Here is a 56487-nt window from a genome sequence, read left to right on the forward strand (position 1 = left end):
GGACTGGGTCGCCAAGTACGACTCCGTCTTCCACCTCGGCGACAGCCGCGCCAAGGTCGAGGCCAAGTACCAGCAGCTGCGCGCCCAGGCCAAGGCCAACCCGCTCGGCGGCGTCGTCGGCCCGAACGAGCTCATCGGCTTCTTCCAGGGCGCCCCGTACTACGACTCCTCGTGGGTCCCGGTCGCGCAGGCGTTCAGCGCCTGGGCCGCCGGTGACGAGAAGCCGCTGATCGAGGCCATCGCCCCGGACATGTCGGACACCAAGGGCAATGCCGCGTCCGAGAACAGCAACGCCGTCTACACCGCGGTGGAGTGCGCCGACGCCAAGTGGCCGACCAGCTGGGCCAAGTGGGACCGGGACAACACCAAGCTGAACGAGAAGTACCCGTTCCTGACCTGGTCCAACGCGTGGATGAACCTGCCCTGCGCGACCTGGAAGGCCAAGCAGAGCAACCCGATCGAGGTCGGTGCCAAGCGCGGCCTGCCGCCGGTCCTGATCGTCCAGTCCGAGCGTGACGCCGCCACGCCGTACGAGGGTGGCGTCGAGATGCACCGCCGCCTCGCCGGCTCGCGTCTGATCACCGAGCAGAACGCCGGCTCGCACGGTGTCACCAGCCTGGTGAACCCCTGCATCAACACCCGGGTGGACGCCTACCTGCTGACCGGCAAGGTCGACGCCAAGGACGTGAAGTGCGGCCCGCACGCCACTCCGGTCCCCCCGGCCCCGGCGGCCGCGAAGTCGCTGGCCAAGGCGCCGGCGTCCGCGCTCCCGGCGCAGGAGGAGCTGCCCGCCGTCCGCTAAGCCGGACGATCGGATGAAACGGCACGGGAGGAGGCTCAGCGCGTCTTGCGCCGGGCCTTCTTCCGTGCCTCTTCCTCTTCCGCCTTGACCTCGGCGGCGTACCGGTCGACGTACTCCTGGCCGGAAAGGTTGAGGACCGCGTACATGATCTCGTCGGTGACGGCCCGCAGAACGGCCCGCTCGCCTTCCATCCCGGCGTACCGGGAGAATTCCAGCGGCTCGCCGAAGCGGATGGTCACCCGCCGGATCTTGGGGATCTTCTGCCCGGGCGGCTGGATCTCGAAGGTGCCGACCATCGCGCACGGGACGACGGGCACCCCGGCCCCGAGCGCCATCGCGGCCACGCCCACCTTGCCCTTGTAGAGCCGTCCGTCGTGGGAGCGGGTGCCCTCCGGGTAGATGCCCAGCAGCTCGCCCTTGGCCAGTACCCCGAGTCCCTCGCGCAGCGCGGCCTGCCCGGCGTCCTTGCCGGAGCGGTCCACCGGGATCTGCCCGGCGCTGCGGAAGAAGAACGCGGTCAGCCGCCCCTTCACGCCGGGACCGGTGAAGTACTCGGCCTTCGCGAGGAAGGTGATCCGGCGCTTGAGGATGGCCGGCATCAGGAAGTGGTCGGAGAACGACAGGTGGTTGCCCGCGATGATCGCGGCTCCCTCCGCCGGGATGTTCTCCAGTCCCTCGATGCGCGGCCGGAACAGCAGCCGGAGCAGCGGACCGAGCAGCACGTGCTTGAGCAAGTGGTAGAACACCGGGGCATTTTCCCTTCACCTGGGGTCAGGTCAGTGTGCCGGACACGGTGCCGGATGGGCATGGCGAAGCAGAATCCCGCCGGCCGGGCCGGCCCAGGATGACCGCGACCGGCAAACCCGGCCCCGCCGCCGGCGGGCTTGGGCGGGGAGGCTGGGGCGGAAGGTGAGGGTGAGGTGTGCGGGCGCCGGTTCAGGGCTTGCGCGACGCAGCCATGCCGGCGGTGAGCAGGCCGAGGACCACCCAGCCGAACCACAGCCAGCCGTTGCTGCCGAGGGCCACGGAATACGTGGCGACGGCCACCAGAGCGGCGAAGGTCATGACGGCCATCGCCTTAACGGATCCGGTCATGCCCCATGGTCGCGCGCGGAGGTCCTGCCGCGCTACTGGCCACGCGCTTGGAGCGAGGCGAGATAGGAGTTGTACGCCTCCAGCTCCTGGTCGCCGTCGCGGTCCGCGGCCCGGTCGGAGCGCTTCGCCGCCCGCTGCTCGGAGTGGTACCACTGGTAGACCAGCGCGATCAGCACCAGTACCGACGGGATCTCGCTGAAGGCCCAGGCGATGCCGCCGCCCCACTGCTGGTCGAGCAGCGGGTCGATGCCGAGGGAGGCCGGCGGGTTCGCGTACGTCTTGATCATCGGCTCGCTCGCCATCATCAGCGCGATGCCGAAGAAGGCGTGGAAGGGCATGCCGGCGAAGAGCTCCAGCATCCGCATCACGTAGCCGGGGCGGTGCGGACCCGGGTCCACGCCCATGATCGGCCAGAAGAAGACCAGGCCGACGGCCAGGAAGTGCACCATCATGCCGATGTGCCCGGCCTTGCTCCCCATCAGGAAGTCGAAGAGGGGGGTGAAGTACAGGGCGTAGAGGCTGGCGATGAACAGCGGGATCGTGAACACCGGGTGGGTGATCACCTTCATGTAGCGGCTGTGCAGCAGCATCAGCAGCAGCTCGCGCGGTCCCTTGGTGCCGCGCGCGGCCGGCGGCAGCGCGCGCAGCGCCAGCGTCACCGGCGCGCCGAGCAGCAGCAGGATCGGGGAGAGCATGCTGATGACCATGTGCTGGACCATGTGCACGCTGAACATGACCATGCCGTAGTCGTTCAGCTTGGTGCACATCACCAGGGCCACGGTCAGCACGCCCGTGGTGAAGGCGACGGTCCGGCCCAGCGGCCAGGCGTCCCCGCGGCGGCGCAGCCGCACCACGCCCCACAGGTACATGCCGAGGCCCACCAGCGAGCCGATCAGGAAGAACGCGTCGAAGGAGAACTCCAGCCCGCGCCCGAGAGTGAACGGCGGCAGGTCCATGTCCATGTTCATGTCCATGCCGTGACCGCTGTGATCCATCTGTTCACTCCCTTGACCTGTGATGCCCCACCACAGTAGTGCCGCCCCCGGACGCGATCGCGTCCGGGGGCGGCCATTACGGGGTTATGGCGCAGAAGGGGGGAAACATCACAGAACGTTCTGGGCTTCGGCGTACCGCTCGGCCGGGACCGTCTTCAGGGTCTGCACGGCGTCGGCGAGCGGGACCATCTCGATCTCGGTGCCGCGCAGCGCGGTCAGCATCCCGAATTCGCCGCGGTGCGCCGCCTCCACCGCGTGCCAGCCGAAGCGGGTGGCCAGGACCCGGTCGTACGCGGTCGGCGTACCGCCGCGCTGGACGTGGCCCAGGATGACCGGACGGGCCTCCTTGCCCAGCCGGCGCTCCAGTTCGACCGCGAGCAGGTTGCCGATGCCGGCGAAGCGCTCGTGCCCGTACTGGTCGGTGCCGCCGTCCTGGAAGTCCATGGAGCCGGCGCGCGGCTTGGCGCCCTCGGCGACCACGACGATCGCGAACCGCTTGCCCGCGGAGAAGCGCTCGCCGACGATCGCCGTCAGCTCGTCGATGTCGAAGGGGCGCTCCGGGACGACGATGGCGTGCGCGCCGGCCGCCATGCCCGAGTGCAGGGCGATCCAGCCGGTGTGGCGGCCCATGACCTCGACGACCATCACGCGCTGGTGGGACTCGGCGGTGGTCTTCAGCCGGTCCAGGGCCTCGGTGGCGACCCCGACGGCGGTGTCGAAGCCGAAGGTGACGTCCGTCGAGGCGATGTCGTTGTCGATGGTCTTCGGCACGCCCACGATCGGCAGGCCGGCCTGCGAGAGCAGGTTCGCGGCCTTCAGGGTGCCCTCGCCGCCGATCGGGATGATGGCGTCCAGGCCCAGGTCGGCCACGTGCCCGCGGGCCCGCTCCACGCCGTCGCGCAGGTGCGCGGGCTGGACGCGGGAGGAGCCGAGGATGGTGCCGCCGCGGGCCAGGATGCCGCTCACGGCGTCGAGGTCCAGCTTGCGGTAGTCGCACTCCAGCAGGCCGCGCCAGCCGTCGTGGAAGCCGATGACCTCGTCGCCGTGGTCGACGACGGAGCGGTGCACGACGGAGCGGATGACGGCATTGAGGCCGGGGCAGTCGCCGCCGGAAGTGAGCACACCAATGCGCATGGCAGGGGGAACCTTTGCAACGTGGGCCGACGACCGGACCACGTCGTCCGGTTGGAACTACGGCCACCCTACAAGCGGTGGAGCGGTCCACTGAACCATCCTCCACATGCTGGTCACACTCGTCGTACGAAACGACGTCGGCCCGGTTCCCCCAAGGGAAAACCGGGCCGAACACATGATTGCGGGGCCGCCCCGATGAGCGGTCCGCGCGGCGTTACGCGGGCTGTGTGGCCGACGCGATGCGCTCGGCGCGCAGCGCCTCGTACCACCGGTCGTCGATGGGCGGCAGCGCGTTCACGTCGAGGGCCAGCTTCAGCAGCAGGTCCGCGATCTGCGGGTTGCGGGCCATCACGGGGCCGTGCATGTAGGTGCCGAAGACCGTGTCGTTGTACGCGCCCTCGGTGCCGTCGCCCGTGCCGTTGCCGCGGCCCATCGAGACCCGGGCGAACGGGCGGGCGGTCGGCCCGAGGTGGGTGACGCCCTGGTGGTTCTCGAAGCCGGTCAGCTGCGGGAGGTTCAGGCGCGGGTCGATGTCCGCGAGGACGTCTCCGACGCAGCGCTCGCCCTCGCCGCGCACCGTGACCACGTCCAGCAGGCCGAGGCCCTCCTGGCGCTCGCCCATGTCGTTGACGAACTCGTTGCCGAGGATCTGGTAGCCGGCGCAGACGGAGAAGACGATCGCCCCGTTCGAGACGGCCCGCTCCAGACCGCCGTCGCGCAGCAGTCGCTCCGCGGCGAGCCGCTGCGGGCGGTCCTCACCGCCGCCGATCAGGTAGATGTCGCCCGAGGTGGGGATGGGCTGGTCGCTGCGCACGTCCACGCGCTGCACGTCCAGGCCGCGCTGGCGCGCCCGGCGCTCCACCACGAGGGCGTTGCCCTGGTCTCCGTACGTGCTCAGCAGGTCCGGGTAGACCCACACCAGACGCAGGCTGTTGTCGCTCATGCTCTTGTCCTTGAGGGTTCTAGTTGCCGACGCGGCGGCGCACGTCCTGGAAGGCGGTGTAGTTGGCGATCAGCTCGATCTGTCCGGGCGGCGCCAGCTGCACGGCCTCGTCGAGGGTCTCGCACACGCGGAAGTCCAGGCCCGCGACCTCCAGGCGGACCGCCAGGTCCAGCTTGCGGTCGCCGATCACGAAGATCGGGTGGCCGGCCAGGCGCGGGTAGTCCACGTCCCACAGCCAGGACGTGTCCGTGCCGTCGGCGCCGCGCGCGTTCACCGAGAGGATCACCGGGGTCGGCGGCGGGTCGATCAGCGAAAACGTTTCGAGCCAGCCCGCCGGGTTCTTCGCGAGCAGCAGCCGAAGCTCACGGCCCTGGAAGTTCACCACGTCATAGCGGCCGGCGACGGCCTGCACCTGGTACATCCGCTCCAGCGCGACCTGCGGCGGGACGCCGAAGACGGCGGCCACGGCGGCCGAGGTGGCGGCGTTCGCCTTGTTGGCGCGACCGGGCAGCTGCAGGTGGATCGGCCAGGCCGAGCCGTGCGGGTCCAGTACGTGGTCCCCGGACAGCACCCAGCTCGGGGCGGGCCGCCGGAATCCGCACTCGCCGCAGAACCAGTCGTCGCCGGGGCGCTGCATGACGCCACCGCAGGAGGGGCACGACCAGGCGTCGTCCTTCCACTCCTGGCCGGCCGCGACCCACACCACGTTCTGCGAGGACGAGGCCGACCACACGATGAGCGGGTCGTCGCAGTTGGCGACGATGACGGCCTTGGAGCCCTGGAGGCCCTCGCGCCACTTCTCCGCGAGCATGCGGGTCTCGGCGGCGCGGTCCAGCTGGTCGCGGGAGAGGTTCAGCAGGGCGATCACCTTGGGGGTGACGTCCCGGGCGACTCCGGCGAGGTACTTCTCGTCCACCTCGATGACGCCGTACTTGGCGTCGGATCCGCCCGCGAGGGCGGAGGTGATGCCGGCCGGCATGTTCGCGCCGAGGGCGTTGGAGACGACCGGTCCGCTGGCCCGCAGGGCCTCGGCGATCAGCCGGGTGGTCGTGGTCTTGCCGTTCGTCGCGGAGACGAGGACGACGTCGAGATGCTGCGCGAGCGCTCCGAGGAGATCGGGGTCGAGTTTGAGTGCGACCTTGCCACCGATCACCGATCCGCTTCCGCGTCCCGCGGCCCGCGACACCGCAGCCGCGGCCTTGCCCGCCGTCACGGCCAGCTTGGCCCGCGGCGAAAGCGGCTCTGTGTTGCCTGCCATCGTCCCTTGTCCTCCTTGCGTCGGTCGGCCCCAGCCTATCCAGTACCGGCCGGGGCCTTGACCGCGGCGCCCTGAGGCGCCGCAGATCTCCTCATATATTCGCCCGTCGTACCCTTACGGCCATGCGACAGCGCCCCATCCCCGGTACCACCGGCCTCGTCCGCACCATGAGCCTGCTGGGCGACCCGGTGCTCCACTCGCCGTGCGAGGAGGTCACCGCGTTCGGCCCGGCCCTCGACCGGCTCATCGAGGACATGTTCGCGACGATGTACGCCGCCGAGGGCGTCGGCCTCGCCGCGAACCAGATCGGCGTCGGGCAGCGGGTGTTCGTGTACGACTGCCCCGACGACGAGGACGTCCGCCACGTCGGGCACATCGTCAACCCGCGCCTGGTGGCGGCCGACGGGGACGAGTTCCGCGGCCCCGAGGGCTGCCTGTCGCTGCCCGGCCTGGAGGCGGGCACGGTCCGCTTCGACCGCGCGGTCGTCGAGGGGGTCAGCTCCGCGGGCGCGCCCGTACGGATCGAGGGCACCGGATTCTTCGCGCGCTGCCTCCAGCACGAGTGCGACCACCTCGACGGCACGGTCTACGCGGACCGGGTCACCGGGCTGCGCGCCAGGCGGCTGCGGCGGGCGATCCGCAAGACGCCGTGGGGCGCGCGGGCCGCCGGGGCCGCGCAGAACTGAGCGCGGCCCCGGCGGTGGGTCTCAGAACCCCGGGCCGTCCACACGGTTGCCGGCCGTGGCCAGCCGGCCCCACAACAGGTCGGTGAGTCCGGTGACCAACTCGGCGCGGTCGCAGGGACGTTCCCCCAGCCACCAGTCGCCGGCGGCGTGCATCATGCCGACGATGCCGTGGCCCCAGATCCGGGCCAGGCGTTCGCCGCCGGGGCCGAGGTCCACGCGCTCGCCGATCACGTCGGCGAGCTCCTCGCCGAGCCGGCGCAGCAGCGGCGCCGAGTGCAGGCCCACGTCGAAGCCCCGCTCGGCGGCGTGCGAGTCCTCGGCCGGGTGCATGAGGAACCGGTACACCTGCGGTCGGGCCTCGATGGCCGCGAGGTAGGTGTCGAGGGTGGACTCCACGCGGCTGCGGCGCTCCGCCGGGGCGTCGAGCGCGGCCCGCAGCGAGTCGAGCAGGGCGTCGGTGTGCCGGACGGCGAGGGCCTGGTAGAGCCCGGCCTTGTCGCCGAAGTGCCGGTAGAGGATCGGCTTGGTGATGCCGGCCTCCGCCGCGATGGCGTTCATGGACGCCCTGGGGCCGTCCCGGAGGACGACCCGGTCGGCCGCTTCGAGCAGCTCCCGCCTGCGGCGCTCGGCCGCTCCCGGTTCGCCGGCCTGCTGAGTGGTCTCCATGACGTGTTTCTCTCCCCGCCCTTGCGATGGTGCGTGACGCCCACGCAACGTAACACCCCGCACACCCTCGCGATCGAATCGGCTGTGCTGCGGGCTGCGCTGCTTGACAGTGCCTACTCGCCGGTAACAGACTGTGGTCACCGTATGGGTTACCGCTAGTAACGCACTGGTGGACGCACAGCTGGAGGGGAACATGGCGGAGTTCACCATGGAGCTCAATGACGACCAGAAGCAGGTACGCGACTGGATCCACGGCTTCGCGGCCGAAGTGATCCGGCCCGCCGCCGCGGAATGGGACGAGCGCGAAGAGACTCCGTGGCCCGTCATCCAGGAGGCCGCGAAGGTGGGCATCTACTCGCTCGACTTCTACGCCCAGCAGTTCTTCGACCCTACCGGCCTGGGCATCCCGATGGCCATGGAGGAGCTGTTCTGGGGTGACGCGGGCATCGCCCTGTCGATCGTGGGCACCGGGCTCGCCGCCATCGGCGTCGTCGCCAACGGCACCGAGGAGCAGATCGGGACCTGGATCCCGCAGATGTACGGCACCCCCGACGACGTGAAGGTCGCCGCCTTCTGCTCCTCCGAGCCGGACGCCGGTTCCGACGTCGGCTCGATGCGCACCCGGGCCGTCTACGACCAGGCCAAGGACGAGTGGGTGCTCAACGGCACCAAGACCTGGGCGACCAACGGCGGCATCGCCAACGTCCACATCGTCGTCGCCGTCGTCGACCCCGAGCTCGGCACCAAGGGCCACGCCTCCTTCATCGTGCCGCCGAACACCCCCGGCCTGTCCCAGGGCCAGAAGTTCAAGAAGCACGGCATCCGCGCCTCGCACACCGCCGAGGTGGTCCTGGAGGACGTCCGCGTCCCCGGCTCCTGCCTGCTCGGCGGCAAGGAGAAGCTGGACGAGCGGCTCGCGCGGGCCCACGAGCGGGCCAGGGCCGGCGGCGCTGGCGAGCGCGTGAAGAACGCCGCCATGGCCACCTTCGAAGCCTCCCGCCCGGCGGTCGGCGCCATGGCCGTCGGCACCGCGCGCGCGGCGTACGAGGTCGCCCTCGACTACGCCAAGACCCGTACGCAGTTCGGCCGTCCGATCATCGACAACCAGGGCATCGCCTTCCAGCTCGCCGACATGCGGACCTCCATCGACGCGGCCCGGCTGCTCGTGTGGCGGGCCTCCTGGATGGCGGTCGCGGGCAAGCCCTTCACCTCGGCGGAGGGCTCCATGTCCAAGCTGTTCGCGAGCGAGGTGGCCAAGAAGGTCACGGCCCAGGCGGTCCAGATCCTCGGGGGCAACGGGTTCACCCGCGAGTACCCGGTGGAGCGCATGCACCGCGACAGTGCGATCTACACGATCTTCGAGGGCACCAGTGAGATCCAGCGTCTGGTGATCGCCCGCACGATCTCGCAGATGCCGATCCGCTAGCGGACATCCGCTCGCGCGCCGTGCCTCACGCATGAGTTCCGTCAGTGCACGGGCGTGAGGCACAGCGAGTGGGCGCCCTCGACCCACTTGTCGGGGACGCTGATCAGGTCGCCGTCGGCGCAGTCCGCGCCGCCGGTGCCCCGCTCCCTGGTGACCAGGTACTTGGCCAGCGGGGAACCGCAGGCCTCCGGCACCAGCTTCTCGTTGCGCAGCTTGTCCGCGTCGCGCACGCACGTCCCGATGGCCGGGCCGGTCGGCAGTTCGTCGTTCCCGGCCATCAGGCCCAGCAGCACGAGCAGGGGCGGTGCGCAGGCGATGAGCACGGTCGCCGTGAGGAAGACCAGCGCCGGCGGGCGGCGCCACAGCGGCTTGCCGGGGCTCAGCGAGGGCAGGATGGCGCCGACCGGGGGAGTGAGCCTGAGGAAGCGCGCCCGCGCGCCGAGGTTCAGCAGCACGGTGACCGGGGTGATGAACACCGACAGCGGGCCCCACCAGCCCTGCCACAGCGTGTCCGCGGACATCTTGCGGTAGGTGGCGAGCCCGCAGTCGCGGCAGAACGGCCCCTCCTGGCGCAGGAACCGCATGATGACCAGCGCCCCCTGGTGCCCGCGCACGGTGGCCGGCACGGCCGGCTGGGCCCCGCACACGCGGCAGCCGTACGGGGCCTGCGGCATCTGCCGGTGGCCGTACGGGACCGGCTGCGGCGGCACGCCGTACGGGGAGCGGGGGACGCCCTGCTGCGGGCCGTACGGGTGGTAGGGGCCGGCGCCGTGCTGCGGTGGCGGAGTGGCCACGGATCTCTCCTCGGGTCTCGCGGGGTCTCGCGGTGATCGCCGGGCGGCCGGTGATCACCGGCACCCTAGCCCGCTCCGGTGCGGCGGCAGCCGGGCGAGGGCCCGCGCCGAACGTGATCCCGGCCACGCCCGTGCCGGACGCGAACACCCTTGCGGGGCACGGCGGCGGCGCCCGCCAAGGGGCGTCGGGTGAACGAACCGGATACCGGGCATGAGCGCATGGTGAGCGGGCATACACACCCTGAACTGGACTGCCGAAATGGGTTCCGTCCGGGGGCGGCGATCAGCAATACTCACCGCCACCGTGGATCGCGGATTCGACCGGGTGACCACCGGCCCTCCCGCCCCACACTGCGAGGAGGTGCGCCATGTGCTCCCACCAGCCCCCCTGCCCGTCCGCCGACAGCGCCGATCACGACGCCGCCCGCACCGTGGCCTTCCGTCCCGAACAGGGCTGGAGCCTGCTCTGCAACGGTCTGGTGGTCTTCGACGACACCGGTGAGCTGCTCCCCGACGGCCGCGCGGTGGAACCCCGCCGCCCGGCCCTGGTCTGAGCTAGGAGGCAGCATGCGCCAGCAGCTGATCCGCAAGCCCGTCCCCAAGCCCGCACCACGAGACCTGGACCTGCGCACACCGTCGGGCAGACCCCTCCCGTACTGACGGGAGCCCCGACGTTAAGCGGCCCCACCGGCTGGAGTTCAGCCGGTGGACGCCGCGGTTCCGCCCAGGAACGCGGCCTCGTAGGCCTCGTCCCCGATCGCCGCGCGGGCCTGCCGCTCGCCCCGGTCCCGCAAGGCCGTCAGCGAGGGTGAGCCCATCTGCGGCCGGCCGACCGTGCGCCACCAGGCGTGCCCGGTGCCCAGCAGCCGCGCCGCGAGTTCCCCGTCGCCCAGCGCCGCCACCGCCGCCGCGAGCACGTCCAGACCGAGCGCGATGCCGAACCGGTCGCCGAGCAGCCGCTTCCCGGAGAGCATCGCCCGTACGTGGCGCGCCGCCTCCCCGTGGTGGCCGAGCCCGAGCGCGGCGACCGCCAGGATGTAGTCCGCGTACGCCCGCAGCCAGCGCTCGCCCAGCTCCGCGCAGGCCTCGCGAAGCCCCCGGGCCTCCTCGGCGGCCTCCTCGAAGCGCTCCAGGTCGCACAGGGCGTAGCCGGTGGCCAGCCGGCACAGCAGCCAGCCGGGGCCGCTGGTCCGGCCGCCGTGGGCGGCCCGAGCCCGGGGGCCGGCGAGCTCCAGGGCCCGTACGGGATCCCCGGGCATCAGTACCGAGACCCCGTGCAGGTAAGCGGCGCGCAGCTCCGGCTCGGGGTCCGCCAGCCGGGCCGCCGCGCGGGTGCACTCGGCGCCCAGCTCCAGGGCCGCGTCCATGTCCCCCTGGAGCAGGGTGGTCAGTCCGAGGGCCCACAGGGCCTGGGTGTACGCGGCGCCCGTCCCCGGGGCCGTCCGCAGGGCCCGTTCCAGGAAGCCCCGGCCCTCGTGGACGTGTCCGCACGAGAACCAGAAGAACCACAGGGCGCCGGCCATCTCCAGCGCGGCCGCCGGGTCAGCTCCGAGGAGGTGCTCCAGCGCCGTTCGCAACTGGGCGTGCTCGGCGGTGATCCTGCGGTACCAGTCCACCTGCTCCGGAGTCATCCAGCCCCGGTCGGCGGCCTGGCAGAGCGCCGCGTACCAGTGGGCGTGCCGGTCGGCCACGGTCTGCACCTCGCCGAGCTCGGTCAGCCAGTCGTGGCCGTACTCGCGGATGGTGTCCAGCATCCGGTAGCGGGCGCCCGCCCCCCGCTCCAGGGTGCGCCGTACGACGGACTTCGCGACCAGGCCCGCGAGCACCCGCTCCACCCGGGAGGCGGGCAGCGGGCCGCCCGAGCACACCGCCCGGGCGGCGGCGATGTCGAAGTCCCCGGTGAAGACGGACAGTCGGGCCCACAGCAGCCGTTCCACCGGCTCGCACAGCTCGTGGCTCCAGCCGATCGCGGTCCGCATCGTCCGGTGCCGGGGCTGGAGGCCGGGCCCGCTGTCGGACAGCACGGCGAAGCGGGTGCCGAGCCGCTGGGCCACCTGCTCCAGGGTCCACAGCCGCATCCGGGCGCCGGCGAGTTCCAGGGCCAGCGGGATGCCGTCGAGGCGGCGGCACACCTCGGCCGCGAGCCGCGCCCGTCCGGGGTCGTCGAAGGCCGCCGCGGCCTCGGGGGTCGCGGTCAAGGCCCGGGCGCGGAACAGGGCGAGGGCGTCGCTGTCGGGGCCCCCGCAGGGCAGCGGGCAGACCTCGACGACCTTCTCGCAGGGGCTGTCGAGGGGCTCCCGGGAGGTGGCCAGCACCGTCAGGCCGGGGGCGGACTGGAGGAGTTCACCGACGAGGTGGCGGCACTCGGCCACCATGTGCTCGCAGGTGTCGAGGACGAGGAGCAGTTCCTTGTCCGCCATCCACGCGCACAGCTCCTCGTCGAGGGGACGGGCGGAGTGGTCGGCCAGGCCCACGGCGTGGGCGACGGTCATGGTGAGCAGGCCGGGATCGCGCAGCGGCGAGAGCTCCACCCACCAGACCCCGTCGGGCCGGGCCTGTTCGGGATCGCTGACGGCCCGCAGGGCGAGGCGGGACTTGCCGACGCCGCCCACCCCGGTCAGCGTGGTCAGCCTGCGGGATGCCAACATGCCGTGCAAGTCGACGAGTTCGCTCTCCCGCCCGATGAACCCCGCCGGGTCGGGCGGCAGGTTCCCCGGCGGGGCGCAGGGAGCCGGATCGGGATCGCCGTCGGCTGCCGCGGAATCCGGCCCTTTTCTGTTGGACGAGTACTCACCGAACACGGTTGTATTGTGCGCGATCTTCTCGTCCGGACGTGCCGTTCCGTTCGGATTGCCGTCACGTTGACGGGAGTCCGGCCGCGCGTCTCATGCGGCGAGTACGATGCTCCGCTCCGTGGAGAAGGCCCCCCAGTTGCCGTCGGGCAGCCGGGCGCGCAGCTTGAGCGTCCACCGGGTGCCGGCCGGTTCGGTCACCGTGAGCCGGTGCTGTACCCCGGTGGCTCCGGACGCGGGCACGGCGCCGGCACCGAACTGGATGACGGTGACGGCCCGTCCGTTGACGTGGAGCTCGTACTCGGTGGTCGGGCGGCCCGTGTCGGGGGCGGTCCAGGTCAGTGTGACGGCGCCGGGAGAGGCGGTCGCGGTGAACTCGGCGGGCGCGGTGCCCGGGCCCTGACCTGCGGAGGGCGCGGTGGTCACGTCCACCGCCGGGCCGTCGGGGGAGGAGTTGTCCGCCCCGTCGCGGGCCCGGACGGTGAAGGTGTAACCGGTGCCCGGCTGGAGGCCGGTCAGGGTGGTGCCGGTCTCGCCGGGGCCGGCGGTGTGGATCCGGATGCCGCCCTGGTAGACGTCGTACGCGGTCACGCCGGTGTCGTCGGTCGCCGCGGACCAGGACAGCGTGGCGGACCGGGGGCCGTCCGCCCTGCCCGTGGTGCGGGCGGGGGCGGTGGGGGCCCGGCGGTCCTCTGCCTTGGCGGCCGGGGTGGTGGCCCCGGCGGAGGCGCTCGGGGCGGAGGTGTTCCCGGCGGCGTCGCGGGCCCGGACCGTGAAGGCGTAGCCGGTCTGCGGGCTGAGGCCGGTGATGTCCACCATCGTCTTGTCGGCCGGGAGTTCGCGCACCAGTCGGCCCGCCTGGAAGACCTGGTAGTTGGTCACCGCGTCGGCCGGGGCCGCCGCCTGCCACATCACGTGGACGGAGGTGGCGCTGCCGGCCTGCGCGGTGATCCCGGCGGGGGCCGCGGGGGGCGTGGTGTCGGCGGCGGTGCAGGCGGTGAGCCCGGCGGCGGCCAGGCAGAGGGAGAGCAGGGGGGCGGTGCGTCGCACGGGGGCCTTCCTCGGCTTCCGCTTCCTCGTAAAGGTCTAGACATATATGGCACGCCTGCGGGAGGCGCGGCAAGACCCGTGCGAGGCGGGCTCGCACCGCCGGTCGATGTGTCCGGGTTCGTGTTCTTCTGATCCCGACCGCGGGACCGTGGCCTTCGACGGCACCGCCGTGACGGGCTTCCGCCATCGGGCGCCGCGCTCCCTGCGCATCGGAGTCGGCGTCGTCTTCCAGCAGCCCCGCCTCTCGGCCGACCGATGACCGCGATGCTGGACGCCTCCACCACTGCCGCCCTGGTGGGGGTGGTCGAGGAGTACCGCGCCGAGACCGGGGCCGGGCTCCTCGCGGTCGGCCACGATCCGGTCCTGCTCGCCCGCTGGTGCGACCGTACGACCCACTGGGACGAGATCGTCAAGCACTGACCGCCGGTCACGGACGGTCAACACCCGTACGGCGGACACGGGTTTCGCCCGGAGGCAACCCCTCCTGCGCCACGATGGGCGCCGCTCTCAGGAGGTATCGATGGTGATTTCGCTCTCCGTGGTCGTGCTGCTCCTGGTCCTCGCGTGGATCTTCATGCGCAGCGGCGGACTCAAGTTCTCCCACGCCCTCGTCTGCGTGCTGCTCGGCTTCTACCTCGCGAGCAGCAGCATGGCGGCGACCATCCACGACGGTCTGACGGCCACGGCCGAGGTGGTCTCCGGCCTGCGCCCGTAAGCCCCCGGTCCCGGGCGAACTGATCGACTGTTGCGCCTTCATGAATCATCCGGCTCCGCCATGGACTCCTCAGGCCGTGCGATCTAGCGTCTGGCGGCGGCGCGATGTCATACGCACTGTCAACAAAACTGAAGAGAACGGAGGAAGCCCGGATGTTCCGAAGAGCGCTGAACTGCGCCGTGGTCCCCGCCCTCATCGTGTTCACCGCGATGTACGGGACCTCCCCGGCGCAGGCCGCGGAGATACCCCAGACCCCCGGTCACCGCCTGGTCAGCCACTACGACGGCGCCCCCGCGGCCGCCGTCCCGCTGCCCGGCGAGTCCCCGCCCCAGCACCCCTTCCTCGCGCCCAACGGCCGCAGCGGCATGCACTCCGACGCCGGGGGCAGCGCCACCTCCCCCTGGTCCGGGCCGCTCGGCAGGAACCCGCGGGTGAGCAGCGAGAAGATCGCCGCTCTGGGCGGCGAATGCGCCACCGCCACCTTCGACGCGGGCGGCCGGCTGGTCACGGTGTGCGGCACCTTCACCGGCTTCAAGGTCAAGCTCCTTGATCCCCATACGCTGTCCACGCTCGCGGAACACCAGCTCCCGCAGCGTTCTTCGACGGTCGAGGCGATCACCTCCCTCGACTTCTCGAAGATCTTCAAGGACACCTCGGGCGGCGCCTACTTCTACCTGGACGACCAGGACCGGGCCGTGCTGGCCGACTCCCGCCAGCACATCCTGCGCCTCTCGCACGCGCAGCAGCCGGACGGCAGCTGGACGTTCGCCGTCGACGACGACTGGGACCTCACCGGCCAGGTTCCGCACGACTGCGTCACCTGGACCAACCTGCGGCCCAGCGGCACCTGCGACCCCGTCACCTCCGTGATGCCCGACTGGAACGGCCGCATCTGGTGGGTCACCCGGCAGGGCCGCGTGGGCACCGTGGATCCGCACACCTCGCGGATCCGCTCGGTCCGCCTCCCGGGCGAGGAGATCCAGAACTCCTTCTCGGTCGCCGAGGACGGTGTGTCGATCGTCTCCGACCACGCCCTCTACAGCTTCCGCGCCACCGCCGACGGCACCCCCGAAGTGCAGTGGCGCCAGACGTACGACCGCGGTACGGGAACCAAACCCGGCTCCGTGAACCAGGGCTCGGGCACCACCCCGGACCTCTTCGGCGACGGCTACGTCGCCATCACCGACAACGCCGACGACCGGATGAACGTCCTGGTCTACCGGCGGGGCACCGACGTACCCGCCGACCGGCGGCTGGTCTGCAAGGTCCCGGTGTTCGCCGGCGGCGCCTCGACCACCGACAACTCCCTGATCACCTGGGGCAACAGCATCGTCGTCGAGAACAACTACGGCTACGAGAACCTCACCAGCCTGCTGCTCGGCAAGTCCGTCGTCGGCGGGGCCAGCCGGATCGACGTCCGCGGCGACGGCAGCGGCTGCGACACGGTGTGGCACAGCCCCGTCCGCTCGCCCTCCGTCGTCCCGAAGCTCTCCACCGCGAACGGGCTGCTCTACTTCTACGAGAAGGAGCCCAATGCCTGGGGGATCGACGCCTGGTACCTGACGGCGGTGGACTTCCGCACCGGAGAGCGCCGCTGGCGGCAGCTGACGGGAACCGGGCCGCTGTACGACAACAACTGGGCACCGATCACGCTCGGACCCGACGGCACCGCCTACGTCGGCGTCTTCAACGGCATCGTCGCCGTACGCGACGGCGGCTGACGGCGGCTGACGGCGGTTCACGCGGAACCGGCCGGAGCGCGATCCGCGTCGGCCGGCTCCCCCCGCTCCGCGGGGCCGGGCCGCCCGTGCCGCCACAGCGGGTGCTCGCGCTCGGCCCACCCGCGGTCGACGGAGCCCGTACGCAGGCCCCGGCGCGCCTCGGGGTCGGCCAGGGCCTTGCCGATGTGCGCGGCGAGCACGACACCCATGGTGAGGGCCAGCCAGTCGTGGACGAAGGTGGCCGCCGTGCGCCGGACCAGCGGGACGAGGCCGGTCCACCACATGAGCATCCCGGTACCCGCCATCACCAGGACCGCCCCGGCCAGCCAGCCCGCGTACACCTTCTGGCCGGCGTTGAACTTCCCGGCGGGCCGCCTGGTCACGCGGTCCCGTCGCAGGGCGGCCCGCAGCCAGACCCGGTCGTGCGGCCCGAACCGGCCGAGGCGCCGCAGGTCGGCGCGGAAGGCGCTCGAGGCGAGCCCCAGCAGGAACGGGACGACCAGCAGCAGCCCGGACCAGACGTGCACGGTGACCAGCAGGTGGCGGCGGCCGACGAGCTCGGCGAGCGCCGGCAGGTACAGACAGGCCGCCGTGCCCGCGCACAGCCCCGTCAGCGCGGCCGTGGACCGGTGGATCCACCGCTCGGCGCCGCTGAACCGGTGGATCCGCTCGGTGCGCCGGCGCGCCGGCTCAGACGGTCGGGGCATCGTCGCGTCCGTTCGACCGGCCGACCCATGCGTCGACGTCGTACCCGAGGTCCTCCCAGTAACCCGGCTCCACGTCACGGGTCAGGGTGATGCCGGAGAGCCACTTCGCTGACTTGTAGAAGTACATGGGGGCCACGTACAGGCGGACGGGACCGCCGTGGGAATGGCTCAGCGGCTTGTCCTGCATGCGCAGGGCCACCATGACGTCGTCCCGGCGGGCCTGGGGGAGGGTCAGGCTCTCGGTGTACGCGCCGTCGAAGCAGCTGAAGCGGATGGCCCGGGCCTCGGGGCGCACCCCGGCGGCGTCGAGCAGCCGCGTCAGCGGCACGCCCTCGAAGGGGGTGCCGGGAACCCGCCAGCCGGTGACGCACTGCACGTCCCGTACGACGCGGGTCTGCGGAAGCGCCCGGAGTGCGTCGAGGGTGTACGTCATGGGGCGGTCGACGAGGCCGTCGACGGTGAGCCGGTAGTTCTCGGGGCCGCGCTCGGGTACGGAGGCGGTGACCGAGTAGTAGCGGAACCCGCCGCCGTTGGGCAGCAGCCCCGTGAGGCCGGTGGGGTCCTTGGTGGAGGCCGCGCCGAGGAAGGCCTCGAAGCCGCCCTGGAGGTACGGGGCGGTGACCAGCCCGGCGGCGCCGAGCCCGACCGTGCCGAGGACCAGGCGGCGCCCGATCGGCGTGCCCTGACCGTCGGGGTCGGGGTCGGGGTCCGGCGGCGGCTGGGGTGCGGGTTCGGCTGCGGGTGTCGGGCTCACGGCCCGATTCGACCACCGCCGCCGCGCCGGCGCCAGGCCCGGCGGCGGTCCGTCAGACTTCCGTCACACCTTCCCCGCCACCGGCGCCGCCGGGGTCAGGCCTTCCAGAAGAACACGGCCGTCATCCGCTTCTCCTCCAGCGTCCGGCCCCAGTAGCCGGTGGCGCTGTGGATCAGGTTCGCGGAGTACAGCAGCAGCCGGTTGGCGCGGTGGGGGACCCGTACGTCCTCGGTGAAGGAGTCCGGGGAGACGAAGCGGGTGCCCAGGGCGTCGACCAGGTTGTTGTGCGGGGCGATCACCTGGTTGCCGCCCAGCGCGCCGCCGGGCAGGCTCTGCCGGTAGAAGCTGGTCCCGCAGTCCTTCGGCACCGCCGGGTTCAGGTAGAGGACGGCGGCATAGCGGCACAAGCTCCGCGAGTCGGTGTGCGGGCGCGGCTCGGACTCGCCCTCGCCGACGACCTGGACGCAGTTGTGGTTGAACGTGCCGCCGCCCGCGGGCCGTTCGGCCCAGAGCTTCGGCGCGCCGGTGGACTTGCGCACCAGCCGCTCCACCAGGGCCAGTTCATCGGGCGCCAGGCCCGGCATCGCGCGCAGCCCCGGCCAGCTCTCGGGCTTGTGCGGATAGCCCTCGGTCCAGTCGTCCTTGGCCAGGCAGCGCTCCCGTACGGCGTCCGGGTCCGGCAGTACGTCGTCCAGTACCCAGTAGTCGCGCCCGCGGGTCGGCTTGCGGTACGGGAGGACCGGGAGGGGAGGAGGTAGGGGCATGGCAGGGACGGTAGCCACCGGGTGTGGTGCGGCTCGCTCCGCAAGGAGTCAACGTTCCGTCAAGTGTTCACCATGGCTTGGGAGATCGTCGGGACACACCTGCGGGCGCCCGCGGTCGGGCGACCCGGGTGGTTCACTGGCGGCATGCCGCTCGAAAACTACGGAGTGCTGTCCGGAACCCTGCACCGCCACTTCCGTGACCGGCCCGATGACCAGGGCCGCTGGTTCCACGTCCACCTGGAGGTCGACGCGCCCGCCGGCCTCTACGAGTGCGCCATCGACGTGGACAGCAAGCACTCCGCCGTCGGGGTGCAGTGGAAGGTCTTCACCCTGCACGCCTCGGTGCTCGACCCCGTCGCCTCGCCCGCGCCCGGCTACCACGACCTCGCCCGGACCTCCGGATCCGGCGCGCTCGACTACCTGCGCCACCCGGCGCTCGCCGACCGCCCCGGCTGTCTCCTCGGCGGCCACCCGCCGCGGTGGTTCCAGCGGATCCTGGACCGGCTGAACCCGCCCCGGCCCTGGGTCTCGGGCTCGTACCTGGAGGCCTCCGCGGCGCTGGAGCCGATCCTCGTCGTGGGCCGGCCCGTCCTGGTCTTCGGCGAACCCTTCGACGAGGGGCTCGGCATGCACAACGTCCACCAGAACCAGGGCGATCCGTACGGCAGCCAGTGGTGGCCGGACAACGGGACCTGGCAGGACGGGGCCACGCTGACCCGGCGCCCGGACGGCCTCTTCGACGTGTTCCTCTCCAAGTTCTCCACGCAGGAGGAGCCCACCGACGACAACGGTCACCCGGTGTGATGCCCGGCGGGCGTTCTAGTGCGCCGCGCGGCAGGCCCCGGACGCCACGTCCGCGGGGATGCCGACCGCCTGGAGGCTCGCGGCGCAGCTGGTCTGGTTGCCGATCTGGCCCTCGTAACAGGCCTGACCCACCCCGTCAGTGATCTTCTTGCCGTGCTGCACGATGTACTGCTCGCACTCCTGGATGCTGGTGGGAGCGGCCGCGCCGGCGGCCGGGGCGGCGAAGAAGGCGCCGCCGGCGGCGAGGACGAAACCGGCGAGGACACTGGGTACACGGGCCGACGGACGCATGCGGACGCACCTGCTCTCTCGGTCGGTCACGCGGCCCGCCGGTGCGCCGGGCCACGGGCGGGGCGCTGCGGCGCGGGCACTTTGGGAGGACGGCCGGCGTGGCGCATCGGTCACCCCGCCCTTCCGACGCTAGAACACCGGACGGCGGGCCGCCACCGCCGCGCAGGCCGCCGCCAGGGGAAGTTCCGCGCAGGCCGCCAGGGCCACGGCCGCCGCCCGGGCGCTGCCCGGAGCCGAGGTCGTCACGTCGAACCAGGCGTCCATCACCAGCAGCGCGGCGGTCGCCGCTGCCAGGGGCGCCGCGCGGGGATCGTGGCGCCCCAGCAGCAGACCCGTACCGCTCAGCCCGGCGGCCAGCATGGCGTCCAGCCCGATCCAGGCGGTCGACCAGTTGGAGACCTCTGTGGTCTGCGGCAGCGTCTTCGCCAGCACCACCATCCACGGCAGCAGCGCCGCCCCGGCGCCGGTGAGCAGCGTGGCCAGCCGGGGCCGGGGCGTGCGGCGGGTCCGCAGACGCGGGGCGACGAGGGTCATGGCGGTGGAGCTCCTTCCGGCCCCGGCGGTCCGTCCTCCGGGTACGGGCACCACTCTGGTCGCGCGGAGGAGCGGAATCAGTAGCGGCACGGTCCGAACCGGGGGTGGCACTGGCTACACCCCCGACCGGGTACCAGGGTGGTGGGGCGGCCCTGACCAGTGCGATTACCGTACGGGTATGGGACTTTCCGGGGCGCTGAGGCGTACCACACGGTGGATCGCCGGCCACGCGCCCTGGTCGGCGTGGGCCTGGCGGAGCACCGCCTTCACCGTCGCCGCCCTTCCGATGGCCCTGCCCGCCGCGGCCGCGTTCCTGTTCCCCAAGGCCGCCGCACTCACGCTGTTCGTGCTGCTGATCCTGACCCCGCTGCTCACCCTGCTGCAGCGAAGCCGGTTCCGGGAGCTGCTGGAGCGGGAGATCCCGGCCGTCTCCCGCGGACAACGGCCGCTGCGGCCAAGCGCCTTGCCCGCCTGGCTGCGCGCGGAGTCGACCTGGCGCCAGTACGGGTACCACCTGCTGGTCAGCCCGCTCGCGGGGATCGGCGGGGCGCTGATCGTCCTGGCCTGGGCGTGCGGGTTCGCCGGGGCCTCCGTGTACGGCTGGTCGTGGATGCTGCCCGCCGAGTACGGCGGCCCCGGCTGGACCGGGCGCTACGACACCGTCACCGTCCTCGGCGCCCTGCTGCTGCTCGCCACCCCCTGGCTCGCCGCCGCCCTGGCCCGGCTCGACGCCTTCGCCGCGGCAGCCCTCCTCGGTCCCAACCGGGCCAAGGAGTTGGAGCGGCGCGTCGAGGACCTCGCCGAGAGCCGGGCCGACGTCCTCGACGCCGCCGACCTCGAACGCCGGCGGATCGAGCGGGACTTGCACGACGGCGCCCAGCAGCGCCTGGTCGCCCTCGCCATGAACCTCGGCATCGCCCGCGCCACGCTCACCGATCTCCCACCCGAGGCCAAGGCCGTGATCGACGAGGCCCACCGCGAGGCCAAGGAGGCCATCGAGGAGCTCAACAGCCTCGTACGCGGCCTGCATCCGGCGGTCCTGGAGGACCGGGGACTCGACGCGGCCCTGTCCGGGATCGCGGCCCGGGCGCCGCTGCCGGTCGAACTGACCGTGGAGCTGGCGCGCCGGCCCGGCCCCACCGTCGAGGCCGTCGCCTACTTCGTCGTCTCCGAGGCCCTCGCCAACGTCGCCAAGCACGCCAAGGCCTCCCGCTGCCGCGTGGACGCCCGCCGGGACGCCGACCTGCTGCGCATCACCGTCACCGACGACGGGGTGGGCGGCGCGGACCCGGCCCGCGGCACCGGACTGGTGGGCCTGCGCAAACGCGTAGGGTCGGTCGACGGAACCATCGTGATCAACAGCCCCCTCGGGGGCCCGACCGTCGTGACTGTGGAGCTGCCGTGCGGGCTGTGATCGCCGAGGACTCGGTGCTGCTGCGAATAGGGCTGGTGAAGGTCCTCGAAATGGCCGGATTCGAGGTGGCCGCCGAGACGGGGGACGCCGAGGCCCTGCTCGCCGCCGTGGCCGCGCACGAACCCGACCTCGCCCTGGTCGACGTGCGCATGCCGCCCGGATTCACCGACGAGGGCGTGCGCGCGGCCCTGATGATCCGCCAACAGTGGCCGGCTACCTCGGTCCTGCTGCTCTCGCAGTACGTGGAGGAGCGTTACGCGGCCGATCTGCTGGCCGGTCGGGCCGGGGGCATCGGGTACCTGCTCAAGCAGCGCGTCGCCGACGTCGAGGAGTTCATCGACGCCGTCAGACGGGTCGCGGCCGGCGGCACCGCCCTCGATCCGCAGGTGGTCTCGCAGCTTCTGCTGCGGCGCGGCGGGGGCATCGACCCGCTGGAGCGGCTCACCCCGCGGGAACGGGAGGTGCTCGCGCTGATGGCCGAGGGGCGCTCCAACGCGGGGATCGCGGCGCAGCTCGTGGTCGGCGAGAGTGCGGTCGCCAAGCACATCAACAACATCCTGGCCAAGCTGGACCTGCCGCAGGCCGACGGCGACCACCGTCGGGTGCTGGCGGTCCTGCGCTTCCTGGACGGCACCTCGTGAGCGGGGGCGGCGGCGGGAGTCCCCGGCGTCCCCGGCGTGCGGCGTGGGTCGTGGCCGCGGCCCTGAGCGCCGTGCTCGTCGTTGCCCCCGCCACCTGGCAGGTCTGGTCGTACGCCGCAGGCGAGCGCGGGAGCGCGACGCTGAGCGGCGGCAGCGGCGAACGGCCGGTGTCCGCCGTGGAGATCGACGCGGGTGGCGCCGACGTGCGCATCACCCCCCGCTCCGACGGGCAGGTCGTCTACCGGGCCGAGACGCGCTGGTCGATGGCGGCTCCGGACATCGAGGAGAGCTGGCTCGGCGACACCCTGAAGCTGACGCCGCGCTGCCCGGCGGCCGCGGACTTCGTGGCCTCCGGCATCGGCTGCTCGGTCGACCTGGGCGTCACCGTGCCCGCCGGCATGCCGGTGAAGGTCACCGCGGGCTCCGGCACGGTGGTGGTCAGCGGGCTGGGCGGGGCCGTCGACGCCTCGGTCGGTGCCGGGACGCTCCGGCTGAGCGCGCTGCGCGGGCCGCTGCGGGCGAGCGTGGGCGCGGGCTCGCTCGAAGCCACCGGACTCAGCTCGCCGGAGGCCGAGGTCCGGGCCGGGGCGGGCTCGGCCGTCGTCCGGTTCGCCGCCCCGCCGGAGCGGGTCACCGCCCGGGCGGGTGCGGGGCGGCTCCGGCTCACCGTGCCGGCGGAGACCCGCTTCCGGGTCACGGCCCGGGCCGGGGCGGGCCGTTGCGACGTCGCGCCCGGCCTGCACGATCCGGCGGCGCCGGGCCGTCTGGACATCGCGGCGGACGCGGGCCACGCGGAGGCGGGCTACTGAGGTCCGCCTCCGCGCGGGTGTCCGGCGGCCGACGCGGGGTGCCGCGGCCGCCGGGGCGGTCAGCCGCGGGGCGGGACCCCGGAGGGGCGGCCCCTGCCGCGGGTGAGGGAGTACCCGAAGATGCCGGCGAGGGCGCCGAGGACCCCGCCCGCCGCCGTCCAGATCCAGCGGTCGGACCACCGGCCGCCGGACCAGCCGTCGGCCGGCTCGGCAGCGGCCGCCGGCCGGTCCGAACCGCCGGTGCCCGCCTGCGCGGTCTTGCCGATGCCGGGTACGAGCGGCTTCGCCAGCGCGCCGTCCACCGCGAAGGCACCTCCCGTGTCCCGGGTGGAGGTCTCGACCTCGGCCCGTACGGGAAGGCCGAGGTCCTCCTCCGCCACGCCGACCACCGTCAGGCGGACGTAGTAGCTTCCGGGCAGCGGGTCGTTGGCCCAGGGCTCCGCACCCGGGCGGACCGTGCGCAGCGTGCAGGACAGCTCCACCGAGGCGGTCTCCTTGGCGGCCGCGGCCTGCTGCGTGCCGTAGGTGCACGCCTGGCGGCGGCGCAGCCCGTCGTAGACGTCGAGCTGCCACGTCGAGGCGGAGTGCCGGTTCGCCGCCGGAGGCAGCTTCACCGTGGCCTTGACCGTGGCCCGCTGCCCCGAGTCCAGCGGGACCACCCAGTACAGGTAGTCACCCGTGGACGCCTCGGCCGTGGCCCGCTGGCCCGGCCGGATCGCCGTGGCGGTACGGAAGGCCGTGCCCGCCTCGGTCGGCCCGGAGGCCTTGCCGCCCGGGCTCGCGCTCGTACTCGCGCCGGCCGACGGGGTGTCGGCCAGGGCGGAGCCCGCCATGCCGAGCACACCGCCCGCGGCGAGGGCGGCGGCGGTCAGTATGCGTACGGTACGCATCAGTTGGTCCTCCAGACCGAGATACGCCAGCGGGAGACCCAGCCCCACAGCAGGCCGGCGACGAGGCCCGCGAGCACCAGCACGCCGAGCAGCCACCAGCCGCGGCCGAGACCGAACGCCGCCGCGTCGGAGGCGTCGTCGGGCCCGTCCACCACGTCGATGGTGAGCTCGACGGGCAGGCCCGGCGTGGTCTTGACCGAGGCGGGGGCCGAGAAGGAGTTGCTGACCTGGAGGCAGACGGTCTCCACCGCCTGCTTGCCGTCGCCGTCCTCGTCGGAGTCGTCGACCTCGGCCTTCGGGTAGCGCAGACCGGTCGAGATCATGTCGGTGCGTCCGTCGCCCGCCTCCGAGCCGCGGACGATCTCCCGCCCGTGCACGGTGGTGGCCCGCAGCATGACCCCGTAGTCGTTGTTGACGGCCCGGTCGGCGGCGACGCTCACCGAAGCGCGCAGCTCCTGGCCTGGCTTGACGTCCACCCGGTACCAGCGGTGCTCGCCGAAGGTCTCGCGGTCGGTGTAGAGGCCCGCGCCGAGCTGCGGGGCGCCGGCGCACTGCTTGGCGCCCTCGGTCGCCACCGGGGTGACGACCGGGGTCGCCGCCCGGTCCACCAACTGCTTGACGCGGCCGGAGAGTTCGGCGGTGTGCTGTACCGAGGTGTAGGTGCCGCCGGTGGCCTCGGCGATGCAGATCAGCTGGTTGCGCGTCTTGGCGTCGGGGACGAGTCCGAGCGTGTCGATGACGAGGTGGATGCCCTGGGCCGCGATGTCACGGGCCACTTCGCACGGGTCGAGCGGGGCACAGGTGTCCTCGCCGTCGGTGATGAGCACGATCCGCCGGGTGGCGTCGCCGCCCTTGAGGTCCTCGGCCGCGCCCAGCAGGGCCGGCCCGATCGGCGTCCAGCCGGTGGGGGCCAGGGTGGCCACCGCCGTCTTCGCCTCGGTCCGGTCGAGCTTGCCGACCGGGTAGAGCTGCTTGGTGTCCTTGCAGCCGAGCTGCCGGTCGTCACCGGGATAGGTGGCCCCGAGGGTCCGTATCCCGAGCCGTACCTCGTCGGGCGTGGCGTCCAGCACCTCGTTGAAGGCCTGCTTCGCCGCGGCCATCCGGGACTTGCCGTCGATGTCGGTCGCCCGCATCGAGCCGCTGACGTCGAGGACCAGCTCGACCTTGGGGGACTCCTTCGCCACCGGTTCGCCGGCGGCGGCATTCGCCGGGAAGAGCCCGACCGCCAGAGTGGCCAACAGGCCACAGGCCCCGGCCGCCACCCATTTTCTTGTGATCATCGCCGGATCGTATTGAGGATCCGCCCCCGGGACCAAAACGCTCCGGTCACCCTGCCCGCCCCGGCGCCCGCCGGGGCCGACCTGCCGTCCGCGGCGGGCGCGGCTACCCTGGACGGGGGGACGGTTCGCAGTGCCCCGACGGAGGCGATCCCATGAGACGACGCCATCACTTCCACATCGATCATGCCGGGCACTCCGTCAGCGCCACCGTCGAGACCGGCCACCACGTCGAGGTGGAGATCCTGGTCGACGGCAAGGAGACCGGGCACGGCTCCACGCACCACGACCGGCCCGTCACCGTGCAGGTGGAGCTGCCGACCGATCCGCCCACACCGGTGTCCGTACGCGCGACACCGGGGCCCGGCGTCCCGCGCTGCGTCCTGGAGGTCCCGGACGCCGTTCCCCAGGTCATGTCCCCGCGCCGCTACTGACGACGCCCGCCGACGCCTGACGCCCGACGCCCGCCGACGCGGCCGGGCGGCACGCGCCCCGGCCGCGAGGCCGGGGCTCATGCCGCCCGGAAGCGGGGATCGGACGGGCGTCAGCTCGCCTGGAGGGTGACGTCGTCCACGACGAAGGAGGTCTGGAGGGACTGGTCCTCCACGCCCTGGAACTTCAGGGTGACGGTCTGGCCGGCGAACCGGGACACGTCGTAGCTCTTGAGCACGTAGCCCGGGGCCGCGTCCAGGTTGGACAGGGTCTCCAGGGTCTGGCCGCCCACCGAGACGGTGAACCGGTCGTAGACCACGCTCTCGTCCTCATCGGTGTCGATGTGGAGGTAGAAGGCGAGCCGGGCCGTGGCGCAGCCGGCCGGAAGGGCCAGCGACTGCGAGGCACTGTCCGTGTGGGAGGCGCCGTAGCCGTTCAGCCACGCCATGTACGCGCCGCTGTGCGAGACCTGGCCGGACTGGTTGGTGACGACCCCCGCGGTGGCGGTCCACGGGCTGCTGCCGCTCTCGAAGCCGCCGTTGACCACGACCTGCTTCGGGGTGCACGTACCCCCGCCGCCGCCGACGGTCAGGGTGTAGGTGGTGCTGTGCGCGACCGTGCCGGTACCGGTGACGGTCAGGGTGTAGGTGCCCGCCGCGGTGGCCGCGCCGACCTGCACGGTGAGCGTCGAGGAGCCGCCGGACTGCACGGAGGAGGGGCTGAGCGTCGCGGTCACCCCGGACGGGGCGCCGGAGACCGACAGGGCGAGGGTCTGCGGGCTGCCGCTCACGGTGGTGGTGTTCACCGTGGAGGTGACGCTGGTGCCCGGGGTGGCGGAGCCGGCGGCCGGTGAGGTGGCGATCGAGAAGTCCTGTGCCGGGGTGTCGCCGCCGACGGCCTGCTTCCAGATCGCGTAGGCCACGCCGTCGGCGCTGCGGTCCAGCACCGTGGCGTTGATGTTGCCGGTCGTGTCGCAGGAGCTGTGGTAGCAGGAGTCGTACGCCGCGTTCGCGGTGCCGCCCCACTTGGTCGCCTGTGCCGAGGTCTTGCGGGCGCTGGCGCCGGCCGCGTAGCCGGAGGTGGGGATGCCGCCCTGCTGGAAGGAGTAGTCGTCGCTGCGGCCCTGGCCCTCGGTGTTCTCCTCGGGGGCGAGGTTCAGAGAGGCCCAGTACGCCTTCAGGGGTGCGGCCGTGGTCGAGTTGAGGTTGTTGATGAAGTAGCCGCCGTTGGGCGAGCCGACCATGTCGAAGTTGTAGTAGCCCTTGATGGCGGCCTTCTCGGCGCTGCTGAGCCGGCCCACGTAGAACTCCGAGCCGTTCAGGCCCTGCTCCTCGTCGGTCCACCAGGCGAACCGCACGTGCTTGGTCAGGGTGGGGTTCTTCTGCGCGAGGACGAGCGCGTTCTCCAGCAGGGTCGCGGAGCCCGAGCCGTTGTCGTTGATGCCGGGGCCCGCGGAGACGCTGTCGAGATGGGCGCCGAACATGACGGTCTGGTCGGCCGGGCCGCCGGGCCAGTCCGCGATCAGGTTGTTGGACGGGTAGGTGCACGAGGTGCAGTTCTGCTCGGTGACGGTGAAGCCGGCCGCCTGCAGCTTGCCCTTGATGTACGCCACGGACTGGGTGTAACCGGCGCTGCCCGCCCGGCGGTTGCCGCCGTTCTGCGAGGCGATGGCGTTCAGCTGGGTCAGATGCGCCTGGACGTCGGCCACGTTGATGTTCGGCGGGTCGTTCCCGGGCTGGGTGCCGCCGACGTTCAGCGCGTAGTCGACGGTGTGCGCGAGGCTCGGGCCCTGGCCCTTGACCGTGATGGTGGAGGACCCGGGCGCCGCGTTGGCCGTGGCGGAGAGGGTCAGCGTCGAGGACTGGCCGGACTGCACGGTGGCCGGGTTGAAGGAGGCGCTCACCCCGGACGGCAGGCCGGTGGCGGTGAGGGTCACCTGCTGCGCCTGGCCGGTGGTGGTGCTGGTGGCCACGGTGGTGGTGACCGAGGCGCCCTGCTGGACGCTGCCCGCGGACGGGTTCAGCGCCATCGAGAAGTCGTCGTTCTGCCCGCTCGGGGTGCAGGTCGGGTCGCCGGACTGGGCGGGCACGCTGATCGCGTCCCAGGCGGCCTTGGTCCTGGTGAAGAGGTTGCAGGTGGCCGGGTCCAGCGATTTGGCGGAGCTGAGGGTCGCCGTCCGGTACTTCTTGTACGACATGCTGCTGGTCTTGAGCAGCATGCCGCCGTAGAAGATCTTGCCGGCGGTCTGCACGCCCACGCCGGTGACCGTGGACTGGTTGCAGGTGGGGCTGGTGGGCTTGCCGCCACCCGGGTTGCTGCCCTCGGCCAGCAGGTAGAACCAGTGGTTCAGGGGTCCCGCGGCCGCGTGCACCTCGGTGCCGGGTATCGCGGAGCTGTAGCAGGCCGGGTCGTTGTTGACGGCCGGCGGGTTGTACATGTTCCGGATCGGCCCGCGGCCCTGGAGATTGATCATCTCGCCGACGGTGTAGTCCGGGGTGTCGTACGGGGCCGGCTCGTTGGCGTACGCCTCGGTCAGCGCGCCGAAGATGTCGCCGGTGCCCTCGCCGAGCCCGGACTCCTGTCCGCTGGTGCCGCCGGGGGTGTTGGAGTCGATGGCGTGCCCGTACTCGTGGCCCACCACGTCGATCCCGGCGATCCACTCGTTGGCGCTGTTGTGCCCGATCGTGACCGAGCTGCCGTCCCAGTACGCGTTGAGGTCGCTCAGGCCCACCTTGCCGGGGAAGCTGCGGCCGTTGCCGCTGACGCCGTTGCGGCCCAGCCACTGGCTCAGCATGTCCCACTGCTTCTGCGCGGCGAACATCAGGTCCGTGCAGCCGGTTTCCTTGGAGGTGGCGTTGCCCGTGCCCCAGGAGTCCGAGGACTTCGTGAACACGCTGCCGGTGCTGTAGTCGGCGCAGCTCAGGCCGGGCCGGTTCGGGTCGCGCAGCGAGTACGAGCCGCCCGAGGCGGTGGTGTCCAGGGTGAGCGGGTTCGGGCCGTTCCACTTGCTGGTCCCGCTGCCGGCGACGACCTCGTCGTGGCGGTCGACGACCTTGCCGGTGCGGGCGTCCACGAAGACGTGCAGCTTGCTGGGCGCGGTCTTGGTGTTGCCGGAGAGGACGGTCTCCCAGGCCAGTACCTGCTTGTCGTCCTTGATCTTGACGACGAGCCGGCTGTCGAGCACCTTGTCGACCTTGGCCAGCTCCGCCCGCGAGAGCGTCTCCGCCGCCTTCGCGCTGACGGAGGGGGTGGTCGCGATGTCGATCGCGGTCGTCGAGGCCGACTGGACGGCGCGTACACGGCCCTCGCCGTCGGCGAGGACGACGGCGTCGCCGCCGACGACCGGCAGCCCGCGGTAGCTGCGCTCGTAGGAGACGGAGTACAGGTCCTGCACCCAGGGGGTGACCAGGCGCCGGTCGTACTGCTGCTGGGGCGAGTTGACCAGGGTGTCGAGGCCGCTGCGGACCGCCGCGTCGGCGGCGGCGACCGCGCGCTCGGCGGACTTGGCCTGCGGGGAGGGCGCGGGGGGCTGGGCCTGCGGCGAGGCGGAGGCGGCGGTGGCCAGCGTGCCGGCGAGGCTCGCCGTCAGCGCCATGGCCGCCACGGAGGCCATCCATCTGGTGGGCTGCAAGAGTCCACTCCGATCGTGTGGGGGGATCCGTCCAGGGGACGGGTGGGTGTTGGCGCCGAGTATGGGCGTGGACATGGCGAGATTGGGACATCCCTGCGCACATAAGGTCCGCGTTATGGTGCCGTGGGGTCACGCTGCGTAAGCTGCCGGAATGCAGCTGGAGTTGAGACATCTGCAAGCCGTGTGCCAGATAGCGGAGTCCGGGAGTCTGGGTGGCGCGGCCCGCCGGCTGGGGGTCTCCCAGCCCGCGCTCTCCGCGCAGCTGCGCAGGATCGAGCGGGTCACGGGCGGCGAGCTCTTCGTCCGCGGCCGCAGCGGGGTGGAGCCCACCCCGCTGGGCCAGTTCGTCCTGGCCAAGGCGCGGCGCGTGCTCACCGAGATGGAGAGCCTCGGAGCCGAGACCCGAGCGATGGCGACCGACGCCCCGCTGCGGCTCGGATGCATCCTGCTCGTCCTGATCGACGGACTGCTCGCGCGGACGGACCTCGTCCTGTCCGGGCGGGAGATCACCGTCGACGTGGAGCACTCGGTGACCGCGCTCGTACGGATGCTCGGCGCGGGCCGGTACGACGTCATCGTCTACGGCGAGGTCAACGACCACGAGGTGGCGCTGCCCCAGGGCACCCTGGCCCGGACCCTGGTGCCCAAGGAGCCGTTCTGCATCCGGATGTCCACCCGGCACCCGCTGGCAGGGCGGGAGGTCCTGGACCTCGCCGAACTGGCCGGCGAGCAGTGGATGACCCTCGTGGAGGACGACGACGGCGGCCCCGAGGCGCTGGTCGGGGCCTGTGCCAAGGCCGGCTTCGCCCCCTCCCTGCGTCACCGGATCACCGACCGCAAGATGCGCCACGACCTGGTGGCGGCGGGCCGCGCCATCTCCCTCACCCAGCCCACGGCCCCCGCGGTGGAGGGCACGGTGATGCGCCCGCTGCTCGGCACCCCGATCACGGGCCGTATCCGGCTCGCCTGGAACCGTTCGGCGGTCTCCGCCGGGCAGGCGGACGTGCTCTACCGCGCGGCGGCCGGCGCGTACCTGGCCAACGTGGACAACAACCCCTTCCACCGGGCGTGGTGGAACGCCCACCCGGAGGCGCACCCGGTCCTGGGGTGAGCGCGGGGGCTCGGCGGGCCTCGGCGGGCCTCAGGGCGGCAACGGGCCGAAGGACGGCAGCACACGCTCGTCGTGGACGAGGCCGGCCACGTGGTCGGACACCATGTCGAGGATCGCCTCCGCCTCCGCCGCGGCCGCGTCGCCGAGCACGAGGAAGTTCAGGGTCAGCCCGTCCGTCATCGCCGCCAGGTAGCGGGCCAGTACGGGCACGGGGACGCGCAGCCCGGTCTCCATGTCGAGGCAGACCTGCTCCAGCAGCTGCGCGTACGTCGCGCAGTACAGCTGGTGCTGGCGCCGCGCCAGGTGCTCGAACCCCGGCTCGCGCAGGGCGTACTGGGTGAGCTCGTACGTGAGCATGTGTTCGGCGGGGTGGGCGCGGACGTGGTCCCAGTAGGCCCGGAAACCGGCCCTGACGGTCTCGCGGAGGGTGGTGCGCGGCAGGATCGCCTCCTTCACCACTGCCAGGTAGTGCTCGGTGATGGTCTCGATGACCGATTCGAGCAGCGCCTGCTTGGAGTCGAAGCAGTAGTGGAAGACGCTCAGCGACACGCCCGCCTCGGCGGCGATCGACCGGGTCGTCGTCCGCGGGACGCCGTCGCGGGCCATCGCCCGGATCGCGGCCTCGGTCAGTTGTCTGCGCCGCTGCGCCAACGGCATCCGTGCCATGCGGAATCGGTTCCCTTCGTACGGGCGGCGGTACGGCCGAGGCCGGGGCAGGTGGGATCGGACGAGCCGATCCCACCTGCCCCGGCCTGCGGGCGCCGCTTCGGGCCGTCAGCTGCCGTAGACGCCGACTTCGTGCAGGGAGTAGCCCCACTGCGTGCCGCGCCCCGCTCCGTGGACGCGCACGTACCGGGCCGGGACCCCGGCGAACCGCGCCGTGTCCAATCCGCCGTCGCCGGCGGTGGTGGAATACACGGTCTGCCAGTTCACGTCGTCCGTCGAGACCTCGATCCGGTAGGACTTGCCGTACGCGCGCTCCCAGTCGAGGGTGACGCGCCTGACCACTCCGGCGGAGCCGAGGTCGATCCGCAGCCACTGGTCGTCGTTCCAGTCGCTCGCCCACCGGGTTCCCGTGTCCCCGTCCACGGCCCTGCCGGGCGCGTAGCTGACGAACGGGTTCCACTCGGCGGAGCTGGCCGAGGCGGGCGCGCCCGCGGCGAGGTTGACCCCCGCCCTGTGCTGCTCGGAGGCCCCCCAGGTGTGCAGGTAGGACTCGGCGCCCTTGAAGAGGTCGTCCACGACGCCCTGGCCTCCGACCTGCCGGATGTCCTCGATCCAGTCGGGGACCAGGCCGTAGTGCGCGGCGCCGTCGGTGTTGAGGTCCCAGGTGCGCTGCCCGGTGGTCTGCCTGTCGATGACGGAGCCGCCGTCGGTGCTGCGGAACGGGTACTTCACCGGGTTCGGGGTGTTGGCGCCGCGCGGGCCCGGCCAGCCGCCGACCCCGTTCATGTCGGTGCCGTACCCGTATCCGACCTGGTACTTGTCGCGCAGCGCCTTCGTACGGGCGGCCTCACCGCTGAACCCCTCGGCGCCGTTCATGTACTGGGCGGCGAACCCGCCGAGCTTGTAGAGGCGTTCGGTCCAGCCCAGGTCCATCCAGCTGTGGGAGGAGATCACGCCCGGGTAGGACTCGGATTCGAGGATGTCGAAGGCCCGGCCCGCGGCCTTGACGCTCATGTGGTCGACTTCGAGCATCATCTTGCGTTTCATCATGCCGCGCACGGCGTACTCGCCGAGGTCGGTGAGGCCGCGGGAGTTGCATTGCGCGCCGGCCGCGTACGAGGGGACCGCCACCCCCGCCGGCAGCTCCTTCTGCGCCGAGGGCGCGGGTGCCAGGCCGATCGGGTTGTCGTGCTGAGGGCCGGCGCACTGCTCCGTCTTCCAGAAGGTGCCGGTGGACAGGAACTGCCCGACGTTGATCGCCGTTCCCAGGGCGCCCTCGTCGAAGCGGACCCCGCACAGCGCGTTGTCGAACTTGTGGCAGAGGAACATGCTGCGGACGCCGAGCCGGTACAGCTCGTCGAGGCCGCGGTCGATGTCCTCCTTGTTGCACTGGGCGACGTCCAGGATCTGCTTGCAGCCGAACGGCTCGGAGGTCTCCACGCCCAGCACCACGGCCAGCTTGCCCTGCTGGATGACGTCACGGGCCTGCGCGGAGTCGGTGACGATGCGGAACCAGCCCTTGCCCGGGCCGCCGTACATCTTGTCGACGAAGGCCTGCATGTCGTACGTCTTCTGCGCCTCCAGGCGGATGGCGGTCATCTCGTCGCAGCTGCGGTCCTTGAAGAAGTAGACCGAACAGATCACCCCGTTGGTGACGAGGTCGTTGACGAGGACGCGCTGGCCGCCGCGCCAGGCGCGCTCGATCCAGGCGTAGTAGTTCTGCTGGTGGGTCAGGGAGTCGTGGGCGGGCCAGTCCTTGAACGTCGGCCAGCCGTTGGGGTCGTGCTTGCCGTCCCCGCCCTTGGTGATGAAGTCGAAGATCGCGAGGGAGCCGTCGGGGTAGTGCTCGGGGCAGTCCTTGAGGGCGTCGGCCACCCCCAGGTCGGAGAAGGCCTTGCCGCAGATGAGCCGGCCGCCGAAGCCCTCGTTGGACATGATGTGGTCGTGGGCGTCGACGAAGCCGCGGACCCGTCCCTGGGCGTCGGTGCCCTTGAACGGCTCGCCCGTGACGTTGATCTGGGAGTCGGGCGCGGGCCGCGCGGTCGGGTTCCACCAGCCGGCATCGCCGTCGGCCGCCGCGCCGGGCGCGGGGCCGAGGGCCATGGCCACCATGGCGAGGAGAAGGGCGAGCAGCGCGAGGGGCCTGCGCCTTCGGTGCGGGACTCGGGTCATGGTCATCACTCACGTCATCGGTCGGCGGATGGCGCGGTCGAGGACGCAGACCGTCTGAGGGAGCCGGCTGATTGTCATGTCCCGCGCAGGCAGTGTGACGAGGATGGCTACCGGCGGTAACAGAGTCAAGAGTCCGGGACGGATGACCTGATGGAATGTCAGGTGGTACGCCGGGCCCGCCCGGGGGAGGGCCCGGCGCGGCTACTCTGCGCCCTCTTCGAGGACCGCCGCGACACCCTGCGCGAGGCAGGGGATCCGGTGCGCCGGGAGCCCCGCGATGTTGATCCGCCCGGCCGTCGTCCCGTAGATGGCGAACCTGCTGCGCAGCCGCAGCATCTGACGCGCGGTGAGCGGCAGCATCGAGAACATCCCCTTCTGCCGCGCCAGTACATCGGCCTGCGCCTCCCACCCCAGCGCGGTCAGCTCCGCGGCCAGCCCGCGCCGGTTGTCCTCGATCCGCACCCGCATCCCGTCCAGCTCGGCGCGCCACAGGGCCCGCAGCCCGTCGTCCTCGAGGATCGCCGTCACCACCGCGGCGCCGTGCTCCGGCGGCATCGAGTACAGGGTGCGGGCGGCGTTCTGCAGCGCCGTCTCCACGTGCCGCAGCGACTGCCGCGAGGCGCCGAGGACGACCGCGCAGCCGGTCCGGTCGCTGTAGAGCCCGAAGTTCTTCGAACAGCTGATGGCGACGAGCATCTCCGGCACCCGCTCCGCGAGCATGCGCGTGGCCGCCAGATCGGCCTCCAGGCCGTCGCCGAGCCCGTGGTACGCGAGGTCCACGAACGGCACCCAGCCGTGCTCGGCGGCGAGCCCGGCCACGGCCTCCCAGGCCTGCGCGGACGGGTCCACCCCGGTCGGGTTGTGGCAGCAGCCCTGCAGCAGGACCACGTCGTCGCGGCGTGCGCCGCCGAGGTCGCGCAGCATTCCCGCCGTGTCGAAGAGGCCCTCGGCGTCCTGCCAGCCGTACGTCCGCACCGTCAGCCCGGCGGCCTCCAGGATGGGCCGGTGGTTGACGTACGCGGGGTCGCTGATCCACACGGTCGTACCGGGCCGGGTCCGGCAGATCAGGTCGGCCAGCAGCCGCAGCGCGCCGCTGCCCGCGACGGTCTGGACGGCCACCGCCCGCTCGGCCGGGCCGCCGGCGCCCAGGACCAGCGACAGCATCGCCCGGTTGAAGGCCGTGTTCCCGGAGAGCCCCCGGTACTCCTTGGAGGCGGAGTGCTCCGCCAGCCGTATCTCGGCCTCGCGCACAGCCGCCATGACGGGGGTGCCACCCGTCTGGTCGCGGTAGACGCCGAGGACGAGGTTCAGGCGCTCGGGCCGGGTGTCGGCTCCGTACGCCTCGGTGAGGTCCCACAGGGGGTCGACGGGCGGTGGGAGGAGGAGCTCAAGCATGGTCGGGAACCTCGGGCTGCTGGATGTGGGCGGTGGTACGGGGGCGCCGGTTGGCGAGGGCGACGCCCGCGGTGATGAGGGGGACGCCGACGAGCACGGCCGCGGTCGGCGACTCGCCGAGCAGGGGGATCGCGAGCAGGACCACGGCGACCGGGCTGAGGCTGCCCACGGTGGAGCTGCGCTCCGCGCCCAGGCTGCGGATGGCGAAGGCGTACAGCAGGCCGGCGCACAGGCCGACCCCCAGCCCCTGCACCACCAGGAACAGGGCGATGTCGCTCCCGGCGGCCGAGGCCAGGCCGGTGGGCAGTACCCCGGTCAGGACCAGGAGGGCCATCACCGCGAACGAGGGCAGGCACAGGAGGCCGATCGATCCGACGGGATCGAGGTCCACTTCCTTCAGTCCGACCGTGTACAGGGCCCACAGCCCGCTCGCGACGAGCAGGATCCCGGCGCCGGCCAGCACCTGCGTGTTCAGCGGGACGACGTAGCGCCAGACCAGGGCGACCACGCCGACCGCGATCAGCCCGAGCCCGGCCGCCTGCGTGCCCCGGGGCAGGCCCTTGCCCGCGGCGACCATCAGCGCGGAGACGAAGAGCGGGACCATCCCGGGGACGATCGAGCCGACGAAGGCCGCCGAGGTGAGGGATCCGCCGTACATCGCGGCCAGGAAGAACGGCACCCCGGCCCCGCAGGCGATCTTGAGCGCGGTGGCGGGGCGGACGGCGGCCATCTGCCGGCGCCGCCGCCACAGCGCGGGCGCCAGGACGAGCAGCGGCACGCCGAAGCGGAGCAGGGCCGCGTCGGCGGGCAGCAGGGAGGAGGAGCTCAGGGCCCGGGCGCTGAGCGCGAAGGCGGCCCAGATCAGGACGGTCACGGACAGGGCCACGGCGCCCTTCGCCTGCGGGGAGAGACGCGGGCGGACGGCGGCGCCGGCGGCCGGCGGGGGCGCCGTCGCGGGACCGGCATGCGTGGTGACCAAGGGGGCTCCTCCAGCCTCGGGGGCCGGATCCGGCCATGGAGCAACGCTAGGGCTTCCGCCGGGGCAGCCGATTGCCAGTTCTGCCTCCCGGACATACGTTTGAGGCAGAATCTGCCAAGGAGAGGTGAGGGAGGGGCGATGGACGCAGTCGATCTCCAGATCATCCGCGAATTGCAGGCCGACGGGCGGTTGTCCAACCAGGACCTCGCCGACCGGGTCAGGCTGTCCCCGTCGCCCTGCCTGCGCCGCGTACGGCGCCTGGAGGAGGCCGGCCTGATCCGCGGCTACACGGCCATGGTCGACCAGGTCGCCTTCGGCCTGCCGATCACGGTCTTCGTCCGGATCCGCCTGGACCGCCACACGAAGGAGGCGGTCGGCGTCTTCGAGGGGCACGTCGCGCTCATCGAGCACATCCAGGACTGCTACCTGATGGCCGGAAGCAGTGACTACCTGCTCCGGGTGGTCATCGAGAGCCTGGAGGCGTACGAATCCCTCGTCCGCAACCGGATCCACGCCATCCCCGGCATCGCGTCGATCGAGTCGAGCTTCGCCTTCGGCAGCGTGAAGCAGTCCCGGGTCTATCCGACCCCCGCGTGACACGGGCGATCGTGGCCGCGGTCACCGCCGGTGCCGGCGGACGTGACCGTACGTCAGAGGAGATCCCGGCCGCGCCCCGGTCGCCGCGCCGCCGGTGGACGTTCCCGCTCCGCTCCGAGCCTTTCGGCATCCGGATCGCGCCGACCCCCCGTACGGGGACGGCCATTTCGCGCGGCCACGGCCGAACGCCCGCGTTCACCCTGCGTGACGATGTGTGCCAGCGGTAGACCTCTGCGAATTCCAGCCCACGCAACCTGCGTTACATGTCCGCATTTGCCCTGCCTTCGAGCGTGAACAAGAACACTCTCCGCAAGGCATTGCGCATGGATGTGAGGACCCGGGGCAGGCGGCCGGTTCGTGTCGGTGCAACCGGCAGGGGGGTCCAGAGGACGAAAGGCAATACGCAACGTGACCGCAGCACAACAGAGCATCCATGTGGGCGGAGAGTGGCGCGCAGCCCTCTCCGGCGCCACCCGCGAGATCATCGACCCCGTCGACGCGACCGCCTTCGCGGTCGTGGCGGAGGGTGGCGTCCAGGACACCGACGAAGCCGTCGCCGCGGCACGGGCCGCCTTCGACGACGGTGCCTGGCCGCGTACGCCGGTCGCGGAGCGGGCCGCCCTGCTGCGACGGGTCGCCGCCCTGCTGGAGCGCGACCGCGAGCGGATCGGGGCCCTGGAGAGCCAGGACGCGGGCAAGACGCTGGAGGAGGGCCGAGTGGACGTCGACTGCGTCCGCGACGCCTTCCTCTACTTCGCCGACCTCGTGGCGAACGAGAACGGCGCACGGGTCGTCGACGCCGGGTCGGACGAGATCCGCAGCGTCGTCGTGCACGAGCCGGTCGGGGTCTGCGCCCTGATCACGCCGTGGAACTATCCGCTGCTCCAGGCCAGCTGGAAGATCGCTCCCGCACTCGCCGCCGGCAACACGTTCGTGATCAAGCCCAGTGAGATCACCCCGCTGACCACCGTCGCGCTGATCGAACTGCTCCTGGAGGCCGGACTCCCGCTCGGCGCGGCCAACATCGTCACCGGCCCCGGCGGTACGGTCGGCGCCCGGCTCGCCGAGCACCCCGATGTCGACCTGATCTCGTTCACGGGTGGTCTCGTCAGTGGTACGAAGGTGGCCAGGGCGGCCGCCGACAGCGTGAAGAAGGTCGCCCTCGAGCTGGGCGGCAAGAACCCCAACGTGGTCTTCGCCGACGCCTGTTCGACGCCCGACGCGTTCGACACCGCCGTCGACCAGGCGCTCAACGCCGCCTTCATCCACAGCGGCCAGGTCTGCTCCGCCGGCTCCCGCCTCATCGTCGAGGAGCCGCTGCGCGATCGCTTCGTCGCCGAACTCGCCCGCCGGGCCGAGCTGATCCGGCTGGGGCGCGGCACCGACAAGGGCGTCGAATGCGGTCCGCTCGTCTCCGCGGCCCAGCTGGCCCGGACCGAGGAGTACGTGGCCTCCGCCCTCGGCGAGGGCGCGGTCCTGCGCGCGGGCGGCGAGAAGCCGGCCGGTCCCGGCTACTTCTTCCGGCCCACGGTCCTGGACCGGTGCCACCGCGGCATGCGCGTCGTCCGCGAGGAGGTCTTCGGCCCCGTCCTCACCGTGGAGACCTTCCGCACCGAGGAGGAAGCCGTCGCCCTCGCCAACGACACCGAGTACGGCCTCGCCGGAGCGGTGTGGACCTCCGACGGGGACCGGGCCCGCCGGGTCGCGGCCGCGCTGCGCCACGGCACCGTGTGGATCAACGACTTCCACCCCTACCTGCCGCAGGCGGAGTGGGGCGGCTTCGGGAAGTCCGGCATCGGCCGCGAACTGGGCCCCGGCGGTCTCGGCGAATACCGCGAGGCCAAGCACATTTACCAGAACCTCGCCCCGCGCCCCGTGCGCTGGTTCGCGGGCGCGACGGAGAAGGACCAGGCATGAACGACCAGCACCTGTACGACTACGTCGTCGTCGGCGGCGGCACCGCCGGTTCGGTGATCGCCTCCCGGCTTACCGAGGACCCGGACGTCAGCGTCGCCGTCATCGAGGGCGGCCCCAGCGACGTCGGCCGCGACGACGTCCTCACCCTGCGCCGCTGGATGGGTCTGCTCGGCGGCGAGCTGGACTACGACTACCCCACCACCGAGCAGCCCCGCGGCAACTCGCACATCCGCCACAGCCGTGCGCGGGTGCTGGGCGGCTGTTCCTCGCACAACACCCTCATCGCGTTCAAGCCCCTGCCCTCCGACTGGGACGAGTGGGCGCAGGCCGGCGCCGACGGGTGGGACGCGGCAGCGATGGATCCCTACTTCGCCCGGCTGCGCAACAACATCGTCCCCGTCGACGAGGCCGACCGGAACGCGATCGCCCGGGACTTCGTCGACGCGGCGCAGACCGCGCTCGGCGTGCCGCGCGTCGAGGGCTTCAACCGGGCTCCCTTCCACGAGGGCGCCGGCTTCTTCGACCTCGCCTACCACCCGGAGGACAACAAGCGGTCCTCCGCCTCCGTCGCCTACCTGCACCCCTTCCTCGACCGGCCGAACCTGCACATCGCCCTGGAGACCTGGGCGTTCCGGCTGGAACTGGAAGGCGCCCGCGCGACCGGCGTGCACGTCCGAACCAAGGAGGGCGCGGAGCACGTCGTACGCGCCCGGCGCGAGGTCCTGGTGTGCGCCGGGGCCGTGGACACCCCGCGCCTGCTGCTGCACTCCGGCATCGGTCCGCGCGCCGATCTGGAGAAGCTCGGCATTCCCGTCGTCCACGACCTGCCGGGCGTCGGCGAGAACCTGCTCGACCACCCCGAGTCGGTCATCGTGTGGGAGACGCACGGCCCGATCCCGGAGAACTCCGCGATGGACTCCGACGCCGGGCTGTTCGTCCGCCGGGACCCGGCGGCCGAGGGCCCGGACCTGATGTTCCACTTCTACCAGATCCCCTTCACCGACAACCCCGAACGCCTGGGCTACGAACGGCCCGCGCACGGCGTGTCGATGACCCCGAACATCCCCAAGCCGCGCAGCCGCGGCCGGCTCTACCTGACGAGCGCCGACCCCGAGGTCAAGCCCGCCCTCGACTTCCGCTACTTCACGGACGAGGACGACTACGACGGCCGGACCCTCGTCGACGGGATCCGCATCGCCCGGCAGATCGCGGCCAGCGAACCGCTGGCCGGATGGCTCAAGCGCGAGGTCTGCCCGGGGCCCGAGGTGACCTCCGACGAGGAACTCAGCGCGTACGCCCGTCATGTCGCGCACACCGTCTACCACCCCGCCGGCACCTGCCGGATGGGGGCCGCCGACGACGAACTCGCCGTCGTCGCACCCGACCTGCGGATCCGGGGCCTCGACGGCATCCGGATCGCCGACGCTTCCGTATTCCCCACCATGACCGCCGTGAACCCGATGATCGGCGTCCTCATGGTCGGCGAGAAGTGCGCCGACCTGCTGGGAGGCACCACCCGATGAACACCGCGCCGCACACCCCGACCGAGCTCCGGCCCCCCGCGGACTCCGTCTTCTCCGTACGCGACCTGTGGAAGGTCTTCGGTCCCAAGGCCGACCGCGTGCCCGCCGACAAGGAGCTCGCCTCCCTCGGCGCCGCCGAACTGCGCGAACGCACCGGCTGCACCGCCGCCGTCCGAGACGTCTCCTTCGACGTCCGCAAGGGCGAGGTCTTCGTCGTCATGGGCCTGTCGGGCTCGGGCAAGTCGACGCTCGTACGCTGCCTGACCCGGCTCATCGAACCCACCTCGGGCACGATCTCCATCGACGGGGAGGACGTGCTGTCCATGGACACCGGCCGGCTCCGCGAGCTGCGCCGCCACCGGGCGGCGATGGTCTTCCAGCACTTCGGGCTGCTGCCGCACCGCACGGTGCTCGACAACATCGCCTACGGGCTGGAGATCCAGGGCGTGGGACGCGCGGAACGGCGCGAGCGCGCGACGGAGTTCGTCTCCAAGGTCGGCCTGGACGGCATGGAACACCGCCGGCCGAGCCAGCTGTCCGGAGGCCAGCAGCAGCGCGTGGGCCTCGCCCGCGCACTCGCCGTGGACCCCGAAGTCCTCCTGTTCGACGAGCCGTTCAGCGCGCTCGACCCGCTCATCCGGCGGGACATGCAGGAAGAGGTCGTACGCCTGCACCGGGAGGAGGGGCGCACGATGGTCTTCATCACGCACGACCTGAGCGAGGCGCTGAAGCTCGGCGACCGCATCGCGCTGATGCAGGGCGGCCGGATCGTACAGCTCGGCACGCCGGAGGAGATCGTGGGCGCCCCCGCCGACGACTACGTCAGGGACTTCGTCCGGGACGTGCCGCGCGAGCAGGTGCTGACCGTCCGCTCGGCGATGCGCCCCGCCCTCGCCGGCGAGCGCGACGCCGGTCCCGCGCTCGATCCCGGTGCCACCGTCCACGAGGCCATCGAGGCCGTCGCCCGTACCGGCGAGAACGCGCGGGTCGTCGAGGGCGGCCGCTGCCTCGGCGTGGTCGACCACGCGGGACTCCTGGGCGTCGTCGCCGGGGTACCGGTCGCGCCGGGGAAGGCGGTGGCCTGATGTATGCCCATACGACCTGGCCGCCGCCGGGCGGCACGACCGCCGACGCCGCCCGGCCCGGTGGGCTGCGCGCGCTCGCGCGCCACCGCGGCCTGCTGATCGGCGCGGGCGCGGCCCTCGCGCTCGTCCTCGGCGCCGTGCTCCTGGGCGGGGGCGGCTGGCCGGCCCCGCTCGCCGTCGACCTGTCCGGACCGCTCGACAGCACCAGCGACTGGATCATCGACAACCGGGACGGCCACCCGCTGTTCCTCTACTTCCTCGGCCACGTCAGCAACCTCGTGGTCGTGTCCGTCCGCGCGGTGTACCTGCTGCTGCTCGCCCTCGGCTGGGCCGGCGTCACCGCCGCCGCCGCACTGGTGGCCTGGCGGGTCGCGGGAGTGCGCCTCGCGCTGACCTCCGTCGCCGCGTTCGCCGTGTGCGGACTGCTCGGCATGTGGGTGCCCACCCTGCAGACGCTCGCCCTGATGGTCGTCGCCGTCGCCGCGTCCGTACTGGTCGGAGGCCTGCTCGGGCTGGCCGCCGGGCTGTCGGGCCGCATGCACCGGATCCTGCGGCCCGTGCTGGACACCATGCAGGTGCTGCCGGCCTTCGCGTACCTCCTGCCCGTCGTCCTGGTCTTCGGCATCGGTGTGCCCGCCGCCGTCCTCGCGACCGTCGTCTACGCGGCTCCGCCCATGGCCCGTCTCACCGCTCTCGGGCTGCGCGGCGCGGACGCAGGAGTCGTGGAGGCGGCCACCTCCCTCGGCGCGACCGGCAGGCAGCGGCTGCTGACCGTCCGGCTGCCGCTGGCCCGCAAGGAACTGCTGCTCGGCGTCAACCAGTCGATCATGATGGCGCTGGGCATGGCCGTGATCGCGTCCGTCATCGGCGCGGGCGGCCTCGGTGACCGCGTGTACCAGGCGCTCGCCTCCGTCGACGTGGGCGCCGCGCTCGCCGCCGGTGTGCCGATCGTGCTGCTCGCCATCGTCCTGGACCGGGTCACCGCCGCGGCGGGGGAGCGGATCGGCACGGCCGAGGCCGGCCGGTCCCGGCTCGGCTGGGCCGTCGCGGCCGCGGTGACCGCCGCCCTCGCCGTCGGCGGGCGCCTGGCGGACCGGCTCTCGTGGCCCGACGGGTGGACGGTGGACATCGCCGAACCCGTCAACCGGGCGGTCGACTGGATGACCGCCCACCTCTACTCCGGCGTGCCCCTCGTCGGCGGCACCGCCGACTGGGCGGCGCGGTTCACCACGTGTATCCTGGACCCCCTGCGCGACGGCCTGCAATGGCTGCCCTGGTGGGCGGTCCTGCTGGCCGTCGGCACCCTCGCCCTGCTCATCGGCACCTGGCGCACCGCCGTGACCGCCGTCCTCGCCATGGCCGCCATCGGCGTGCTCGGCGTCTGGGACCCGGCGCTCGACACGCTGTCCCAGGTACTGGCCGCCGTCGCCGTGACCCTGCTGCTCGGCTTCGCACTCGGGGTCGCCGCGGCGCGCAGCACCCGCCTGGGACGCGCGCTGCGTCCGGTCCTCGACGTCTTCCAGACGATGCCCCAGTTCGTGTACCTGATCCCCGTGGTCGCCCTGTTCGGCGTCGGCCGCGCCCCGGCGGTCGCCGCCGCCGTGGTCTACGCGCTGCCCGCCGTGGTGCGGATCACGGCCCAGGGCGTACGCGCGGTGGACCCGGCGGCGCTGGAGTCCGCGCGCTCGCTGGGCGCCACGGGGCGCCAGCAGCTGTTCCAGGTCCAGCTGCCGCTGGCCCGCCCCGCGCTGCTGCTGGCCGTCAACCAGGGCGTCGTGCTGGTCCTCGCCGTGGTCGTCATCGGCGGTCTCGTGGGCGGCGGGGCGCTCGGCTACGACGCGGTCTTCGGTCTCGCCCAGGGCGACCTGGCGACCGGTCTGGTCGCCGGCGCCGCGATCGTCTGCCTCGGCCTGATGCTCGACCGCGTCACCCAGCCGACGGACCGCCGCGACCTCGCCGGAAAGGGGGCCTGACATGGCTCGCACACGCCTCACCACGGCCCGCACGGGCCGCACCGCACCCCGTACCCGCACCGCACCCCGTACCCGCGTCGCCGCGCTCGCGGCCGCCGTCGCCCTGACGGCCCTCACCGGCTGCGGCGCCGCCGACATGACCCGCCAGGCCTCCCCGTTCGCCGACGCGAAGAGCTCCCGCACGGTGACGCTGTCCGTCCAGTCGTGGGTGGGCGCGCAGGCCAACGTCGCCGTCGCCCAGTACCTGCTGGAGCACGAGCTCGGCTACCGGGTGGACACCGTCCAGATCGACGAGGTGCCCGCCTGGGACGCGCTCAGCCAGGGCCGGGTGGACGCCATCCTGGAGGACTGGGGCCACCCCGAGCAGGAGAAGCGGTACGTCGACGACAAGGCGACGATCAAGCCGGGTGGCGAACTCGGGGTGACCGGCCACATCGGCTGGTTCGTGCCGACGTACTTCGCCGAGCAGCACCCGGACGTCACCGACTGGAAGAACCTGAACAAGTACGCGAGCGACTTCCGTACGGCGGAGAGCGGCAGCAAGGGCCAGTTGATGGACGGCTCCCCCTCCTACGTGACGAACGACAAGGCGCTCGTGAAGAACCTGGGCCTCGACTACCAGGTCGTGTTCGCGGGCTCCGAGGCGGCGCAGATCACGCAGATCAAGCAGTTCGCCAAGGAGAAGAAGCCCTTCCTGAGCTACTGGTACAAGCCCCAGTGGCTGTTCGAGAAGGTCCCGATGACGGAGGTCAAGCTGCCCGCCCACGAGGAGGGCTGCGACGCCGACGCGGAAAAGGTGGCCTGCGCGTACCCGCACACCCCGCTGCGGAAGTTCCTCAACGGCCGCTTCGCGGACGGCGGGGGCGACGCCGCCGCCTTCCTGAAGAAGTTCCGCTGGACGACCGAGATGCAGAACGACGTCTCCCTGATGATCGCGGAGGAGAAGCTGGCGCCGCAGGAGGCGGCGGCCCGCTGGGTGAAGGCGAACGAGGCCACCTGGCGGGCGTGGCTCCCGTCCTGACGCCCCCTCGGCTCACCCGTACGAGGCGGCCAGCTCGCCGCTGCGGTCGCGAGCGGCCTCCAGGGCCGCCATCAGGGCGGCGCGCACGCCGTGCCGTTCCAGTTCCCGCACCGCGCTGATGGTGGTGCCCGCCGGTGAGGTGACCGCCTCGCGGAGCTTGACCGGGTGCGTACCGGAGTCGCGCAGCATGACCGAGGCACCCACGGAGCTGCGTACGACGAGCTCGTGGGCCTTGTCCCTCGGAAGCCCCAGCAGGACGCCCGCGTCCGTCATCGCCTCGACGAGGAAGTAGAAGTAGGCGGGTCCCGACCCCGAGAGGGCGGTCGCGGCGTCCTGCTGGGCCTCCGGCACGGTGAGGGTGTGGCCGACGCCGCGGAACAGCTCCGCGGCCTGCTCCACGTGCTGCTGCGAGGCGTGACTGCCGCCGGAGAGCACGGTCATCCCCTCGTCGACCAGCACCGCCGTGTTGGGCATCGCCCGGACCACCGCGACGCCGGCCGGGACCCGCTCCTCGAAGAAGGCCGTCGTCAGCCCGGCCGCCACGCTGATCAGCAGCGTCCCGGGCGCGATCGCGGGGGAGACCTCCTCCAGCAGCGCGCCCATGTCCTGCGGTTTCACCGCGAGGATCAGCACGTCGGCCCACGCGGCGGCGTCCGTGTTGCCCATCGGCGCGACCCCGTGGCGCGCCTCGATCTCGGCGGCCCGCTTCTTGCGGCGGCAGGTGACCCCGAGCGCCCGGGGCGGCCAGCCGGAGCGCAGCAGACCGCCCAGAAGCGCCTCACCCATCGTGCCCGCGCCGAGCACGGCGACCTTGCACGTCATGACTTGCTCCCTCGTGGTGGAAGTGACGGAAGAGAAGCGGGGGCGGCCGGCCCGGTCACCCCGAGCCCGTCTCCGCGTACGGGTGCGGTGCGAACAGGGCCACGTCCTGCGCGCCGACGACCTCGGGGTACGCCAGGACCGCGGACCCCTCGTCCGGTACGGGGGAACCGGCGAGCAGCCGGATCAGGTCGCCGGAGGCCAGCCGGGCGAGCCCGCGGGCGACGGGCCGGCCCGCGCCGTCGGCGAGGTCCACCGGGTCGCCCGCCGTGAACTGCCCCTCGACGGCGCTGACTCCGGTCCACAGCACGGGCCGGCCGTGCTCCCGCACCCCCCGCACCGTGTCGGCGTCGAGGACGATCCGGCCCTGCGGCGCCGTGGCGTGGGCCAGCCAGAACAGCTGCTCCGCGGGCCGCTGCCGGGCGGCGTGGAAGTACGTTCCCGTCTCCCCGCCCGCCAGCGCCCGCGCGGCGTGCCAGGCCGCGGCCAGCACGACGGGGATCCCGGCGCTCGCCGCGGTCATCGCCGCCTGGACCTTGGCCCCCATGCCGCCCGTTCCGACCCCCGAGCGTCCCGGGGTGCCCGTACGGATCCCGGCGAGGTCGGCCGGTCCGCGGATCTCGGCGACCGGGCCGGTTCCGGCGGCCAGCGGGTCCCCGTCGTACAGCGCCTCCACGTCGGAGAGGAGGAGGAGCAGGTCGGCGCCGATCAACTCGGCGACCAGCGCCGCGAGTCGGTCGTTGTCCCCGAAGCGGACCTCATGGGTGGCCACGACGTCGTTCTCGTTGACGACCGGCACGATCCCCAAGAGCATCAGCTTCTTCAGGGTGCGCCGCGCGTTGTGGTAATGGTCGCGGCGCGTGATGTCCCCCGCCGTGAGCAGCACCTGCCCCACCTGGATGCCGTACCGGCCGAACTCCGCTCCGTACGTGCCCATCAGCAGCCCCTGCCCGACACTGGCGGCCGCCTGCTGCGCGGACAGTTCGGCGGGCCGCGCGGTCAGGCCCAGCGGGGCGAGTCCCGCCGCGACGGCGCCGGAGGAGACCAGGACGACGCTCTTGCCCTGCCGGTACAGCCCGGCCAGGACCTCGACGAGTGCGGCCAGCCGGCCCGGATCGAGCCGCCCGGAGTCCGAAGTGAGCGAGGAGGAGCCGATCTTGACCACGATCCGGTGGGCCTGGGCCACGTCCGCGCGCTCGACGCGGGGCTCGTCCGACGCGGATTCGGGTGTCACGAGAGCTCTCCTCGGGGGCGGTGGGGCGGTGGGGCAACGGGTGCGGGGATCCGATTCAGCCACATGCCGTTCCCGTTTCGTTCCCGCCCGCCGGGAATCGTTCAGGATCGATTCAGTAGCCACCTGCTCCATTTTTGCGGGGCATCTGTAGGCCCGCAGCCCAGAAACGAAGAAGGGAGTACGGAGTACGGTGTATTCGTCATTCGCTGAGAAAATGGCCCAACCGGATCTCATAGATCTAGGCGACGGCATATACGTTCTCCGGTTCGAGGTCATGAAGGTGACCTCGGTCTACCGGGCGGTCAAGGAACTGCTGGCGCGCGGGGTGATCCGGCACGGCCAGACCCTCGTCGACAGCTCCAGCGGCATCTACGGCCACGCACTCGCCCTGGTCTGCCGCGAGCTGGGCCTCAAGTGCCACGTCTTCGCGTCCGTCGCGGTCGACGACGGCATCAAGACGCAGCTCAAGTACCTCGGTGCCACCTACGACCAGGTCTCCGGCGGCGGGGCCAACCTCCAGCACGACCAGGAGGCCCGCGTCCGGCTCGTCCACGACTACCTGCGGCGCCATCCGGACGCGTACTGGATGCAGCAGTACCACGACGACGTCCACTACGCCGGCTACGAGCACGTCGCGGAGCTGCTCCTCAAGGAGCTGGGCTGGGCGGAGATGACCCTGGTCGGAGGCGTCGGGACCGGCGCGTCGACCAGCGCGATGAGCCGCTACCTGCGCGAGTCCTGCCCCAACGTGCGCGTGGCCGGCATCCAGCCGTTCGGCAGCCGCTCCTTCGGCTCGGAGAACTTCCCGCTCGACGGCTTCATCATCGCCGGGATCGGCAGCGGCATCCGCTTCGACAACATCGACTACAGCGCCTACGACGACATCCACTGGGTCGACTTCGACGTGTCGGCCGCGGGCTGCCGCCACCTGCTCTCCACCACGGGCGTCTTCGCCGGGCTGTCCGCGGGCGCCGGCTGGCAGGCCGCCCGGTACATCCGCTCGACGGAGCCCTCCGGCGGTCCCGTCGTCTTCATGGCCGCCGACCCCGGACACCGCTACATCAAGCAGGTCTTCCCGCCCGACGGCCCGCTCGTCGAGGACCCCGAATACCGGCCCGTGGTCATATCCGCGCTGGAGGAGATGACCGGACCCTGGTGCACGATGAACTGGGGACGAAGGCCGTACAGCGTCGAGGACGACCTCCCGGTGCTCGCCCTGCAGGGCTGAATGCCCGCACGGCCGACCCTGTATCGCCGAATTCCACCGCAGAGAATCCGAGGCAGCACCCATGACCGATGTCGCCATCATCAATTATGGCGCCCAACATGACTATCCGGCCATGCTCCACGAGCTGGCGGGCGGGCTCCACGTCTACAGCCACAACCCGCTCGCGCACACCGCGGGGCTCGGCTCCTACGAACACGTCCAGGACTGCGAGTTCGTCCCCTACGCCGAACTGCGCATCCGGCAGCTGGCGCGGACCCGCCGCTTCGCGCACGTCATCACCGACAACGAGTACGACCTCGAGCGGGCCGCGCGCATCCGGGAGGACCTCGGCATCCCCGGCCAGTCGGTGCGCAGCGCACGGCAGTTCCGCGACAAGGTCGTCATGAAGCAGACCGCCGGCCGCACGGTCGCCACCCCGCGTTACGCCCGGCTGAAGACGATCGTCGACCTCACCCGGTTCATCGAGGAGAACGACTACCCGGTCGTCGTCAAGCCGGTGAGCCAGGGCGGTTCGCGCGACGTCGTGGTGCTGCGCGACGAGGACGGCCTCATGGAGTTCAGCCGCCGCCACTGGCGCGAGGACCTCATGGTCGAGGACTTCGTCGAGGGCGAGATCTACCACGTCGATGCGATCCTGGCGCCCGGCTACCGGTTCGTGGCCTCCTCCCGCTACCTGCGGGACTGCCTCGGCGTCCTCTCGGGCCACAACAACGGCTCGCTCCAGCTCGACCCGGCCGGCAAACCGGCCCAGCGGCTGGAGGAGTTCCTCGACCGGGTCCTCGAAGCCTTCGACACCCCGGAAGTCGGCGCCTACCACCTCGAGGTGTTCCGCACGCCCGAGGACGAGTTCGTGCTGTGCGAGATCGCCTCCCGCGTCGGCGGCTCGCGCATCCCCGCCCTCACCCGCCTTACCTACGGCATCGACCTGCACGCCACCTGGCTGCGGCTGTCCTGCGGTCTGCCCGTGGACCCCGCGCCGACCGCCCCTCCGGCCGAACTCCGCGGCTCCATCGGCATCGTCCCCCAGGGCCGCCCGGTGCGCGCACCGCGGACCCTGCCGTTCGACTGGGTCGAGCACTACCAGGTCAACGAGCAGCTCGCGCCCGGCGCCGTGGCGCAGAACAGCACCTCCCACCTCTGCTTCGCCCTGGTCCGCGGGGCCGACACCGCCGAGGTGGAGCAGCGCCTGCTCCAGGTCGAGGAGTGGATCCTGGACAACCTGACCGAGGCCGACGAACCCGCCCGGACCCCCGCGCCGTGAACGCCTGGCGCGAGGCGTCCCCCACCGCGCGCCTCCTGCTGGTGGCGGTGCTCTTCACCGGCCTCACCACCTTCATGTTCCTGCCCCTGCTGGCCATCGAACTGACGGCGCAGGGCATACCGGCGGGCCGCACGGGCTTCCTGGTCGGTCTGCTCGCCTTCTCCGGCCAGGCGTTCTCGCTCCTGACCGGGCTGCTGGTCGACCGGTTCGGCGCCCACCGGGTGATGTCCGCCGGCTTCCTCCTGCGCGTCCTGGGCTACGTACTCCTCGGGTTCGGAGGCGGCGGCGCTCAGGCGCCGCTCGTGGGGGGGATCGTGGCGGTCGGGGTCGGCGGCTCACTGCTGGGCCTGTCGACCAAGACACTGCTCGTCTCGCAGGAGGGCACCGACGCGCGCACGATGCTCGCGCTGCGCTCGACGTTCGTGAACGTCGGGGTCGTGGCCGGGCCCGCGCTGGGCGCCGCGGTGTACCCCCTCGGGTTCGGCTGGATCCTGGCGGCCTGCGTGCTCTCGCACCTCGTCCTCGGCACCTGCCTGGTCCTGCGACGGCCCGTGACGGCCTCACGGTCACGGCTCGTCGCGGGACGGCCGCCCGCCCCGGGGGCGGACGGCGCTCCCGCCACGCCGTGGACCCTGCGCCAGTGGCTGCCCCTGTGCGGGCTGGGGGTCGCCTACTGGGCGATCTACAGCCAGCTCAACGTCCTGCTCCCCATCACCGCGAACGAGATGACCGGCAGCACCGCCGCGATCTCGGTGGTGTTCACGGCCAACGGCCTGCTCGTCGTGCTGTTCCAGTACACCCTGCTGCGCCACGTGTTCCGCCGCGCCACCGCCCGCACCCTGCTGGTCCTCGGCTTCCTCGCCTTCGCCTGCGCCTACGCCACGCTGATACCGCTCGCCGGGTGGTACTCGCTGCTCGCCTTCGTGGTGCCGGTCACCTTGGCGGAGATGCTGATCGGCCCCAGCCTCGACGAACAGGCGGTGAACGCCGCCGCCACCCGCCGCACCGGGCTCGCCCTCGGCGCGATGAGCGCGGCCGGAGCCCTCGGCAGCCTCTTCGGCTCCAGCGCCGGCGGCTACCTGCTGCAGACCGCGCGCGGCGGCGGCGAAGTCTGGCTGCTGCTCGTCGGCTCCTCCCTCGCCGCCGCGGCGATCTGTCTCCTCCTACCGAAAGTGCGTACGCGCCATGTCTGACACACAGCCGACCGTCGTGCTGCTCAATCCGCGCAGCCACGTCCTGGCCGCGGCCCGGAAGCTGGGCGCCGCCACCGTGACCGTCCCCGAACCCGGCAGGCCGCTGCCCGCGGACGGTCCGGGGCTGGCCTTCCACTCCCCGTGGACCACCGACCCCGAGGACCTCGTCGAGCGGCTGCGCGCGCTGGACCTGCCCGCCCCGGTCAGCTGCTTCGGCTTCGGCGAGCTGGGCTGCTCCGTGGCCGCGCTGGTCAACAGCCGCCTCGGCTGGCCCGGCAACCCGCCCGAGGCCCTGGAGGCGTTCAAGGACAAGGCGAAGCTGCGCTCCGCGGTGGGCGACCGCGCCGGCGCGCCCGTCGCACACGTCCTGTGCACGGAGAAGAGCGGGATCCGACCGGCCGTCGAAAGCATCGGCTACCCCTGCATCGTGAAACCCGCCGACGGCACCGGCAGCGCCGGGGTGCGCCGCCTTGCGGGGCCGGACGAGCTCGAAAGCCACCTGGAATCGCTGGACTTCACCTCCCCGCACATCGTCGAGGAGTTCCTCGTGGGAACCGAGTACAGCGTGGAGGCGATGAGCTCGTCCGCGGGCCACCGGATCCTCGCGATCACGGAGAAGGCGACCACCGGCGCACCCGGATTCGTCGAGACCGGCCACACGCTGCCCGTACGGCTCGACCCGCAGGACGAGGAGGCCGTCGCCGCCCTGGTCACCGCGACCCTGGACGCGGCGGGCTACCGTACGGGCCCCTCGCACACCGAGGTCATGCTCACGGCCGAGGGGCCCCGCCTCATCGAGTCGCACGGCCGCCCCGGCGGCGACCGGCTCAGCGACATGCTGGACCTGGCACTCGGCGAGGACGTCTTCGAACAGGCCATGGCGGACCTCCTCGGCCTGCCCGTCCCCGGCGCCCCCACCCGCGACCGCGTCGCCGGGATCCGCTACGTCACCTTCGACCGCACCGTGCCGCTCACGGTCACCGACGCGCGGACCGCGGCGGTCGCCGTCCTCCCCGGTGTCACGGAGGTCGCCATCACCGTCCCGGCGGGCCAACTCCCGCCGGAGATCCACCGGTCCGGAGACCGGCACGGCTTCGTGGTCGCCTTCGGCGCCGACCGCGAGGAGCTGGAGAGCCGCCTCGACCTCGCCGTACGCACCCTCACCACCGGCCGCTGAGCCTTCCCGCCAGCCCCCCGCCCCACCCACCCCCCCCGTGCACCGGCACGCCAACACGCCAGCGCCCGAAAGGCACTTCCCATGTCGTACAAGATCCTGGTCCTCGTATCCGAGGCAGCGAAATTCCGGCTCGACAACCACTCGATCATTCCGAGTGCGCTCCACCGTGAAGGGCACGACGTCCACATCGGCGACATCGACACCCTCTGCCTGCACGACAACGTCGTGGTCGTCGACCGGGTGCAGCTCAACGAGGAGTACCTGACCGGCCACGACTTCCCCGCACTGAGCGAGTCCTACGCCTCCGCCGAGGACTTCGACCTGGTCTGGGTGCTCACCGGCACCCACCCCGAGGCCCTCGCCGACTCCTTCCAGCTGCTGTGGCTGCTCAACCGGCGCGTGCCGTTCGTCAACGACGCCTCCGCCCTCTTCTACCTCAACTCCAAGATCACCCTGGGTGCTGCGGTCCCCGCGGAGCACCTGCCCTCCTCGTACGTCTCGAACGACTTCGAGTACCTCACCGAGCTGGTCGAATCCGACGAGAACCGCACCTGGGTGCTCAAGCCGACCAACGAGGGCTGCGGCGCCGGCGTGTACTTCGTCAACAAGAACGAGCGAAACCGCCCCGCACTGCTCCAGGCCGCCACCGGCAACGCCGTGCCGCGCTACGAGATGTACAGCCGCAACATCATCGGGCTCTCCAAGCGGTACACGGCCGTGCAGGAGTACATCCCCAACGTGCGCAGCAACGAGAAGCGCGTGATCATCGCCGGCGACGTGCCGGTCTGCGGCTTCCGCCGCTTCCACTTCGACAACGACGACCGGGCCAACGTCACGCTCGGCACCAAGTTCGAGGGCCTCACCCTGACCCCGGAAGAGGACGCGTTCGTCCGCGACCTCGGCAAGCGCATGATGGACCTGGGCATCTTCTACTCCGGCATCGACATGGCGTACCCCTACATCATGGAGTTCAACCTGGTGAACCCGGGCGGGCTCAACTACTCCTTCCGGGCTACCGGCGTCGACCAGTCCTCCGAGACCGTCAACGCCGTCCTCGCCGCCCTGCGCACCGCAGGGAAGATCTCGTGACCGCCTGGTCCTCGCTCGACCCGCGAGCCACCGTCGCCTGGACGGAATTCGCCGCCACCGGCGCGGCCGACGCGGACAACGAGCGATTCCAGAAGCGGCTCCACCGCCCCGGCTGGGTCCACGCGTACCCGCCCGTCGTCTTCCACGGTGCAGCGGCCGACGAGGTCACCGACCTCGGGCTGCGCCTCGCCGAGCTCGTCTCGGACTTCCCCCGCCGCGCCTTCGGCGACGACCTGGAGGCCTGGGCCGGGTACCTCGGCATCCCCGGCGAGGACGCGGAGCTGATGGTCAGCGCGCTGCGCCACCCGCGCACGGGCCGCGCGGCCACGTCGATCATGCGGCCGGACCTGGTCGTGACCGACCACGGACTCCAGCTCGTCGAGCTCAACGTCTCCACTCCCATGGGCGGCATGAGCACGATCGCCCCCTACACCGAGGCCACGCTCGACACGGACTACGCCCGCTTCCTCGCGGAGCGCGGCCTCATCCCGGAATCCGCCGCCACCTCGCACATCTGGCTCGACATGTTCGTCGGCCTGCTGCGCGACCACGACACGGAGCGGCCGCTGCACGTGTTCGAGGCGATCGCGAACCCCGCGGACTCCGACTCGGGCCGGCGGTTCTTCGTCGACATGATCCGCTCGGGCGGGTACGAGGTCAGCTGCGGCCTCGTCACCGACCTCGAACTCGACGAGGAGGGTGCCTCCTTCGAGGGCAGGCGGATCGACGTGGTCGTCACCATGTACACCTGGCACGAGACCAAGAAGTACGTACCGCCCGCCCTCACCCGCAAGCTGATGGAACTCGACATCGCCGAGAAGATCGACTTCATCGGCGCACCGGCGACGGCCCTCCACGACAACAAGGCCAACCTGGCCCTGCTCACCGAGCCGGAGTTCGACCACCTCCTGAGCGACGAGGAGCGGGCCCTGGCGCGGGCCCACGTCCCGCTGACCTTCCGGCTGCGGGCCGACACCCTCGACCGCGCCCTCGCGGAGCGCGAGGAGCTCATCTGCAAACCCGCCTCGGCCTACGGGGGCAAGGACCTGGCCTTCGGGTTCACCCAGGACGACGGGCAGTGGCGGGCCCTGCTGGAGGAGCGCCTCGCCGACCCGGGCGAAACCTACGTCCTCCAGCGCCGGCTGCGCCCCGCCGTCGTCGAGGTGCCCGGAGCGGAGCCGGCCGGGCGCGAGGTGGTCCTGGCCCCGCTGGTCTTCGGCGGCCGCTTCGCCGGCACGTTCCTGCGCCAGGCCGCGCCGAGGGCCGCCTCGGCGATCAACGCCTCCAGCGGTGCGGAGGCGGCCGGTGTCCTGACCTTCGACACCTGAGCCGGCTCCTCCGGATCAAGCCCACGCCCATCCCTCGTCGTGCGCACGCAAGGAGTTCAGACGGATGCTAAGGATCGCGGTACCCAACAAGGGCTCCTTGTCCGAGCGCGCCTCGGCCATGCTGAGGGAGGCCGGCTACCGTCAGCGCAAGGAGGCGAAGGAACTCGTCACGGTCGACCCCGGAAACCGGGTCGAGTTCTTCTACCTCCGCCCGCGCGACATCGCCGTGTACGTCGGCGCGGGGCGGCTCGACCTCGGCATCACCGGCCGCGACCTGCTGCTGGAGTCGGGCGTCAACGCCGAGGAGGTCCTGGCGCTCGGCTTCGCCCGCTCGACGTTCCGCTACGCGGTCAAGCCCGGCTCGGCCCGGGGCACGGCCGACTTCGACGGCATGACGATCGCCACCTCGTACGAGAACATCGTGGCCAAGCACCTGGCGAACAACGGCATCCAGGCCACGGTCGTCCATCTCGACGGCGCCGTGGAGACCGCCGTCGAGCTGGGCGTGGCCCAGGTCGTCGCGGACGTGGTGGAGACCGGGACCTCGCTGCGCAACGCCGGTCTCGAAGTGATCGGAGAGCCCATCATGGAATCGGAGGCCATCCTCGTCCGCCGCCCCGGCACCGACGATCCCGGGGCCCGGCAGTTCCTGCGGCGCCTCCAGGGCGTCCTGGTGGCCGGCGCCTACGTGATGATGGACTACGACTGCCGCGCCGAGCACCTGGAGGACGCGGTCGCCCTGACCCCGGGGCTCGAAGCACCCACCGTCTCCCCGCTGCACAACGAGGGGTGGGTCGCCGTCCGGGCCATGGTCCCGGCCAAGGAGGCGCAGCAGATCATGGACGACCTCTACGCGCTCGGCGCCCGCGCGATCCTCACCACGGCGATCCACGCCTGCCGGCTCTGAAGCCCCGCCGCCCCGCCGCCCCGGTCGGCGGGTCGGCGGGGCGGGGCGGAGCCGCCGGTCGCTCCGCGTGCGCGCGTACGGTCCACCGAGTAGCGTCGGGAGGGAGCGTTCCGTCCACACCGCTGCGGCCCGGCCCGGCCCGGCGGTCCCGCCGCCGGTACGGCAGAGGGACGAGATCACATGCCGAAGCACAACATCCATGCGGTGACCGCTGCGGCCGCTCTGGTCTGCCTGGCGGCACTCGGCCCGGCACTCGGCCCCGCACCTGACAGCGCCGCGTCACCATCCGCCCAGTCCGCCGGGCGGTCCGGTGCGGCGGCCCCGTCCCGGTTCGTCCCCGGCCCCTGCCCCAGGACGCCCGAGCCGATCGAAGCGCTCGCCGACGCGCGGTGCGGCTTCCTCGAGGTCCCCGAGAACCGCTCCCGCCCCGGCGGAAAGACGATCAAGCTGGCCGTGGCGGTCATTCCGGCCGTCAAACCGGCGAAGCCGGCGCAGGACCCCTTGGTGTTCATGGCGGGCGGCCCCGGTGGCGACACGTTCGACGACATTCCGTTCCTCATCGAGTCCGGCCTGAACAAGGACCGCGAACTGATCCTCATGGCCCAGCGCGGCAACCTCTACGACCAGCCGAACCTCGCCTGCCCGGAGATCGACCGCTTCAACGCGCGGTCCGTGGGCCTCGGCTACGACGCGAAGCAGGCGCAGCAGCTCATGCTGAAGGCGGTGAAGGGGTGCCGGGACCGCCTGACGGCCGCCGGTGTCGACCTGAGCGCCTACAACACCACGGAGAACGCAGCCGACTTCGCCGACCTGCGGACCGCCCTGAACATCCCCCGGTGGAACGTCTACGGCTACTCGTACGGCAGCAACCTCGCGCTCACCTACCTGCGCCTGCACCCCGAGGGAATACGCGCCGTGGCGCTCGACTCGGTCACGCCTCCCCAGAGCGCAGTCCTGCCGTGGGGATGGCCGAGCGCCGCCGAGGGGATCGACGACATCTTCGCGGCCTGCGCGGCGGAGCCCGCCTGCAAGAGCCGCTACCCGGACCTCCCGCGCACGCTGACGGAGCAGGTGCGCAAGCTGGAGGCCCACCCGCTGACGCTGGACGTCCCGCCGCCGGGCGGGGGAAAGCCGGTCAAGGTCGTCCTCGACGGCGGCGCGCTGCTGAACCTGATCGTCGCCTTCACCCCCCGGCCCAAGGACCTCCCGGCGGCGCTCGACGAACTGAGCCGCGGAAACCCGCAGCGCTTCGCCCAGGCCCGCGCGGCCGGCTCGGTCCAGAACACGGGCGCGTTCGCGCACGGCCTGACGAACTCGGTGGCGTGCGCCGAGTGGGCGCCGGGGTACTCGGAACCCGACGTGCTGAAGGCGGGGCGCGAGGCCTTCCCCGGCTGGCCGGACACGGTCCTGGCCCAGGTGCCGCAACTTCCCTTCCAGTTCCCGGTGTGCCGGACCTGGAACGTTCCGGACCGCGCGTCCGTCCAGCGGGTGGCCACGGTCAGCTCGGTGCCGGCGCTCCTCATCTCCGGCACGTTCGACGTGAAGACCGGGGCGAGTTGGGCGAAGGGCGTGGCTCGGAACCTGTCCCGCTCGACCTCCGTGGAGGTCCCGGGAATCGGTCACTGGGTGGTACCCCAGTCGCCCTGCGCGCAGCACGTGCTGGCCTCCTTCTTCGCCCGCCCGACCGCGCCCGACACCGCGTGCGTGGACGGCCTCCGACCCGGACCGTTCACCATCGTCCCGAAGTGACCGGGAGGCCAGATGACACGCCATCAAGAGCCCCGTCGCCGCCCCGGCGTACGACGAGTCCGGGCCGCGTCGGCCGGCATGGCGACCGGACTCCTCGTCACCGGACTGCTCGCGGCGCCCGCTCAGGCGCTGTCCCGCTCCGACGCCACCGACGGTCCCGCGGCGCCGATCGGCACGGCCGCCCGCACGGTGGGCGACGCCCGGTACGAACCGGGCCCCTGCCCCAGGACGCCGGAACCCGTCGAGGCGCTCAAGGGGGCCCGCTGCGGGACCTTGACCGTGCCCGAGAACCGCGCCGAGCCGACCGGCAAGACGATCACGCTCGGTGTCGCGATCGTGCCCGCCAAGGCCGACAAGCCGAAAGCCGACCCCATCGTGTGGCTAGCGGGCGGCCCCGGCGACGACGCCGTGGGGGAGGCGAAGATGGCGATCGACGGCGGCCTGAACCGCGACCGTGACGTGATCTTCATGTCCCAGCGCGGCACGTACTCGGCGCGGCCGAACCTCCTGTGTCCCGCCATCGACGAGTTCAACGCACGCGCGGTCGGCCTCGTCCAGGACGCCCCGTCCACCGAACGCCTGCACGTCGCGGCCACGAAGGCCTGCCGCGACCGGCTGGCGGCCCGCGGGATCGACCTCGGGGCCTACGACGACATCCAGAGCGCGGCCGACTACGAGGACCTGCGCACCGCGCTGGGCCTGGGGCAGTGGAACCTGTACGGGATCTCCTACGGCACCCACCTCGCGCTGGCGTACATGCGCCTGCACCCGGAGGGGCTCCGCGCGGTGGGTCTCGACGGCATCCTGCCGCCGTCCAAGGGCGGGTCGGCCGCGACCTGGAGCAGCGCCAGGCAGGGCTTCGACGGCCTGTTCAAGGCCTGCGCCGCCCAGCCCGCGTGCAACCAGCGCTACCCGAACCTGTCGGCCACCTTCGACCGGCTCGTCCGCCGGCTCGAAGCCAAGCCGGTCACCACCACCGTCACGGTCCCCGGCAGCGACAAGCCGGTGAAGGTCGTACTGGACGGCGGGGCCCTGGTG

The 56487-nt window shown here is 72.2% G+C and carries 51 protein-coding genes and 1 pseudogene (2 of these 52 running past the window's edge); 28 read left to right on the forward strand and 24 right to left on the reverse strand.

The features are described from left to right. Positions 1–802, forward strand: partial view of an alpha/beta hydrolase gene (locus K7B10_RS33045; protein ID WP_229342474.1) — the 3' portion only. 863 nt of this gene lie to the left of the window's left edge; 802 of the gene's 1665 nt are visible here — the last part of the coding sequence; the start codon falls outside the window, past its left edge; the stop codon is at positions 800–802. Between the two features lie 35 nt (positions 803–837). Here the strand turns inward: K7B10_RS33045 and K7B10_RS33050 are convergent, their stop codons facing one another. The 6 genes from K7B10_RS33050 to K7B10_RS33075 form a co-directional block, all read right to left on the reverse strand. Next, entirely contained in the window at positions 838–1548 is a 711-nt protein-coding gene (locus K7B10_RS33050; RefSeq protein ID WP_229342476.1) for a lysophospholipid acyltransferase family protein, read from the reverse strand. Between the two features lie 190 nt (positions 1549–1738). Then, positions 1739–1897, reverse strand: a complete 159-nt coding sequence (locus K7B10_RS33055; protein WP_030860651.1) for a hypothetical protein — start codon at positions 1895–1897, stop codon at positions 1739–1741. 32 nt (positions 1898–1929) lie between these two features. Beyond that, on the reverse strand, positions 1930–2892 hold the full coding sequence (locus tag K7B10_RS33060; RefSeq protein WP_229342478.1) for a cytochrome c oxidase assembly protein: 963 nt from the start codon (positions 2890–2892) through the stop codon (positions 1930–1932). 108 nt (positions 2893–3000) lie between these two features. Then, on the reverse strand, positions 3001–4026 hold the full coding sequence (locus K7B10_RS33065) for a 6-phosphofructokinase (RefSeq protein WP_229342480.1): 1026 nt from the start codon (positions 4024–4026) through the stop codon (positions 3001–3003). A 214-nt stretch (positions 4027–4240) separates the two neighbouring features. Beyond that, complete coding sequence (locus K7B10_RS33070; protein ID WP_030860647.1) at positions 4241–4969, reverse strand: type 1 glutamine amidotransferase; 729 nt, start codon at positions 4967–4969, stop codon at positions 4241–4243. 19 nt (positions 4970–4988) lie between these two features. Next, the gene (locus K7B10_RS33075) at positions 4989–6227 is read right to left on the reverse strand and encodes a MurT ligase domain-containing protein (protein ID WP_030158239.1); all 1239 of its coding nucleotides are present in this window, start codon (positions 6225–6227) and stop codon (positions 4989–4991) included. A 122-nt stretch (positions 6228–6349) separates the two neighbouring features. Here K7B10_RS33075 and def point away from each other — a divergent pair, with 122 nt between their 5' ends. Then, positions 6350–6913, forward strand: coding sequence for a peptide deformylase (gene def / locus K7B10_RS33080; protein ID WP_229342487.1), 564 nt, complete (start codon positions 6350–6352; stop codon positions 6911–6913). 21 nt (positions 6914–6934) lie between these two features. Here the strand turns inward: def and K7B10_RS33085 are convergent, their stop codons facing one another. Then, a complete protein-coding gene (locus tag K7B10_RS33085; RefSeq protein ID WP_229342489.1) occupies positions 6935–7579 on the reverse strand; it encodes a TetR/AcrR family transcriptional regulator in 645 nt (214 codons plus the stop codon). 193 nt (positions 7580–7772) lie between these two features. On the opposite strand from K7B10_RS33085, the gene K7B10_RS33090 reads away from it, so the two are divergent. Continuing rightward, entirely contained in the window at positions 7773–9005 is a 1233-nt protein-coding gene (locus K7B10_RS33090) for an acyl-CoA dehydrogenase family protein (RefSeq protein WP_229345591.1), read from the forward strand. Positions 9006–9046: 41 nt separating this feature from the next. Here the strand turns inward: K7B10_RS33090 and K7B10_RS33095 are convergent, their stop codons facing one another. Then, entirely contained in the window at positions 9047–9799 is a 753-nt protein-coding gene (locus K7B10_RS33095; RefSeq protein ID WP_229342496.1) for a hypothetical protein, read from the reverse strand. A gap of 368 nt (positions 9800–10167) precedes the next feature. Here K7B10_RS33095 and K7B10_RS33100 point away from each other — a divergent pair, with 368 nt between their 5' ends. Next, positions 10168–10353 carry a DUF5999 family protein gene (locus K7B10_RS33100; RefSeq protein ID WP_030158228.1) on the forward strand — a complete coding sequence of 62 codons (186 nt, stop codon included), beginning with the start codon at positions 10168–10170 and terminating at the stop codon, positions 10351–10353. Positions 10354–10497: 144 nt separating this feature from the next. Here K7B10_RS33100 and K7B10_RS33105 read toward each other — a convergent pair whose 3' ends face one another. Next, positions 10498–12600: an ATP-binding protein gene (locus tag K7B10_RS33105; RefSeq protein ID WP_229342497.1), complete on the reverse strand. Its 2103-nt coding sequence runs from the start codon at positions 12598–12600 to the stop codon at positions 10498–10500. Positions 12601–12684: 84 nt separating this feature from the next. Next, complete coding sequence (locus tag K7B10_RS33110; RefSeq protein WP_308284657.1) at positions 12685–13641, reverse strand: fibronectin type III domain-containing protein; 957 nt, start codon at positions 13639–13641, stop codon at positions 12685–12687. A 133-nt stretch (positions 13642–13774) separates the two neighbouring features. Here K7B10_RS33110 and K7B10_RS33115 point away from each other — a divergent pair. From K7B10_RS33115 to K7B10_RS33125, 3 genes and pseudogenes are all read left to right on the forward strand, one after another. Further along, positions 13775–14061 (forward strand): annotated as a pseudogene (locus K7B10_RS33115) (hypothetical protein); the annotation flags it as partial. 100 nt (positions 14062–14161) lie between these two features. Then, complete coding sequence (locus tag K7B10_RS33120; protein ID WP_134074112.1) at positions 14162–14356, forward strand: hypothetical protein; 195 nt, start codon at positions 14162–14164, stop codon at positions 14354–14356. 152 nt (positions 14357–14508) lie between these two features. Next, the gene (locus K7B10_RS33125; RefSeq protein ID WP_372481495.1) at positions 14509–16077 is read left to right on the forward strand and encodes a hypothetical protein; all 1569 of its coding nucleotides are present in this window, start codon (positions 14509–14511) and stop codon (positions 16075–16077) included. A 17-nt stretch (positions 16078–16094) separates the two neighbouring features. Here K7B10_RS33125 and K7B10_RS33130 read toward each other — a convergent pair whose 3' ends face one another. From K7B10_RS33130 to K7B10_RS33140, 3 genes are all read right to left on the reverse strand, one after another. Then, positions 16095–16784: a cytochrome b/b6 domain-containing protein gene (locus tag K7B10_RS33130; protein WP_229342499.1), complete on the reverse strand. Its 690-nt coding sequence runs from the start codon at positions 16782–16784 to the stop codon at positions 16095–16097. Continuing rightward, positions 16768–17538 (reverse strand): molybdopterin-dependent oxidoreductase, encoded by a 771-nt coding sequence (locus K7B10_RS33135; protein WP_229342506.1) that lies wholly within the window; start codon positions 17536–17538, stop codon positions 16768–16770. The genes K7B10_RS33130 and K7B10_RS33135 overlap by 17 nt, the downstream gene beginning before the upstream one ends. 95 nt (positions 17539–17633) lie before the next feature. Further along, a complete protein-coding gene (locus tag K7B10_RS33140) occupies positions 17634–18302 on the reverse strand; it encodes a DUF6445 family protein (RefSeq protein ID WP_229342508.1) in 669 nt (222 codons plus the stop codon). Positions 18303–18446: 144 nt separating this feature from the next. Here K7B10_RS33140 and K7B10_RS33145 point away from each other — a divergent pair, with 144 nt between their 5' ends. Beyond that, positions 18447–19106 (forward strand): DUF2278 family protein, encoded by a 660-nt coding sequence (locus tag K7B10_RS33145; RefSeq protein ID WP_229342510.1) that lies wholly within the window; start codon positions 18447–18449, stop codon positions 19104–19106. Positions 19107–19121: 15 nt separating this feature from the next. On the opposite strand, the gene K7B10_RS33150 is transcribed toward K7B10_RS33145, so the two are convergent. Continuing rightward, the gene (locus K7B10_RS33150) at positions 19122–19397 is read right to left on the reverse strand and encodes a hypothetical protein (RefSeq protein WP_229342512.1); all 276 of its coding nucleotides are present in this window, start codon (positions 19395–19397) and stop codon (positions 19122–19124) included. Positions 19398–19526: 129 nt separating this feature from the next. Further along, positions 19527–19931, reverse strand: a complete 405-nt coding sequence (locus K7B10_RS33155; RefSeq protein WP_229342514.1) for a hypothetical protein — start codon at positions 19929–19931, stop codon at positions 19527–19529. 178 nt (positions 19932–20109) lie between these two features. Between K7B10_RS33155 and K7B10_RS33160 the strand changes: the two genes are divergently transcribed. Genes K7B10_RS33160 through K7B10_RS33170 form a run of 3 tightly spaced genes read left to right on the forward strand, consistent with a single transcriptional unit; the run spans position 20110 to position 22795 of the window. After that, positions 20110–21345, forward strand: a complete 1236-nt coding sequence (locus tag K7B10_RS33160) for a sensor histidine kinase (RefSeq protein ID WP_229342516.1) — start codon at positions 20110–20112, stop codon at positions 21343–21345. After that, positions 21333–21986, forward strand: a complete 654-nt coding sequence (locus tag K7B10_RS33165) for a response regulator (RefSeq protein ID WP_229342518.1) — start codon at positions 21333–21335, stop codon at positions 21984–21986. Before K7B10_RS33160 ends, K7B10_RS33165 begins: the two co-directional genes overlap by 13 nt. Positions 21987–22036: 50 nt before the next feature. Next, the gene (locus K7B10_RS33170) at positions 22037–22795 is read left to right on the forward strand and encodes a DUF4097 family beta strand repeat-containing protein (protein WP_229342520.1); all 759 of its coding nucleotides are present in this window, start codon (positions 22037–22039) and stop codon (positions 22793–22795) included. A gap of 59 nt (positions 22796–22854) precedes the next feature. On the opposite strand, the gene K7B10_RS33175 is transcribed toward K7B10_RS33170, so the two are convergent. Both K7B10_RS33175 and K7B10_RS33180 read right to left on the reverse strand, forming a co-directional pair. Further along, positions 22855–23685 carry a hypothetical protein gene (locus tag K7B10_RS33175; RefSeq protein ID WP_229342522.1) on the reverse strand — a complete coding sequence of 277 codons (831 nt, stop codon included), beginning with the start codon at positions 23683–23685 and terminating at the stop codon, positions 22855–22857. After that, positions 23685–24965 carry a VWA domain-containing protein gene (locus tag K7B10_RS33180; RefSeq protein WP_229342525.1) on the reverse strand — a complete coding sequence of 427 codons (1281 nt, stop codon included), beginning with the start codon at positions 24963–24965 and terminating at the stop codon, positions 23685–23687. Before K7B10_RS33180 ends, K7B10_RS33175 begins: the two co-directional genes overlap by 1 nt. A gap of 152 nt (positions 24966–25117) precedes the next feature. Between K7B10_RS33180 and K7B10_RS33185 the strand changes: the two genes are divergently transcribed. Further along, positions 25118–25396 (forward strand): hypothetical protein, encoded by a 279-nt coding sequence (locus K7B10_RS33185; protein WP_229342527.1) that lies wholly within the window; start codon positions 25118–25120, stop codon positions 25394–25396. A 110-nt stretch (positions 25397–25506) separates the two neighbouring features. Here K7B10_RS33185 and K7B10_RS33190 read toward each other — a convergent pair whose 3' ends face one another. Beyond that, positions 25507–28998, reverse strand: coding sequence for a M28 family peptidase (locus K7B10_RS33190; RefSeq protein WP_372481571.1), 3492 nt, complete (start codon positions 28996–28998; stop codon positions 25507–25509). 178 nt (positions 28999–29176) lie between these two features. Here K7B10_RS33190 and K7B10_RS33195 point away from each other — a divergent pair, with 178 nt between their 5' ends. Continuing rightward, positions 29177–30136 carry a LysR family transcriptional regulator gene (locus K7B10_RS33195; RefSeq protein WP_229342529.1) on the forward strand — a complete coding sequence of 320 codons (960 nt, stop codon included), beginning with the start codon at positions 29177–29179 and terminating at the stop codon, positions 30134–30136. A 30-nt stretch (positions 30137–30166) separates the two neighbouring features. Here K7B10_RS33195 and K7B10_RS33200 read toward each other — a convergent pair whose 3' ends face one another. The 4 genes from K7B10_RS33200 to K7B10_RS33215 all read right to left on the reverse strand — a co-directional run bounded on the left by K7B10_RS33200 (position 30167) and on the right by K7B10_RS33215 (position 35348). Beyond that, complete coding sequence (locus tag K7B10_RS33200; RefSeq protein ID WP_229342531.1) at positions 30167–30802, reverse strand: TetR/AcrR family transcriptional regulator; 636 nt, start codon at positions 30800–30802, stop codon at positions 30167–30169. Positions 30803–30910: 108 nt separating this feature from the next. Further along, positions 30911–32980, reverse strand: a complete 2070-nt coding sequence (locus tag K7B10_RS33205) for a galactose-binding domain-containing protein (protein WP_372481496.1) — start codon at positions 32978–32980, stop codon at positions 30911–30913. Between the two features lie 195 nt (positions 32981–33175). Continuing rightward, positions 33176–34369, reverse strand: a complete 1194-nt coding sequence (locus K7B10_RS33210) for an amino acid aminotransferase (protein ID WP_229342533.1) — start codon at positions 34367–34369, stop codon at positions 33176–33178. After that, on the reverse strand, positions 34362–35348 hold the full coding sequence (locus K7B10_RS33215; protein ID WP_229342535.1) for a DMT family transporter: 987 nt from the start codon (positions 35346–35348) through the stop codon (positions 34362–34364). Before K7B10_RS33215 ends, K7B10_RS33210 begins: the two co-directional genes overlap by 8 nt. A 138-nt stretch (positions 35349–35486) precedes the next feature. On the opposite strand from K7B10_RS33215, the gene K7B10_RS33220 reads away from it, so the two are divergent. From K7B10_RS33220 to K7B10_RS33245, 6 genes are all read left to right on the forward strand, one after another. Beyond that, a complete protein-coding gene (locus K7B10_RS33220) occupies positions 35487–35945 on the forward strand; it encodes an Lrp/AsnC family transcriptional regulator (protein WP_030860603.1) in 459 nt (152 codons plus the stop codon). A gap of 408 nt (positions 35946–36353) precedes the next feature. Then, entirely contained in the window at positions 36354–37862 is a 1509-nt protein-coding gene (locus K7B10_RS33225) for an aldehyde dehydrogenase family protein (protein WP_229342542.1), read from the forward strand. Continuing rightward, positions 37859–39385, forward strand: coding sequence for a GMC family oxidoreductase (locus K7B10_RS33230; protein ID WP_229342544.1), 1527 nt, complete (start codon positions 37859–37861; stop codon positions 39383–39385). Before K7B10_RS33225 ends, K7B10_RS33230 begins: the two co-directional genes overlap by 4 nt. Next, on the forward strand, positions 39382–40470 hold the full coding sequence (locus K7B10_RS33235; RefSeq protein ID WP_229342546.1) for a quaternary amine ABC transporter ATP-binding protein: 1089 nt from the start codon (positions 39382–39384) through the stop codon (positions 40468–40470). The genes K7B10_RS33230 and K7B10_RS33235 overlap by 4 nt, the downstream gene beginning before the upstream one ends. Continuing rightward, positions 40470–42443: an ABC transporter permease gene (locus K7B10_RS33240; protein WP_229342548.1), complete on the forward strand. Its 1974-nt coding sequence runs from the start codon at positions 40470–40472 to the stop codon at positions 42441–42443. The genes K7B10_RS33235 and K7B10_RS33240 overlap by 1 nt, the downstream gene beginning before the upstream one ends. 1 nt (position 42444) lies before the next feature. Continuing rightward, positions 42445–43464 carry an ABC transporter substrate-binding protein gene (locus K7B10_RS33245; RefSeq protein ID WP_372481497.1) on the forward strand — a complete coding sequence of 340 codons (1020 nt, stop codon included), beginning with the start codon at positions 42445–42447 and terminating at the stop codon, positions 43462–43464. A 12-nt stretch (positions 43465–43476) separates the two neighbouring features. On the opposite strand, the gene proC is transcribed toward K7B10_RS33245, so the two are convergent. After that, complete coding sequence (gene proC / locus K7B10_RS33250; RefSeq protein WP_229342553.1) at positions 43477–44286, reverse strand: pyrroline-5-carboxylate reductase; 810 nt, start codon at positions 44284–44286, stop codon at positions 43477–43479. A gap of 55 nt (positions 44287–44341) precedes the next feature. After that, entirely contained in the window at positions 44342–45469 is a 1128-nt protein-coding gene (gene proB, locus K7B10_RS33255; protein ID WP_229345601.1) for a glutamate 5-kinase, read from the reverse strand. A 322-nt stretch (positions 45470–45791) separates the two neighbouring features. Here proB and K7B10_RS33260 point away from each other — a divergent pair, with 322 nt between their 5' ends. The 9 genes from K7B10_RS33260 to K7B10_RS33300 form a co-directional block, all read left to right on the forward strand. Beyond that, entirely contained in the window at positions 45792–46745 is a 954-nt protein-coding gene (locus K7B10_RS33260) for a pyridoxal-phosphate dependent enzyme (RefSeq protein ID WP_229342555.1), read from the forward strand. A 61-nt stretch (positions 46746–46806) separates the two neighbouring features. Beyond that, positions 46807–48006: an ATP-grasp domain-containing protein gene (locus K7B10_RS33265; protein ID WP_229342563.1), complete on the forward strand. Its 1200-nt coding sequence runs from the start codon at positions 46807–46809 to the stop codon at positions 48004–48006. Then, positions 48003–49199, forward strand: a complete 1197-nt coding sequence (locus K7B10_RS33270; protein ID WP_229342564.1) for an MFS transporter — start codon at positions 48003–48005, stop codon at positions 49197–49199. Before K7B10_RS33265 ends, K7B10_RS33270 begins: the two co-directional genes overlap by 4 nt. Next, entirely contained in the window at positions 49192–50376 is a 1185-nt protein-coding gene (locus tag K7B10_RS33275; RefSeq protein ID WP_229342566.1) for an ATP-grasp domain-containing protein, read from the forward strand. The genes K7B10_RS33270 and K7B10_RS33275 overlap by 8 nt, the downstream gene beginning before the upstream one ends. A gap of 81 nt (positions 50377–50457) precedes the next feature. After that, complete coding sequence (locus K7B10_RS33280) at positions 50458–51465, forward strand: ATP-grasp domain-containing protein (RefSeq protein ID WP_229342568.1); 1008 nt, start codon at positions 50458–50460, stop codon at positions 51463–51465. Beyond that, positions 51462–52793, forward strand: a complete 1332-nt coding sequence (locus K7B10_RS33285; protein ID WP_229342569.1) for a hypothetical protein — start codon at positions 51462–51464, stop codon at positions 52791–52793. Before K7B10_RS33280 ends, K7B10_RS33285 begins: the two co-directional genes overlap by 4 nt. Before the next feature lie 64 nt (positions 52794–52857). Next, the gene (gene hisG / locus K7B10_RS33290; RefSeq protein ID WP_229342570.1) at positions 52858–53700 is read left to right on the forward strand and encodes an ATP phosphoribosyltransferase; all 843 of its coding nucleotides are present in this window, start codon (positions 52858–52860) and stop codon (positions 53698–53700) included. A 180-nt stretch (positions 53701–53880) separates the two neighbouring features. Next, complete coding sequence (locus K7B10_RS33295; RefSeq protein WP_229342571.1) at positions 53881–55449, forward strand: alpha/beta fold hydrolase; 1569 nt, start codon at positions 53881–53883, stop codon at positions 55447–55449. Positions 55450–55461: 12 nt separating this feature from the next. Further along, on the forward strand, positions 55462–56487 hold the 5' portion of the coding sequence (locus K7B10_RS33300; protein ID WP_372481498.1) for an alpha/beta fold hydrolase. The gene runs 585 nt beyond the window's last position; only the first 1026 of its 1611 coding nucleotides appear in the window; it begins with the start codon at positions 55462–55464; its stop codon lies beyond the right edge, outside the window.

The organism is Streptomyces flavotricini (genome assembly GCF_020639365.1).
GTDB lineage: Bacteria > Actinomycetota > Actinomycetes > Streptomycetales > Streptomycetaceae > Streptomyces > Streptomyces flavotricini.

What these genes read in the sequence shown, in the direction of transcription:
- hisG (WP_229342570.1), top strand. Translation starts at nt 52,858, where the DNA reads ATGCTAAGGATCGCGGTACCCAACAAGGGCTCCTTGTCCGAGCGCGCC.
- K7B10_RS33075 (WP_030158239.1), bottom strand. Translation starts at nt 6,227, where the DNA reads ATGGCAGGCAACACAGAGCCGCTTTCGCCGCGGGCCAAGCTGGCCGTG.
- K7B10_RS33245 (WP_372481497.1), top strand. Translation starts at nt 42,445, where the DNA reads ATGGCTCGCACACGCCTCACCACGGCCCGCACGGGCCGCACCGCACCC.
- K7B10_RS33150 (WP_229342512.1), bottom strand. Translation starts at nt 19,397, where the DNA reads ATGCGTCCGTCGGCCCGTGTACCCAGTGTCCTCGCCGGTTTCGTCCTC.
- K7B10_RS33055 (WP_030860651.1), bottom strand. Translation starts at nt 1,897, where the DNA reads ATGACCGGATCCGTTAAGGCGATGGCCGTCATGACCTTCGCCGCTCTG.
- K7B10_RS33145 (WP_229342510.1), top strand. Translation starts at nt 18,447, where the DNA reads ATGCCGCTCGAAAACTACGGAGTGCTGTCCGGAACCCTGCACCGCCAC.
- def (WP_229342487.1), top strand. Translation starts at nt 6,350, where the DNA reads ATGCGACAGCGCCCCATCCCCGGTACCACCGGCCTCGTCCGCACCATG.
- K7B10_RS33160 (WP_229342516.1), top strand. Translation starts at nt 20,110, where the DNA reads ATGGGACTTTCCGGGGCGCTGAGGCGTACCACACGGTGGATCGCCGGC.
- K7B10_RS33200 (WP_229342531.1), bottom strand. Translation starts at nt 30,802, where the DNA reads ATGGCACGGATGCCGTTGGCGCAGCGGCGCAGACAACTGACCGAGGCC.
- K7B10_RS33205 (WP_372481496.1), bottom strand. Translation starts at nt 32,980, where the DNA reads ATGACCATGACCCGAGTCCCGCACCGAAGGCGCAGGCCCCTCGCGCTG.
- K7B10_RS33235 (WP_229342546.1), top strand. Translation starts at nt 39,382, where the DNA reads ATGAACACCGCGCCGCACACCCCGACCGAGCTCCGGCCCCCCGCGGAC.
- K7B10_RS33125 (WP_372481495.1), top strand. Translation starts at nt 14,509, where the DNA reads ATGTTCCGAAGAGCGCTGAACTGCGCCGTGGTCCCCGCCCTCATCGTG.
- K7B10_RS33090 (WP_229345591.1), top strand. Translation starts at nt 7,773, where the DNA reads ATGGCGGAGTTCACCATGGAGCTCAATGACGACCAGAAGCAGGTACGC.
- K7B10_RS33275 (WP_229342566.1), top strand. Translation starts at nt 49,192, where the DNA reads ATGTCTGACACACAGCCGACCGTCGTGCTGCTCAATCCGCGCAGCCAC.
- K7B10_RS33100 (WP_030158228.1), top strand. Translation starts at nt 10,168, where the DNA reads ATGTGCTCCCACCAGCCCCCCTGCCCGTCCGCCGACAGCGCCGATCAC.
- K7B10_RS33175 (WP_229342522.1), bottom strand. Translation starts at nt 23,685, where the DNA reads ATGCGTACCGTACGCATACTGACCGCCGCCGCCCTCGCCGCGGGCGGT.
- K7B10_RS33280 (WP_229342568.1), top strand. Translation starts at nt 50,458, where the DNA reads ATGTCGTACAAGATCCTGGTCCTCGTATCCGAGGCAGCGAAATTCCGG.
- K7B10_RS33220 (WP_030860603.1), top strand. Translation starts at nt 35,487, where the DNA reads ATGGACGCAGTCGATCTCCAGATCATCCGCGAATTGCAGGCCGACGGG.
- K7B10_RS33295 (WP_229342571.1), top strand. Translation starts at nt 53,881, where the DNA reads ATGCCGAAGCACAACATCCATGCGGTGACCGCTGCGGCCGCTCTGGTC.
- K7B10_RS33210 (WP_229342533.1), bottom strand. Translation starts at nt 34,369, where the DNA reads ATGCTTGAGCTCCTCCTCCCACCGCCCGTCGACCCCCTGTGGGACCTC.
- K7B10_RS33130 (WP_229342499.1), bottom strand. Translation starts at nt 16,784, where the DNA reads ATGCCCCGACCGTCTGAGCCGGCGCGCCGGCGCACCGAGCGGATCCAC.
- K7B10_RS33155 (WP_229342514.1), bottom strand. Translation starts at nt 19,931, where the DNA reads ATGACCCTCGTCGCCCCGCGTCTGCGGACCCGCCGCACGCCCCGGCCC.
- K7B10_RS33065 (WP_229342480.1), bottom strand. Translation starts at nt 4,026, where the DNA reads ATGCGCATTGGTGTGCTCACTTCCGGCGGCGACTGCCCCGGCCTCAAT.
- K7B10_RS33230 (WP_229342544.1), top strand. Translation starts at nt 37,859, where the DNA reads ATGAACGACCAGCACCTGTACGACTACGTCGTCGTCGGCGGCGGCACC.
- K7B10_RS33140 (WP_229342508.1), bottom strand. Translation starts at nt 18,302, where the DNA reads ATGCCCCTACCTCCTCCCCTCCCGGTCCTCCCGTACCGCAAGCCGACC.
- proC (WP_229342553.1), bottom strand. Translation starts at nt 44,286, where the DNA reads ATGACGTGCAAGGTCGCCGTGCTCGGCGCGGGCACGATGGGTGAGGCG.
- K7B10_RS33085 (WP_229342489.1), bottom strand. Translation starts at nt 7,579, where the DNA reads ATGGAGACCACTCAGCAGGCCGGCGAACCGGGAGCGGCCGAGCGCCGC.
- K7B10_RS33260 (WP_229342555.1), top strand. Translation starts at nt 45,792, where the DNA reads ATGAAGGTGACCTCGGTCTACCGGGCGGTCAAGGAACTGCTGGCGCGC.
- K7B10_RS33265 (WP_229342563.1), top strand. Translation starts at nt 46,807, where the DNA reads ATGACCGATGTCGCCATCATCAATTATGGCGCCCAACATGACTATCCG.
- K7B10_RS33070 (WP_030860647.1), bottom strand. Translation starts at nt 4,969, where the DNA reads ATGAGCGACAACAGCCTGCGTCTGGTGTGGGTCTACCCGGACCTGCTG.
- K7B10_RS33240 (WP_229342548.1), top strand. Translation starts at nt 40,470, where the DNA reads ATGTATGCCCATACGACCTGGCCGCCGCCGGGCGGCACGACCGCCGAC.
- K7B10_RS33060 (WP_229342478.1), bottom strand. Translation starts at nt 2,892, where the DNA reads ATGGATCACAGCGGTCACGGCATGGACATGAACATGGACATGGACCTG.
- K7B10_RS33180 (WP_229342525.1), bottom strand. Translation starts at nt 24,965, where the DNA reads ATGATCACAAGAAAATGGGTGGCGGCCGGGGCCTGTGGCCTGTTGGCC.
- K7B10_RS33185 (WP_229342527.1), top strand. Translation starts at nt 25,118, where the DNA reads ATGAGACGACGCCATCACTTCCACATCGATCATGCCGGGCACTCCGTC.
- K7B10_RS33195 (WP_229342529.1), top strand. Translation starts at nt 29,177, where the DNA reads ATGCAGCTGGAGTTGAGACATCTGCAAGCCGTGTGCCAGATAGCGGAG.
- K7B10_RS33120 (WP_134074112.1), top strand. Translation starts at nt 14,162, where the DNA reads ATGGTGATTTCGCTCTCCGTGGTCGTGCTGCTCCTGGTCCTCGCGTGG.